Origin of the sequence: Pseudomonas sp. MWU12-2020, assembly GCF_023100605.1 — a bacterium.
In the GTDB taxonomy this organism is placed as follows: domain Bacteria; phylum Pseudomonadota; class Gammaproteobacteria; order Pseudomonadales; family Pseudomonadaceae; genus Aquipseudomonas; species Aquipseudomonas fluorescens_H.
Genome location: NZ_JALMEX010000022.1, coordinates 1 through 47,174, shown reverse-complemented (window position 1 = coordinate 47,174; position 47,174 = coordinate 1). Strand labels below are relative to the sequence as shown.

The 47,174-nt window shown below is 60.7% G+C and carries 44 protein-coding genes and 1 pseudogene; 20 read left to right on the top strand and 25 right to left on the bottom strand.

The annotated features are described in order from the left end of the window. Nucleotides 1-116: 116 nt before the first annotated feature. From M0814_RS28275 to M0814_RS28260, 4 genes are read right to left on the bottom strand one after another with little or no spacing between them, the layout of a single operon-like run. Nucleotides 117-320: an SEC-C metal-binding domain-containing protein gene (locus M0814_RS28275; RefSeq protein ID WP_003198420.1), complete on the bottom strand. Its 204-nt coding sequence runs from the start codon at nucleotides 318-320 to the stop codon at nucleotides 117-119. Further along, nucleotides 317-811 (bottom strand): LEA type 2 family protein, encoded by a 495-nt coding sequence (locus M0814_RS28270; RefSeq protein ID WP_003222333.1) that lies wholly within the window; start codon nucleotides 809-811, stop codon nucleotides 317-319. The genes M0814_RS28275 and M0814_RS28270 overlap by 4 nt, the downstream gene beginning before the upstream one ends. A gap of 48 nt (nucleotides 812-859) precedes the next feature. After that, nucleotides 860-1,336 (bottom strand): YchJ family protein, encoded by a 477-nt coding sequence (locus M0814_RS28265; protein WP_003222334.1) that lies wholly within the window; start codon nucleotides 1,334-1,336, stop codon nucleotides 860-862. 4 nt (nucleotides 1,337-1,340) lie between these two features. Continuing rightward, on the bottom strand, nucleotides 1,341-1,838 hold the full coding sequence (locus tag M0814_RS28260) for a DUF6231 family protein (protein ID WP_041070621.1): 498 nt from the start codon (nucleotides 1,836-1,838) through the stop codon (nucleotides 1,341-1,343). A 197-nt stretch (nucleotides 1,839-2,035) separates the two neighbouring features. Here M0814_RS28260 and M0814_RS28255 point away from each other — a divergent pair, with 197 nt between their 5' ends. The 4 genes from M0814_RS28255 to M0814_RS28240 all read left to right on the top strand — a co-directional run bounded on the left by M0814_RS28255 (nucleotide 2,036) and on the right by M0814_RS28240 (nucleotide 4,736). Beyond that, nucleotides 2,036-2,731 (top strand): OmpA family protein, encoded by a 696-nt coding sequence (locus M0814_RS28255; RefSeq protein WP_103485721.1) that lies wholly within the window; start codon nucleotides 2,036-2,038, stop codon nucleotides 2,729-2,731. Nucleotides 2,732-2,821: 90 nt separating this feature from the next. Further along, nucleotides 2,822-3,547, top strand: a complete 726-nt coding sequence (locus tag M0814_RS28250; protein WP_003222337.1) for an OmpA family protein — start codon at nucleotides 2,822-2,824, stop codon at nucleotides 3,545-3,547. Between the two features lie 162 nt (nucleotides 3,548-3,709). Further along, complete coding sequence (locus M0814_RS28245) at nucleotides 3,710-3,985, top strand: DUF1145 domain-containing protein (protein WP_003222338.1); 276 nt, start codon at nucleotides 3,710-3,712, stop codon at nucleotides 3,983-3,985. Then, a complete protein-coding gene (locus tag M0814_RS28240) occupies nucleotides 3,978-4,736 on the top strand; it encodes a collagen-like protein (RefSeq protein WP_103485722.1) in 759 nt (252 codons plus the stop codon). Before M0814_RS28245 ends, M0814_RS28240 begins: the two co-directional genes overlap by 8 nt. Nucleotides 4,737-4,909: 173 nt before the next feature. Here the strand turns inward: M0814_RS28240 and M0814_RS28235 are convergent, their stop codons facing one another. Next, entirely contained in the window at nucleotides 4,910-5,374 is a 465-nt protein-coding gene (locus M0814_RS28235) for a DUF2269 family protein (RefSeq protein ID WP_003222340.1), read from the bottom strand. A gap of 99 nt (nucleotides 5,375-5,473) precedes the next feature. Between M0814_RS28235 and dinG the strand changes: the two genes are divergently transcribed. The 5 genes from dinG to pdxH all read left to right on the top strand — a co-directional run bounded on the left by dinG (nucleotide 5,474) and on the right by pdxH (nucleotide 13,436). Beyond that, a complete protein-coding gene (gene dinG / locus M0814_RS28230; RefSeq protein WP_003222341.1) occupies nucleotides 5,474-7,618 on the top strand; it encodes an ATP-dependent DNA helicase DinG in 2,145 nt (714 codons plus the stop codon). A 93-nt stretch (nucleotides 7,619-7,711) separates the two neighbouring features. Then, nucleotides 7,712-10,063 (top strand): beta-galactosidase, encoded by a 2,352-nt coding sequence (locus tag M0814_RS28225; protein ID WP_103485723.1) that lies wholly within the window; start codon nucleotides 7,712-7,714, stop codon nucleotides 10,061-10,063. 211 nt (nucleotides 10,064-10,274) lie between these two features. Next, on the top strand, nucleotides 10,275-11,420 hold the full coding sequence (locus M0814_RS28220) for a serine hydrolase domain-containing protein (protein WP_103485724.1): 1,146 nt from the start codon (nucleotides 10,275-10,277) through the stop codon (nucleotides 11,418-11,420). Between the two features lie 111 nt (nucleotides 11,421-11,531). Further along, nucleotides 11,532-12,764, top strand: a complete 1,233-nt coding sequence (locus M0814_RS28215; protein ID WP_103485725.1) for an OmpA family protein — start codon at nucleotides 11,532-11,534, stop codon at nucleotides 12,762-12,764. A gap of 24 nt (nucleotides 12,765-12,788) precedes the next feature. Beyond that, nucleotides 12,789-13,436, top strand: a complete 648-nt coding sequence (gene pdxH, locus M0814_RS28210; RefSeq protein ID WP_003222345.1) for a pyridoxamine 5'-phosphate oxidase — start codon at nucleotides 12,789-12,791, stop codon at nucleotides 13,434-13,436. 5 nt (nucleotides 13,437-13,441) lie between these two features. On the opposite strand, the gene M0814_RS28205 is transcribed toward pdxH, so the two are convergent. Further along, entirely contained in the window at nucleotides 13,442-13,678 is a 237-nt protein-coding gene (locus tag M0814_RS28205) for a hypothetical protein (RefSeq protein WP_103485726.1), read from the bottom strand. A 167-nt stretch (nucleotides 13,679-13,845) separates the two neighbouring features. On the opposite strand from M0814_RS28205, the gene M0814_RS28200 reads away from it, so the two are divergent. Further along, a complete protein-coding gene (locus M0814_RS28200) occupies nucleotides 13,846-14,310 on the top strand; it encodes a glycine zipper 2TM domain-containing protein (RefSeq protein ID WP_007969461.1) in 465 nt (154 codons plus the stop codon). Nucleotides 14,311-14,384: 74 nt separating this feature from the next. Here the strand turns inward: M0814_RS28200 and M0814_RS28195 are convergent, their stop codons facing one another. The 3 genes from M0814_RS28195 to nhaA all read right to left on the bottom strand — a co-directional run bounded on the left by M0814_RS28195 (nucleotide 14,385) and on the right by nhaA (nucleotide 17,334). Beyond that, on the bottom strand, nucleotides 14,385-14,636 hold the full coding sequence (locus tag M0814_RS28195) for a pyocin S6 family toxin immunity protein (RefSeq protein WP_103485727.1): 252 nt from the start codon (nucleotides 14,634-14,636) through the stop codon (nucleotides 14,385-14,387). Between the two features lie 11 nt (nucleotides 14,637-14,647). Continuing rightward, complete coding sequence (locus M0814_RS28190) at nucleotides 14,648-15,841, bottom strand: S-type pyocin domain-containing protein (protein WP_103485728.1); 1,194 nt, start codon at nucleotides 15,839-15,841, stop codon at nucleotides 14,648-14,650. 305 nt (nucleotides 15,842-16,146) lie between these two features. Continuing rightward, on the bottom strand, nucleotides 16,147-17,334 hold the full coding sequence (gene nhaA, locus M0814_RS28185; RefSeq protein ID WP_103485730.1) for a Na+/H+ antiporter NhaA: 1,188 nt from the start codon (nucleotides 17,332-17,334) through the stop codon (nucleotides 16,147-16,149). Nucleotides 17,335-17,503: 169 nt separating this feature from the next. Between nhaA and M0814_RS28180 the strand changes: the two genes are divergently transcribed. Beyond that, nucleotides 17,504-18,601, top strand: a complete 1,098-nt coding sequence (locus M0814_RS28180) for a PLP-dependent cysteine synthase family protein (protein WP_177434737.1) — start codon at nucleotides 17,504-17,506, stop codon at nucleotides 18,599-18,601. Between the two features lie 139 nt (nucleotides 18,602-18,740). Here M0814_RS28180 and M0814_RS28175 read toward each other — a convergent pair whose 3' ends face one another. The 3 genes from M0814_RS28175 to M0814_RS28165 all read right to left on the bottom strand — a co-directional run bounded on the left by M0814_RS28175 (nucleotide 18,741) and on the right by M0814_RS28165 (nucleotide 21,764). Then, the gene (locus tag M0814_RS28175) at nucleotides 18,741-20,354 is read right to left on the bottom strand and encodes an NAD(P)/FAD-dependent oxidoreductase (protein ID WP_003222357.1); all 1,614 of its coding nucleotides are present in this window, start codon (nucleotides 20,352-20,354) and stop codon (nucleotides 18,741-18,743) included. A 97-nt stretch (nucleotides 20,355-20,451) separates the two neighbouring features. Then, nucleotides 20,452-21,105, bottom strand: a complete 654-nt coding sequence (locus M0814_RS28170; protein ID WP_103485731.1) for a hypothetical protein — start codon at nucleotides 21,103-21,105, stop codon at nucleotides 20,452-20,454. A 59-nt stretch (nucleotides 21,106-21,164) separates the two neighbouring features. Beyond that, nucleotides 21,165-21,764, bottom strand: a complete 600-nt coding sequence (locus tag M0814_RS28165; RefSeq protein ID WP_003222362.1) for a short chain dehydrogenase — start codon at nucleotides 21,762-21,764, stop codon at nucleotides 21,165-21,167. A gap of 103 nt (nucleotides 21,765-21,867) precedes the next feature. On the opposite strand from M0814_RS28165, the pseudogene M0814_RS28160 reads away from it, so the two are divergent. Then, nucleotides 21,868-22,781: pseudogene (locus tag M0814_RS28160) on the top strand (LysR family transcriptional regulator). Between the two features lie 110 nt (nucleotides 22,782-22,891). Here the strand turns inward: M0814_RS28160 and M0814_RS28155 are convergent. The 4 genes from M0814_RS28155 to M0814_RS28140 are packed head-to-tail and all read right to left on the bottom strand — an operon-like array spanning nucleotide 22,892 to nucleotide 25,341. Then, nucleotides 22,892-23,368 (bottom strand): DoxX family protein, encoded by a 477-nt coding sequence (locus M0814_RS28155; RefSeq protein ID WP_103485732.1) that lies wholly within the window; start codon nucleotides 23,366-23,368, stop codon nucleotides 22,892-22,894. 2 nt (nucleotides 23,369-23,370) lie between these two features. Beyond that, complete coding sequence (locus tag M0814_RS28150; RefSeq protein WP_103485733.1) at nucleotides 23,371-24,123, bottom strand: DNA-binding domain-containing protein; 753 nt, start codon at nucleotides 24,121-24,123, stop codon at nucleotides 23,371-23,373. After that, complete coding sequence (locus M0814_RS28145; protein ID WP_103485734.1) at nucleotides 24,120-25,007, bottom strand: DUF692 domain-containing protein; 888 nt, start codon at nucleotides 25,005-25,007, stop codon at nucleotides 24,120-24,122. Before M0814_RS28145 ends, M0814_RS28150 begins: the two co-directional genes overlap by 4 nt. A gap of 25 nt (nucleotides 25,008-25,032) precedes the next feature. Then, nucleotides 25,033-25,341: a DUF2282 domain-containing protein gene (locus M0814_RS28140; protein ID WP_103485735.1), complete on the bottom strand. Its 309-nt coding sequence runs from the start codon at nucleotides 25,339-25,341 to the stop codon at nucleotides 25,033-25,035. 305 nt (nucleotides 25,342-25,646) lie between these two features. Between M0814_RS28140 and M0814_RS28135 the strand changes: the two genes are divergently transcribed. Together M0814_RS28135 and M0814_RS28130 are read left to right on the top strand one after the other, a co-directional pair. Then, a complete protein-coding gene (locus M0814_RS28135; protein ID WP_103485736.1) occupies nucleotides 25,647-27,020 on the top strand; it encodes a DUF2599 domain-containing protein in 1,374 nt (457 codons plus the stop codon). A gap of 30 nt (nucleotides 27,021-27,050) precedes the next feature. Next, nucleotides 27,051-28,289 (top strand): DUF2599 domain-containing protein, encoded by a 1,239-nt coding sequence (locus M0814_RS28130; RefSeq protein WP_103485737.1) that lies wholly within the window; start codon nucleotides 27,051-27,053, stop codon nucleotides 28,287-28,289. A gap of 183 nt (nucleotides 28,290-28,472) precedes the next feature. On the opposite strand, the gene M0814_RS28125 is transcribed toward M0814_RS28130, so the two are convergent. From M0814_RS28125 to M0814_RS28105, 5 genes are all read right to left on the bottom strand, one after another. After that, nucleotides 28,473-29,174, bottom strand: a complete 702-nt coding sequence (locus M0814_RS28125; protein WP_003222380.1) for an ABC transporter ATP-binding protein — start codon at nucleotides 29,172-29,174, stop codon at nucleotides 28,473-28,475. Continuing rightward, on the bottom strand, nucleotides 29,175-29,942 hold the full coding sequence (gene livG, locus M0814_RS28120) for a high-affinity branched-chain amino acid ABC transporter ATP-binding protein LivG (protein ID WP_003222381.1): 768 nt from the start codon (nucleotides 29,940-29,942) through the stop codon (nucleotides 29,175-29,177). After that, nucleotides 29,939-31,195, bottom strand: coding sequence for a high-affinity branched-chain amino acid ABC transporter permease LivM (locus tag M0814_RS28115; RefSeq protein WP_003222382.1), 1,257 nt, complete (start codon nucleotides 31,193-31,195; stop codon nucleotides 29,939-29,941). Before M0814_RS28115 ends, livG begins: the two co-directional genes overlap by 4 nt. After that, a complete protein-coding gene (livH, locus tag M0814_RS28110; RefSeq protein ID WP_003222384.1) occupies nucleotides 31,192-32,115 on the bottom strand; it encodes a high-affinity branched-chain amino acid ABC transporter permease LivH in 924 nt (307 codons plus the stop codon). Before livH ends, M0814_RS28115 begins: the two co-directional genes overlap by 4 nt. Before the next feature lie 230 nt (nucleotides 32,116-32,345). Further along, a complete protein-coding gene (locus M0814_RS28105; RefSeq protein WP_003222386.1) occupies nucleotides 32,346-33,473 on the bottom strand; it encodes a branched-chain amino acid ABC transporter substrate-binding protein in 1,128 nt (375 codons plus the stop codon). A gap of 352 nt (nucleotides 33,474-33,825) precedes the next feature. Between M0814_RS28105 and M0814_RS28100 the strand changes: the two genes are divergently transcribed. Continuing rightward, complete coding sequence (locus M0814_RS28100; protein ID WP_103485738.1) at nucleotides 33,826-34,131, top strand: DUF2288 domain-containing protein; 306 nt, start codon at nucleotides 33,826-33,828, stop codon at nucleotides 34,129-34,131. A 295-nt stretch (nucleotides 34,132-34,426) separates the two neighbouring features. Here M0814_RS28100 and M0814_RS28095 read toward each other — a convergent pair whose 3' ends face one another. Further along, a complete protein-coding gene (locus M0814_RS28095) occupies nucleotides 34,427-36,625 on the bottom strand; it encodes a hypothetical protein (protein ID WP_103485739.1) in 2,199 nt (732 codons plus the stop codon). A gap of 197 nt (nucleotides 36,626-36,822) precedes the next feature. Here M0814_RS28095 and M0814_RS28090 point away from each other — a divergent pair, with 197 nt between their 5' ends. Beyond that, nucleotides 36,823-37,719, top strand: coding sequence for an NAD(P)-dependent oxidoreductase (locus M0814_RS28090; protein ID WP_177434735.1), 897 nt, complete (start codon nucleotides 36,823-36,825; stop codon nucleotides 37,717-37,719). Here the strand turns inward: M0814_RS28090 and M0814_RS28085 are convergent. Beyond that, on the bottom strand, nucleotides 37,610-39,892 hold the full coding sequence (locus M0814_RS28085; RefSeq protein WP_103485740.1) for a bifunctional diguanylate cyclase/phosphodiesterase: 2,283 nt from the start codon (nucleotides 39,890-39,892) through the stop codon (nucleotides 37,610-37,612). The genes M0814_RS28090 and M0814_RS28085 overlap by 110 nt on opposite strands. A gap of 148 nt (nucleotides 39,893-40,040) precedes the next feature. Beyond that, nucleotides 40,041-40,409 carry a YkgJ family cysteine cluster protein gene (locus M0814_RS28080; RefSeq protein ID WP_103485741.1) on the bottom strand — a complete coding sequence of 123 codons (369 nt, stop codon included), beginning with the start codon at nucleotides 40,407-40,409 and terminating at the stop codon, nucleotides 40,041-40,043. Nucleotides 40,410-40,709: 300 nt separating this feature from the next. Here M0814_RS28080 and M0814_RS28075 point away from each other — a divergent pair, with 300 nt between their 5' ends. Next, the gene (locus M0814_RS28075; protein WP_103485742.1) at nucleotides 40,710-42,059 is read left to right on the top strand and encodes an MFS transporter; all 1,350 of its coding nucleotides are present in this window, start codon (nucleotides 40,710-40,712) and stop codon (nucleotides 42,057-42,059) included. Between the two features lie 172 nt (nucleotides 42,060-42,231). On the opposite strand, the gene rapA is transcribed toward M0814_RS28075, so the two are convergent. Beyond that, the gene (gene rapA / locus M0814_RS28070) at nucleotides 42,232-45,078 is read right to left on the bottom strand and encodes an RNA polymerase-associated protein RapA (protein WP_003222393.1); all 2,847 of its coding nucleotides are present in this window, start codon (nucleotides 45,076-45,078) and stop codon (nucleotides 42,232-42,234) included. 253 nt (nucleotides 45,079-45,331) lie between these two features. On the opposite strand from rapA, the gene M0814_RS28065 reads away from it, so the two are divergent. From M0814_RS28065 to ccoM, 3 genes are all read left to right on the top strand, one after another. Then, complete coding sequence (locus M0814_RS28065; RefSeq protein ID WP_003222394.1) at nucleotides 45,332-45,673, top strand: hypothetical protein; 342 nt, start codon at nucleotides 45,332-45,334, stop codon at nucleotides 45,671-45,673. Nucleotides 45,674-45,692: 19 nt separating this feature from the next. Beyond that, entirely contained in the window at nucleotides 45,693-45,947 is a 255-nt protein-coding gene (locus M0814_RS28060) for a hypothetical protein (protein WP_146774706.1), read from the top strand. A 148-nt stretch (nucleotides 45,948-46,095) separates the two neighbouring features. Continuing rightward, nucleotides 46,096-46,209, top strand: coding sequence for a cytochrome c oxidase subunit CcoM (ccoM, locus tag M0814_RS29125; protein WP_003222396.1), 114 nt, complete (start codon nucleotides 46,096-46,098; stop codon nucleotides 46,207-46,209). The last annotated feature ends 965 nt before the right edge of the window (nucleotides 46,210-47,174 follow it).

Sequence of the window (47,174 nt, the reverse complement as noted above, 5' to 3'; positions counted from 1 at the left end):
GAGCAAGCCCGCTCCCACAGTCGACTGCGTTCAGTCAGCAGGAATGCGGTCGAATGTGGGAGCGGGCTTGCTCGCGAAGGCGGCTTGTCAGGCGAAGAAGGACTTCACCTGAAACATCAAGCGCCGTGGCACTTCTTGAATTTCTTGCCGTTGCCGCATGGGCAAGGGTCGTTGCGGCCGACGTCTTTCAGGGCGTTGCGCACCGGTTCCTGGTGGGCGTGGCCGCAGTTCGGGCCGTGGACATGGCCATGGTCGTGATCGTGATGATGGTCATGATCGTGGTTGCAGTCAGGGCCATGGACGTGAGGTTGCTGAGTCATCGGTTGTGCTCCGGAATTAAATCGGCCGGGATTATCACGCCATTGCGCTCCAGGTGCACGTAGTGGGCGATGAATAAACCGGTTTCCATCTCGCCCTGCAGTTGATAAGGCACCTGCTGGTGCGGACTCTTGAGCATTTTCACCACGTCCTTCACTCGTGGCCACAGGTTGGTGCGGATCGGTATCCGGTAGAACGCGCTGCTTTTGGGGGGCACGGTGATCCAGTGTTCATGCTCGCCTTCGGCCAGCAGCAGATCCGCCAGATGAATGCGATATTCCATACCGCGCACGGTCAGGTCGCTGTCGTTGGGGTTGTCGATCCGAAAGTGCAGGATGAATTTCTGTTCGAGCAACTTGGCCCGCACCACCTCGACTTTCACCAGGTGCACGGCAGGGTCGACGCTGTCGTCGCTGAACCACGAGGCGCAACCGCCGAGGTTCAGCAACAGCATCAACGTGAAGAACTGGAATGTGCGCCAACGACCGAGCATGGTTGAACTCCCTTTGCAGCCAGTCTAGACGCTAAAAAAATTGCAGGCCTATGCGCCGAAATACCCTGCACAGCACTTCTTGAACTTCTGTCCGCTTGCGCACGGGCAACTGTCATTGCGCCCCAGCTTCAACTGCACGGTCGGGTCGATGAAGTACCAGCGCCCGCTGTTTTGCACGAAAGATGAGCGCTCGCGGTGGCTGTGTTCGCCCTGGCTGTCGTGCCAGCGCGCGGTAAAGGTGACAAAGGCGTGCTCGGGCTGGCCGCCGAACACTTCCGAGCTTTCGACCTCGAGGCCGAGCCAGGTGCTTTGCGCGCTCCAGGCGCTGATCGACTGCCGATCCAGACCCGCCTGCTGGGCGGGCAGGGTGGTTGCCACCAGATAATCGATCAGCCCCAGCACATAGGCGCTGTAGCGCGAACGCATCAGGGCTTCGGCGCACGGCGCGGGATGGCCTTCGTGATAGTGACCGCAGCAGGCCTCCAGCAGGTTGCCGCTGCCGCACGGGCAAATGGCTGTACTCATTGCATTACCACCAGTATTTCCCGAAGTTTTCCGGATTGGCCCAGAACCGCGAGTTGAGCCAGTCGGGGACTTGTTTGTAGTCAAGCAGATCGTAGGTGAACAGGGTCAGTACCTGCTCGTCACGCTGAAAACGTTCGCTGGCTTGCAGCGCCAGTGAATAGAAATCGGTCTCCTGCCAGCCGCTGGCCGGCAGGTCTGCCAGCACAGCGATGCGGCTGGCATTGAGGTTGCGGATCCCGCCCAGCAGATTCAGGCCGTCACGCTTGGGCAGATGCTCCAGGCAATCGACCACCAGCGCCAGATCGAAGCGCCGTGCCGCGAGTTCGGCGGGCAACGCACCGGGTTCGGCGTGGGCGACGCAGCAGTCCGGGTGCGCCTGCTTGAACGCGGCGAGCGCCGGAAATTCGCTGGCGCCGATCAGCAGCAGACGCGCCGGTGCATAGCGATCCAGTAAAGCGGCCAGCGCCTGTTGCGGCGTGCGCGAAGAAATGGCGACGTTCATCGAAGCTCCTCAATCAGATCGCCAAGACTAGCGCGCCAGACGGATCCGGCCTAGACCCCGTTTTGTCGCGTATGGCAAAAGTGCCAAATCCCTGTGAACACGGTCCCAAATGACGCTGGCCTATTGCTGGCGGAGATTAAAACTCCGGTCTTTACTCCGTGAATCGGTTCTAAGCCGATCCCTCAGGAGAAAACCAGATGAGCATAGTTCGGACAGCGTTACCTTTGATTCTGCTAACCAGTGTGTTGACTGGTTGCGCAGGTTTGCAGAAAACCGACTGGCCGACCTGTGCGGCGGTCGGCGGTGTGGTCGGTGCGGGCCTCGGCGCGACGGAAAGTTCGGCGTGGGCCGGCTACGGCGCACTGTTGGTCGGCGGTACGGCAGCCGCCTATTGCTGGGTACACGGTGATGGCGATGAAGACGGCGATGGTGTGCCGGACAGTCGCGACAAGTGCCCGCACACCCCTCGAGGCGTGCAGGTCGATGCTGACGGCTGCCCTCCACCGGCCCCTGCGCCAGTGGTAGAAGAGGCGGTCATTGTCAGGGAAGAAACCATCGTTATTCGTGATGTGCACTTCCAGTTCGACAAAGCCACCCTGACCGGTGCCGACAAACAGGTTCTGGACAAAGTCGCCACGCGCCTGAAACAAGAGTCGTCCACGGCGCAACTGACCGTGACCGGCCACACCGACAGCGTCGGCAGCGATGCCTACAACAAGAAACTGTCGGATCGTCGCGCGCACTCGGTGGTGGAATACCTGATTTCGCAAGGTGTGCCGCGTGCCAGCTTCGTCTCGGTATCGGGCATGGGTGAAAGCCAGCCAGTGGCGGATAACAAAACCGCTGACGGCCGTGCACAAAACCGTCGTACCGAAATCAAAATCGTCCGCTAGCCCCTCTCGCATCCGCGGCTTGTGCAGTCGCGGATGCGGGTCTTTACTCCTGTGTAACCGGTATGGGCCGGTGACACAGGAGCTTTCACAATGACTGTTTTCTCAAGGTCCGTCTTGCCGGTGCTGCTGCTGGGCAGCTTGCTCACCGGTTGCGCCACTCATAGCGATGGCGATGCCCCGCTCAATCAACGTACATGGCCGATCTGCAGCCTCATTGGCGGCTTGGTCGGCGGTGGGCTCGGCGCGATTGAAAGTGGCGGCTGGGCCGGTGGCGGCGCAGCGCTGGGGATTCTGACTGGCGGACTGATCTGTTACGCCCAGGATGGCGATGAAGACGGCGATGGCGTGTTCGACCGTCGTGATCGTTGCCCGGACACACCGCCCAATACGCCGGTCGATCACCGTGGTTGCCCGTTGCCGCAATATCCTGTGACCGAAAAACCTGCGGAGCCTGTAGCGCCGCAAACCGAAGTCATCACCCTCAGCGATGCCGGCAATGTGTTGTTCGATTTCGACAAATCGGATCTGACCCCGGCAGCCAAAGCCCAGCTCGATACGCTGATGGACAAATTGCGCAACGCCGACGTGGTGAGCATCAAGGTTATCGGGCATACCGACAGCAAAGGTTCGGACGCCTATAACCAGGCGCTTTCCGAACGCCGCGCGAGCAGTGTTGCCGCCTACTTGCTGAGCCAGGGTCTGGCGCCGGACAAACTGACCAGTGAGGGACGCGGCGAGAGTGAGCCGGTGGCTGACAATGCGACCGAAGAAGGACGGGCGAAAAACCGTCGGGTCGAGTTGCATATCAATCGCTGAGACTTGTCTGTAGTCCGCAGGCTAGAGCTGCCGGGCGACGATCATCGTCGAACCGGCAGCGATCCGACGACTGACAAAAGTTTTTTCTTTTGCCCCTCTGGCTTATCCCCCGTGTAAGCCGTTACTGTGCGCCCAAAGAATAATTCCGACACGGGGGAGCGTATGAAGGTTTTCTGGGGGCTGGGGCGTTTGCTGACCCTGCTGTTCTGGTGCGTGGTAGTGCTCAATCTGCTGATGCCGTTTGTGCATCCGCTGCATCTGCTGGTCAATCTGGCCGGCGGCTTGTTGCTGGCGCTGCATGTGCTGGAGTTGCTGTTCTCTCGCCTCGAGGGGCGTGCCAACCCGTGGCGTGACCGTCTGCTGATCCTGCTGTTTGGCGTTTTCCACCTGCAAACCATCCCGGCCCCGGCCGCTCCGGAGGCTTCTTCCCATGCGTAAACTTTGCCTGCTCGCTGCATTCATCAGTCCCCTGGCCTGCGCCCAGGTGGTCAGCGTCGAAACCAATTCCCTGATGCGCCTGCCCAACACCGCCAGCACCTTGCAGCTGGAAAAACTCGAAGTCGCCGATTACGGCACCTTGCTGATTCCTGCCAATGTGACCGAACTGACCGTCGGCGAACTGCGCCTGGGGCATGAAGCACGCATCGCGATCGTCCCGAGTGAACAGGTGCTGGACATGAAAGTCATTCGCGCCGAACTGAGCGAAGGCAGCCTGATTACTGCACGCGGGGCACCGGGGACCTATGAAAAAGCCGCCCGTGCCGGGCGTAATCTGAATCTGCAGTTCAAGGCGTTGACCGCGCCCAAGCTGTTTGTCGATGCCCGTGGCGGTACCGGCGCACCAGGTTTTGTCGGTCTGGATGGCGGCAACGGTGAAGATCCGGGCTGCACCTGGGGCGAAGCCGGACACGGTTTTGATGGCAGCAATGGCAGCGACGGCCAACCCGGTGCCCCGGGTGCGCTGGTGCGCCTGGAAGTGCCCCGCGAGTTTCCGGCCGAGCTGATCAAAGTCGACGTCGCTGGCGGCGCCGGTGGTCCGGCGGGTGTCGGCGGCAAGGCCGGCCAGGGCGGCAAGTCCAAGGGTTGCCTGGTGTACCGCGCTGATGGCGGCAAGAACGGCAAGGCCGGGGCTGATGGTCAGCCCGGGCCGGTGGGTGCGGCTGGTGCCGTGACCGTGCAACGCCTCTAAATAACAGCACTATTCACAATTGTGGCGAGGGAGCTTGCTCCCGCTGGGTCGCGTAGCGGCCCCATCCCAGATACCGCGCTTCATCAGATTGAACGCGCCAGCTGATTTGGGGCTGCTGCGCAGCCCGGCGGGAGCAAGCTCCCTCGCCACAAAAAGTGCCTGTCGTCAGCGGGTCAGAACATGGGCCGCGCGGCCGCAATCGCCACCAGCACCAACCCGACAATCAGATTGATCCCCACCACCCGGCGAATCCGCCCCAGCACCGCCGCACCCGCGGGCCAGTCTTTCGCCTCCACCGCTTTGCGCAACTCCGGCAGCATCAGGCCCTGAATCCGAATAAACAGCGCCGTCATCACCACATACAGCCCGATCATCACTTGCACATACTTAGGCGCGGTCTCGAAGCCGATGTGCTGCAAATGCAACATGCCGACGCCGCTGATCGGCAACAGGATCACCGCGACCCAGACCCAGCGGAAAAAACCTTGAAACACTTCCACCCACAAGGTCAGGCGGGCAGGGCCGTCGAGAGCCTTCACCGCCGCCGGGCGCAGGACCATCCAGGCGAAAAACATGCCGCCGACCCAGACCAGGGCGGACAAGACATGCAGCGGATAAACGAGGCTAAAAGGTGTCATTGGGGCACTCCGTTCTGCGCGGGACTGATTAGCGGGGTATGATAGCCGCCATCCAAAACCACTGAAAATTTATCCAGCGTTTTTTGCGCCCGACAATCAATGATCAGCACTGAACTCAAAACCACGATCCAGGGCGCCTATTCGCGTTTTCTTGAAGCCAAGAGCCTCAAACCGCGTTATGGCCAGCGCCTGATGATCGCTGAAATCGCCAAAGTCCTCGGGGATATCGACACCGACGACGAAGGCCGGCGCAGTGGCGACCCCGCAATTGTCGCGGTGGAAGCCGGCACCGGTACCGGCAAGACCGTGGCCTACAGCCTGGCGGCAATCCCCACCGCGAAGCTGGCCGGCAAGCGCCTGGTGATCGCTACCGCGACCGTGGCCCTGCAAGAGCAGATCGTCTACAAGGATTTGCCCGACCTGATGCGCAACAGCGGGCTGAACTTCAGTTTCGCGCTGGCCAAGGGCCGTGGCCGCTACATGTGCCTGTCCAAGCTCGACATGTTGTTGCAGGAAGGTCATGCGCAAACCGCCACCGCCCAGCTGTTCGAAGAAGAAGGCTTCAAGATCGAGGTCGACGAGGCCAGTCAGAAGCTGTTCACCAGCATGATCGAGAAGCTTGCCGGCAATAAGTGGGACGGCGACCGTGACAGCTGGCCAAACGCGCTGGAAGATGCCGACTGGGCGCGCCTGACCACCGATCACAGCCAGTGCACCAACCGTCATTGCCCGAACTTCGGCCAGTGCGCGTTCTACAAGGCGCGCGAAGGCATGGGCAAAGTCGACGTGATCGTCACCAACCATGACATGGTGCTGGCTGACCTGGCCCTCGGCGGCGGTGCGGTGCTGCCCGATCCGCGCGACACCATTTATGTGTTCGACGAAGGCCACCACCTGCCGGACAAGGCCATCGGCCACTTCGCCCACTACACGCGCCTGCGTTCCACCGCCGACTGGCTGGAAACCACCGCGAAGAACCTCACCAAACTGCTGGCCCAGCATCCGTTGCCGGGGGATCTCGGCAAGCTGATCGAGCAGGTGCCGGAGCTGGCGCGGGAGATCAAGACCCAGCAGCAGTTCATGTTCACCGCGTGCGAGCAGATCGCCGATTTCAAGCCCGGCGAAGACGTCGAAGGTCGCGAGCGGCCACGCCATCGTTTCGTTGGCGGGGTGATTCCCGAGCACATGCGCGAGATGGGCATCGAGCTGAAGAAGGGCTACTCGCGGCTCAACGATCTGTTCACCCGTCTGACCGACCTGCTCAAGGAAGGCATGGACGGCGAGGTCAACATCGGCATCGCCAGCAATCAGGCCGAGGAGTGGTATCCGCTGTTCGGCAGCCTGTTGTCCCGGGCTTCGGGCAACTGGGAATTGTGGACTGCATTTACCGCCGAAGACCCGGAAGACAGCCCGCCGATGGCGCGCTGGCTGACACTGGCCGAAAGCGGTTCGCTGTTCGATATCGAGGTCAACGCCAGCCCGATTCTTGCCGCAGAAACCTTGCGTCGGAGCCTGTGGAACGTGGCTTACGGCTGCCTGGTGACCTCGGCAACCTTGACGGCACTGGGCACCTTCGACCGTTTCCGCATGCGCGCCGGTCTGCCGAAAAAAGCGGTCACTGCCGTGGTGCCGAGCCCGTTTCATCATGCCGACGCCGGCGTGCTGCGGGTGCCGGATTTGAAGGCCGACCCACGCGACGCCGCGGCTCACACCGCCGCGATCATCCGCGAGTTGCCGGATCTGGTCGAAGGCTCGCGCGGCACGCTGGTGCTGTTCTCCTCGCGCAAACAGATGCAGGACGTGTTCGATGGCCTCGACCGCGACTGGCGCAAGCAAGTGTTCATTCAAGGCAACCTGTCGAAACAGGAAACCCTGAACAAGCACAAGGCGCGGGTCGATGGCGGTGATTCCAGCGTGCTGTTCGGCCTCGCCAGTTTCGCCGAAGGGGTGGACTTGCCCGGGGCCTACTGCGAGCACGTGGTGATCGCCAAGATCCCGTTCTCGGTGCCGGACGATCCGGTCGAGGCGGCGCTGTCGGAGTGGATCGAGGCCCGTGGCGGCAATCCGTTCATGGAAATCTCGGTGCCCGACGCTTCGCTGAAACTGGTCCAGGCCTGCGGGCGCCTGCTGCGTACCGAAGAAGACCGCGGCACCATCACTTTGCTCGATCGGCGCCTGGTCACCCAGCGCTACGGCAAGGCGATCCTCAATGCGTTGCCGCCATTCCGTCGTGAAATATCCTGAGACAACGGTGGGCAGTTTTGCCCGCCGCGTTGTCTATCTCTCCGCCATCGCTTTTCCATTGGCCTTTTGGTCGTTAGGGAGAACTCCGTTCTTATGATTCGCCGCTCGTTGCCTGCCGTGTTTGCCTTGATCTTCGCCGCCCCGTTGCTGGCGGCGCCTGCCGGTCAGCAGACCCTGTTCAACTTCGTCCGTCCTGCCGACGTGGTGAAAGTCGTCACCGAAAACACTGACCTGCCACAAGCCAACGCCGAGCAAACCCCGGAAGGTGAAGTGCTGCGCCGGGTGACGTTCAACCCGGTAGCCCGGCCGACCCTGCGCCTGACCCCGCAGACCGGCGCCTGGGACTGGTCGCAGTCGGGCATGATGAGCCTGCGTCTGCAGAGCGCAATGAACTGGGCCGTGACGGTTTACGTGCAAATCCAGAGCAACAACGGCCAGACGCTGACCAGCCGCGTCGACTTGCCGGCCGGACCCGCGCAAACCCTGCTGGTGCCGTTGGTGGCGACTTCGCCGTTGAGCCAGGGCATGAAGGCCGGGCCGCCGATGCCGATGACCGTCGATGGCCAGCGGATTCTGCTGGCCAGCAGCAGCGGTGAACTGGACCGCAGTCAGGTGGTGTCGGTGAGCCTGTGGATGGATCAGCCGAAAGCCGCTCAGAGCCTGCTGCTCGAGCGCTTCGGCGTGCAGGACGGCGATGCCGTGACCCAGGCCGTCTATGGCAATCTGGTGGACGCTTACGGGCAGTCGACCCGCAGCAAATGGCCGGAAAAAATCAGCAACGATGAACAACTGAAAGCCGCCGCCGCCAAGGAACAGCAACAGCTGAAAACCTGGCTGGCCGAGCGCGAAAAGTCTTCGCTGGACAAATTCGGTGGCTGGAACAAAGGCCCGGCGTTCAAGGCCAGCGGCTTTTTCCGCACCGAAAAGCGTGACGGGCGCTGGTATCTGGTGACGCCGGAAGGGCATCCGTTCTATTCGCTGGGGGTCAACACCGTCAGCCCGCAGGTCAACCAGACCTACGTCGCCGGGCGTGAGTGGATGTTCGAATCGCTGCCAAAACCAGACGAGCCACTTGCCAGCCATTTCGGCGAAGGCGACAACCGTGGCGGCAACGGTGCCGATCAGGGCCGTGGCTACAACGCCGGGCGCTGGTACGATTTCTACGGCGCCAACCTGCAACGCCTGTACGGCGAACCTTGCGCAGCGCAGGCACCCGCCGAACCGGCAGCCGAGCCGACCAGCGCCGCGCCATGCAAAGCCACGGTCGATGAGCAGAAGTGGGCCGCGCACACCCTTGATCGTCTGCAAGCCTGGGGTTTCAACACGGTTGGCAACTGGAGTGCCGATTCGCTGGGCGACGCAGAGCGGGTGCCGTACACCTTGCCGCTGTCGATCGTCGGCGACTACACCAGCATCAGCACCGGCACAGACTGGTGGGGCGGCATGCCTGACCCGTTCGACCCGCGTTTCGCCATGGCTACCGAGCGTGCCGTGGCCATCGCTGCCCGTGATCACCGCGATGATCCGTGGTTGATCGGTTACTACGCCGACAACGAACTGGCCTGGGCCGGTCCCGGCGACGATCCGCAGTCGCGCTACGCCCTGGCCTATGGCACGTTGAAAATGACCACCGACGTGCCAGCCAAACGCGCGTTCCTCAAGCAACTGCGCGACAAGTACCGCAACCAGGAAGGTCTGTCGAAAGCGTGGGGCATTGATCTGCCGGCGTGGGAGTTGATGGAAGACCCGGGTTTCGTGCCGCCGATGCCGAATCCGGAGCACCCGGAAATCGAAAACGACTTCAAATACTTCCAGAAGGTGTTCGCCGATACCTACTTCAAGACCATCTCTGACTCGTTGAAATGGCACGCGCCGAATCAGCTGCTGCTCGGCGGCCGTTTCGCCACCAGCACCCCGGAAGCGGTAGCGTCCTGCGCGCAGTATTGCGACGTGTTGAGCTTCAATATGTACACGCTGAAGCCACAGGACGGGTATGACTTCGCCGCCTTGCGCGCCCTCGACAAACCGGTGCTGATCACCGAATTCAATTTCGGTTCGGCTGACCGTGGACCGTTCTGGGGCGGCGTAACGCAACTGGCACGGGAAGAAGATCGCGGCCCGGCCTATGCCAACTTCCTCAAACAGGCGTTGAACGAGCCGTCGATCGTCGGCGTGCACTGGTTCCAGTATCTGGATCAACCGGCGACCGGACGCCTGCTCGACGGCGAGAACGGGCACTTCGGCCTGGTGGGGATTACCGATCTGCCGTATCAGGGCTTTGTCGAGGCGGTGCGCAAGAGCAACCTGCAGGCGCTTGATCAGTTGGGCAAAGAAGCCGAAAAAGCCGCTGCGCCGGCGCATGAAGCTGAAGGCGGCAGACGGGGCGAGGCCGGCAAAGGGCCTGGCGCCGGGCATGCGGGCGGGCATTCAGGGAATGGGCACTAAGCCTCGGAACGAGCTATCGTTCTTCGCGAGCGGGCTCGCTCCCACACTGGATTTGTGGTGTTCATGAATCTGCTGTGCGAGCGGGCCTTTTGGCGATGGCATCAGTCGTATGCCACAACATCAACCGTCTAGCCTGCGGCTGTTCCCAAATCCCTCAAGGACTGGAACAATGCCGACCAATTTGTAGCGTGTTTTTGCGGGGGAGTTGCGGGTGCAGATTCAGGGACATTACGAGCTTCAATTCGAAGCGGTGCGCGAGGCATTCGCGGCACTGTTCGACGATCCCCAGGAACGCGGCGCAGCGTTGTGCATCAAGGTCGGCGGAGAAACCGTCCTCGACCTCTGGTCCGGTACCGCCGACAAGGACGGCACCGAGGCCTGGCACAGCGACACCATCGCCAACCTGTTCTCTTGCACCAAGACTTTCACCGCCGTTGCGGCGCTGCAACTGGTGGCCGAAGGCAAACTGCAACTGGATGTTCCGGTTGCCCGCTACTGGCCGGAGTTCGCGGCGGCCGGCAAGGAATCGGTCACCCTGCGCCAGTTGCTCAGCCATCGGGCCGGTCTGCCGGCCCTGCGTGAACTGCTCGCCCCCGAAGCCCTTTATGACTGGCAAACCATGGTCGATGCCCTGGCGGCCGAAGCGCCGTGGTGGACGCCGGGTGAGGGGCACGGCTATGCCGCGATCACTTACGGCTGGCTGATCGGCGAGTTGTTGCGCCGCGCAGACGGTCGCGGGCCGGGGGAATCGATCGTGGCCCGCGTGGCCAAGCCATTGGGCCTGGATTTTCATGTCGGTCTGGCTGACGAGGAGTTTTACCGCGTGGCGCACATCGCCCGGGGCAAGGGCAACGTCGGCGATGCCGCGGCCCAGCGCCTGTTGCAAGTGACCATGCGTGAACCCACGGCCATGACCACTCGTGCATTCACCAATCCGCCCTCGGTGCTCACCAGTACCAACAAGCCGGAATGGCGACGCATGCAACAACCGGCGGCCAATGGCCACGGCAATGCGCGCAGCCTGGCGGGTTTTTACGCCGGATTGCTCGACGGTAGCCTGCTTGACGGCGAAATGCTCAACGAGCTGACCCGCGAGCATAGCCTCGGCGAAGACAAGACCCTGCTGACCCGAACCCGTTTCGGTCTGGGCTGCATGCTTGATCAACCCGATGTGCCGAACGCGACTTATGGTCTGGGCCCACGGGCGTTTGGCCATCCGGGCGCCGGGGGTTCCATCGGATTTGCAGACCCGGAGCACGATGTTGCTTTTGGTTTTGTGACAAATACTCTGGGTCCGTACGTCTTGATGGACCCTCGGGCGCAGAAACTGGCGCGGGTACTTGCCACTTGTCTGTAATGCTTTACTTCAGGCTCCAGGATTGGAGCCTGTTTTGGTTTTTCGATGCAAAACGTCTATTTATCCGGGCAAAAGAGCTCTGATTCAATTACTTCATATTGGGGATTTTCAATGTCATATAAAAACACTCTTGCCCTGGCCGCCCTGTGTGTTGCAATTACCGGATGTGCGCAGACCCCTAAAAATGATGCGGACGGCGGCAATTGGTGGTCGTTCGGCTCTTCCGATAAAGCAGCGGCCAAAGATCCAGTATCGGCGCCAGCTCCAGCGACAGCGTCTGCATCTGCAAAAGCACCGGCTCCAGCAGCAGCCCCAGCCCCAGCCCCAGCCCCGTTGAAGCCTGCCGCCACCGCACCGGTGGCCAAGGCTGAAAGCAGCAGCCCTTGGTACTGGCCGTTCGGCGGTTCGGACAACTCGGCCGCCAAGGCTGATGTGAAATCCGACGTCAAAGCTGAAGTGAAGCCTGAGGCGAAACCCGACGCCAAGCCGGCTGTAGTCGCCAATGCCAATGCCAACGCCAATGCCAACGCTGACACAGGCACCAAGTGGTGGTGGCCGTTCGGCAAGCAGCAGAGCACTGCCAAAGATCAGGTGGCCGCCAAAGTCGTACCGATGCCGGATCCGAAGGTCACTCAAGCCTGGCTTGACGATTATGAGCCGCGTCTGCGTGCCGCCATCAAAGGCAGCAACCTGCAGTTCGAACGTCGTGAGAACGTGCTGGTGCTGATCGCACCGGTTGAAGGCTCGTTCAACCCGAAACGTCCGGCCATGCTGCTCCCGGTTACCCTGAGCCCGTTCACCAACGTCGCCAAAATCCTCGAAGCCGATCCGAAAACGGCGATCCTGGTACTCGGCCACAGCGACAGCTCGGGCGTCGCGGCGGATAACACCAAGCTCAGCCTGGAACGCGCCCAATCGGTGGCCGCGATCTTCCGTCTCAGCGGCCTGCAACGTGACCGCCTGATGCTGCGTGGCATGGGGGCCGACGCTCCGCGCGCGGCTAACGACAGTGTTGAAGGCCGTGCCTTGAACCGTCGTATCGAGCTGCTGGTTACACCGCAGAACACCATGGTTGCGCTGTTGAGCAAGTACAACATGCCAGCTCCGGCACCGGTGACTCTGGTTGCCGCGCAGGACGTCAAGCCAGTCGACAAGCCGGTAACGCCAGCGCCTGCCGCGAAGAAAGCCGCGGCATCGGCGACTAAAAAGGCTCCAGCGAAAAAAGCTGCAGCCAAAGCACCTGCGAAGAAGGCTCCAGCCAAGACTCCGGTGAAGAAAACCGAGCCGGCCAAAGCCGCAGCGACCGACAAGAAGGTCGCTGCCACCGATGCTGCCAAGCAGTGATCCGCTAACGAAAAGGAATGCGCCATGACTCAGGCTCTGGCTGATATGCGTCGTGATTACACCCGGGATGGCCTGACCGAGGCGCAAGCCCCGGGCGAGCCGTTCGCGCTGTTTCACCAGTGGTTTGCCGACGCGGTGAAAACCGAACAGGCGCCGGTGGAGGCCAACGCGATGACCCTGGCCACGGTCGATGCGGACGGGCGTCCGCATTGTCGCATTCTGCTGCTCAAGGGCCTGGACGCGCAGGGCTTCACCTTTTTCACCAACTACGACAGTGCCAAGGGGCAGCATCTGGCGGCGAATCCGTTCGCGGCCATGACGTTTTTCTGGCCAACCCTGGAGCGCCAGGTGCGTATTGAGGGGCGGGTGGTGAAGGTCACGCCTGAAGAGTCCGACGCGTATTATCAGGTGCGTCCGCTGGGCAGCCGGCTCGGCGCCTGGGCCTCGCCGCAGAGCCGGGTGATCAACGGCCGTGGCGAGCTAGAGGATTTGCTCAAGGCCACCGAGCAACGCTTCAGCGATACCCAGCCTGACTGCCCGGAACACTGGGGCGGCTATCGCCTGCTGCCTGAGCGCATCGAGTTCTGGCAGGGCCGTCCAAGTCGTCTGCATGACCGCCTGAACTATCGTCAGCAGGGCGCCAACTGGATTCTTGAACGTCTGGCGCCTTAAGCAGTCTACCGAGCGGGATAGCCTGCCGCAGCGGCCTCAAGCCACTTCGGCAGATCCTGCCGTTTGATTTTCTGCGAGCGGGCATGGGCCAGCTGTTCGAGCATGAAGGCGCGTTTGCCGTCATCATTGCCCGCCAGGGATAGTGCAAGATCACGATCCATCCAGCGTTTGATCCGCACGTACAGCCACCCGTGGAAGTACAAACCGGCGACGGTGGTGACGAAAATGATCACGTAATCCATGAAAAATCCTTGGGTCGGCAGGGCGGGTTGGGCGATTTGGCGCTACTGTTGGGTGGGCGGCAGGTGCCTGTACCGGGCCTGAATAAAATCAAGTTTATCCGGGCCGCGTCGTGACAGACGTCAAGCTGCGGGGTTTAATGAATACATGTTCTTTTGGAGTTGATGCTATGCGTAAGTCTGTTCTGCTGGTTGCTTCCTTTTCCACGATGGCGATGTTGCTGACCGGCTGCCAGTCGAGCCTGACCGGTGACTCCTACTCCCGTGACGAAGCGCGTCGCGTGCAGACGATTCGCATGGGCACCATCGAATCCCTGCGTCCGGTGAAAATCGAAGGCACCAAGACCCCGATCGGCGGCGCTGCAGGCGCAGTGGTCGGTGGTGTCGGCGGCAGCGCCATCGGTGGCGGCAAAGGCAGCATCGTCGCGGCGGTCATCGGCGCCGTGGCCGGCGGCCTGATCGGTTCGGCCACCGAAGAAGGCCTGACCCGCACCCAGGGCGTGGAAATCACCGTGCGCGAAGACGACGGCAGCATGCGCGCCTACGTGCAACAGGTTCAGGAAAACGAAGTGTTCCGTGTCGGTGAGCGCGTGCGCATCTCCACCGTCGGTGGCACCAGCCGCGTTTCGCACTAAGCGGAAACGAGCGGTAAAAGAAAACCCCGATCAGGTGACTGGTCGGGGTTTTTTGTTTGTTTCAATTCGCCTGATCAGTGCTGGGCACAGGTGCCCATGAAATACTCCAGACCCTTCGGGAAGCTGACGTTCAGAAGGACTTCCAATGCGCTTACTTGATCCCGGCTCAATAACAATTCTCCAGGCTCCAGCTCGTTAAGCGGCTTGGATTCAATGAGCTGTGCAACCTTTTCATTCATTTCGCTATCGTTGATATCCATTTCAAACTGTAGCGAGCTGTCTTGGATTTCGTCAGGGTAAAACCCGGTTATTGAAAGGTAACGCATGTTTTAGTCCCTTAATTTCTAGAGGTTCTTCTATTCGGCTCGGCGGGCCCGGTTTGTTCGCCAGTAATATGATTGAACTCACCCAAATGAGTGGTTCCCAGTTTGTCGTATTTTTCTACAGCATTGCTTTTGTAATCCCATTCATAGATCCGACCTTTGCGGTCTACCCAGCGTGCTCGCCGCTTTCCTCCACCCTGAACCGATGACTTGGACTTCACTCTGACCGCATCAGGAAACGCAGGTAGCGTCTTTGGGTGGTCGTAGTAGGCATGGTCGCGAGCTCGACTGAGCACAATGTAAACCGGCTTAACCCCCGAATCCGCCGGAAACACCAAAATGAAATCCCGATACTCCGGCGGATAAACCGGATTCACCAGAATCCCGTCCGCCGCTTTCGTCGGTGGATACACCCAGATGTGCGGGGCCTGCGGGGCGGCTTCCAGCGCCGGTATACCAAGAATGTCGGAACCATCCACCGCCGGCGTCCAGATCAGTTCGATGCCTTCGCCGAGGTCTGCGACAAAGCGGTTATCACGTGCGGTGAACTGCGCGACATCGACCATTTCCCAGTCGCGATTCTTGCCAGTGTAGAAACCATAACCCTTGAGGCTGCCGTCGGCCTGTTGTTCGACATGTAGGCGCACGCGGGTTCGAGCCTGTTTGAGGGCGAGCAACTGGTCTTCGGTGTAGAGGGCGCTGTCGCCCAGGTTCGATGGCATGAGCAACGCCACCAGCCCGACCAAAGGGGTCACAACGGCGGCGGAAGCGATGGCGGGCAATGCCTTGAACGCCTCACCCGCAAGGGCGAAGGTGCCCAGGCCTGCCGGGATGGCAGTGCCGCTGATTTTCTTGAGTGGAACGCCGCCGCTGTCATCGGCTTCACGGCCGCCCAGCAGGATCAGTTCGCCGTAATCCTTCAGGCTGTCAGTCGGCACCATCCCCGAAGGATTCGAGTAATCGATGATCGCGTCCGGCAACTTGCAGGACTTGGCGAACACGCACCCGGCGCGTACGGGATCAGGCTTTTTCGCCGCAACCTCTCGACTGCGCTCGAAAGCCTCCTGCCGCGCCAGCATGGCGTCGTATGCGTTTTGTCGAGCGTCGCGCTCGGCCAGTTCAGTGGCCGTCATATAGCGGTAGGTGACGTGATGACCGTCGCCCGCCGGTGGGTTGGGAACCCGGGGAATGTCCTTGTTGCGAGCCACTGAGCGTCCTTTCGTTCATCCATCGACAACCCTTCGAAAGGGCTGTGCGACGTTAACGAAGCAGACAAAGGGTGGCTGTAGGACGCATCTCTAATGGGCTGGGGATTTTTCGCTATTTGTCAGACAAGCCAGGCCTGTGGTGAGGGGATTTATCTCCGGGATTGTTCGCTGGTTTTCAGACGAGCCTGGACTTGTGGCGAGGGAGCTTGCTCCCGCTGGGCTGCGCAGCAGACCCGGGATATTGGGATCGCTTCGCGCTCCAGCGGGAGCAAGCTCCCTCGCCACAACGAGCCTATTCACAGGTCCTATGCAGGTGAATGTGCGTTATGGCGACTCGCCGCCGCCGTCACCGCATACCCGATCAACGCCGCCAGAATCGAACCGGTCAGAATGCCCATCCGATCCATGCCGGCGTAGTCGCTCACGCCCGGTTCAAAGGCCAGCGAGCCGACAAACAGGCTCATGGTGAAACCGATGCCGCAGAGGATCGCCACGCCCAGTACCTGACCCCAATTGGCACCTTGGGGCAGAGCGGCGATGCCGATTTTCACCGCCAGCCAGGTCAGGCCGAACACACCGACGGTTTTGCCCAGCAGCAAGCCGATGGCGATACCCATGGGGACGTGATGGGTGAAGCTTTCGACGGTCACCCCACTCAGCGACAGCCCGGCGTTGGCGAAGGCGAACAGCGGCAGAATGCCGTACGCCACCCACGGATGCAGCGCGTGCTCGAGGGTCATCAGCGGCGAGGGTTCGGCATTTTTCGTGCGCAGCGGGATGCAGAATGCCAGCGTGACCCCGGCCAATGTCGCGTGAACCCCGCTCTTGAGCACGCACACCCACAGGATCAGACCGATGATCATGTACGGGCCGAGCTTGACCACGCCGAGCCGGTTCATCGCCACCAGCGCTGCGATGCATGCCGCCGCCAGACCCAGCGACAGGCTCGAGAGTTCGCCGGAATAGAAGACCGCGATGATCACGATGGCGCCGAGGTCGTCGATGATCGCCAGCGTCATCAGAAACAGTTTCAGCGACACCGGCACACGCTTGCCCAGCAGCGCCAGTACGCCGAGGGCGAAGGCGATGTCGGTGGCGGTGGGAATCGCCCAGCCGTTCAGGGCGGGCGGGTTGTCGCGATTAAGAAACCAGTAAATCAACGCCGGTACGACCATGCCGCCGACCGCCGCTGCGCCCGGCAGGACGATCTGCGACGGTTTCGACAGCTGCCCGTCGAGCACTTCGCGCTTCACTTCCAGACCGATCAGCAGGAAGAACAGTGCCATCAGGCCGTCGTTGATCCACAGCAGCAGCGGCTTGGCGATTTTCAGCGCACCGATCTGCGTCACCACCGGAGTGTCGAGAAAACCGGTGTACAGCCATGACAGCGGTGAGTTGTTGATGATCAGGGCGAGGATGGCGGCGGCAATCAATAGCAAGCCGCTGGCCGCTTCCAGCTGAAAGAAACGGGTAAAGGTTCTGCGCAGCGGCAAGGTCACTCTCCATCTACATGGCATAAGGTCGGACACGCACTTGCACAGAGCCTAGCAGTTGGCGGATATATTGAGGCTCAGCTGTATCTGTGAGGCCTGTAGGTTTTTTCCTATGCTTGGCGGCTGAGCCTGTGACGAGGCAATTTCTGCCCGAATCAACGAGAGCATGATCATGAGCGACAACCGCCAGTGGGCCCGCGAAGCCATCCGCATTATCGAAGCGGACTTCCAGCGCAGCGCCGACACCCATCTGATCCCCTTGCCGCTACCGGGTTTCCCGGGTATCGAGTTGTATTTCAAGGATGAGTCCAGTCATCCCACCGGCAGCCTCAAGCATCGCCTGGCGCGGTCGTTGTTCCTGTATGCGTTGTGTAACGGCTGGCTCAAGCCCGGCGCGCCAGTGATCGAGGCGTCCAGCGGTTCGACGGCGATTTCCGAGGCGTATTTCGCGCGCATGCTCGGTTTGCCGTTCATTGCGGTGATGCCGGCGACCACCTCGAAAGAGAAGATCGCGCAGATCGCTTTCTACGGTGGCCAGAGCCATCTGGTAAAGGACCCGACGCAGATTTACGCCGAATCCGAACGTCTGGCCCGCGAGCATGGCGGCCACTTCATCGACCAGTTCACCTATGCCGAGCGGGCCACCGACTGGCGGGCGAACAACAACATCGCCGAGTCGATCTTCCAGCAGATGCGTTTCGAGCAACACCCCGAACCGAGCTGGCTGATTTCCAGCCCCGGCACCGGCGGCACCACCGCGACCCTGGGTCGTTACGTGCGTTATCGCCAGCATTGCACCCGGGTGTTGTGCGCCGACGCCGAGCGTTCGGTGTTTTTCGATTACTACCAGACCGGCGACGCGAGTCTGCGCCTGGATTGCGGTTCGCGAATTGAAGGCATTGGCCGGCCACGGGTCGAGGCGTCGTTCCTGCCCAAGGTGATCGATGCGATGGTCAAGGTGCCGGATGCTCTGTCGCTGGCGGCCATGCATTATCTGGCACAGCGTCTGGGACGGCATGTCGGCGGGTCGAGCGGTACCAACCTGATCGGCGCACTGATGGCGGCGCAACAGATGAAAGCGGCGGGGGAGTCGGGGTCGATCGTGGCGATACTGTGCGACGGTGGCGAGCGGTATGCCGACACCTATTACGATCAGGCCTGGCTGAAGGCGCAGGGCTATGAGCTGGAGGGTTTGATGGCGGCGGTGGCGGCGAGTGCCGAGAAAGGTGAGGCGCTGCCGACTTCAGTGCTGCGCGCCAATATCTAAAGCCAAACGCGGAAACCAATGTGGGAGCGGGCTTGCTCGCGAATGCGTCGGGTCAGTCAACATCTTCGTCGACTGACACACTGCATTCGCGAGCAAGCCCGCTCCCACAGGAGGTTGCTGTTACTGCAAAACAGAGGTATCAGGCTTCCAGACCGAGAATGTCGCGCGCCACCGCTTCCGCGATGCGAATCCCATCGACACCCGCCGACAGAATCCCGCCCGCATAACCCGCGCCTTCACCCGCCGGGAACAGACCTTTGACGTTCATGCTCTGCAGCGACTCGTTACGCGTGATCCGCAGCGGCGACGAGGTGCGAGTCTCGATGCCGGTCAACACCGCATCGTGCAGCGAGTAACCGCGAATCTGCTTCTCGAACGCCGGCAACGCTTCACGAATCGCTTCGATGGCAAAGTCCGGCAGCGCCAGGGCCAGGTCGCCCAGGGCTACGCCCGGTTTGTACGACGGCTCGACTTCGCCCAGTTCGGTCGACGGGGTGCCATTGATGAAGTCGCCGACCAGTTGCGCCGGGGCCTTGTAGTCGCTGCCGCCGAGGATGAACGCGTGGGATTCCAGACGTTCCTGCAACTCGATACCGGCCAGCGGGCCGCCCGGGTAATCGACTTCCGGGGTGATGCCGACGACGATCCCGGAGTTGGCGTTGCGCTCGTTACGCGAGTACTGGCTCATGCCGTTGGTGACCACGCGGTTCGGCTCGGACGTCGCCGCCACTACGGTGCCGCCCGGGCACATGCAGAAGCTGTAGACCGAACGGCCGTTCTTGGCGTGGTGCACCAGTTTGTAGTCGGCAGCACCGAGTTTCGGGTGGCCGGCGTACTTGCCCAACCGCGCACGGTCGATCAGCGACTGCGGGTGCTCGATGCGGAAACCCACCGAGAACGGCTTGGCTTCCATGAACACGCCACGGCTGTGGAGCATGCGGAAGGTGTCACGGGCACTGTGGCCGAGGGCCAGAACCACGTGTTTCGAATGCAGGGTTTCGCCGCTCGCCAACTCGACGCCGACCAGTTGGCCGTCTTCGATCAGCACATCGGTGACGCGCTCCTGGAAGCGCACTTCACCACCCAGGGCGCGGATCTCTTCACGCATGGTCTCGACCATGCCGGTCAGACGGAACGTACCGATGTGCGGTTTGCTGACGTAGAGGATTTCTTCCGGCGCGCCGGCCTTGACGAACTCGTGCAGGACTTTGCGGCCAAGGAACTTCGGATCCTTGATCTGGCTGTACAGCTTGCCGTCGGAGAACGTACCCGCGCCGCCTTCGCCGAACTGCACGTTGGACTCGGGGTTGAGCACGCTTTTACGCCACAGACCCCAGGTGTCCTTGGTGCGCTGACGGACTTCGGTGCCACGTTCGAGAATGATCGGCTTGAAGCCCATCTGGGCCAGCAACAGACCGGCGAAGATCCCGCACGGGCCGAAACCGACCACGATCGGGCGCTGGCTCAGGTCGCTCGGCGCCTGACCGACGAATTTGTAGCTGACATCCGGCGCCACGTTGACGTTACGGTCGTCGGCGAACTTGCCCAGCACCTTGGCCTCGTCGCGCACGGTGAGGTCGATGGTGTAGATGAAGCACAGTTCGGAGGACTTTTTTCGCGCGTCGTAGCTGCGCTTGAACAAGGTGAAATCGAGCAAGTCATCGCTGGCGATGCCCAGGCGCTGCACGATGGCGGCACGCAGGTCTTCTTCGGGATGGTCGATTGGCAGCTTGAGTTCGGTGATTCGTAACATGGCGAGGATCCGGATTCGCGGGGCGCACAACTGCGCCAGGGCGTTTGAAGGCCGCGATTATAAGCCGCAAAGGCCGGATCCGGTGAGGCTAAAACGCTCAGTCGTTACGCGATCCGCCGAAATACCCGCAACCACGCTCGACCTTGCCGTCGATGCGCAGTTCGGCGCTCATGTGCTGCACGCTGCCGGTGCTGCTGTCGACGCAGCGTTGCGGCGCGACCCACAACTCGATGCGCTGGTTGTTGGCTTCGCTGCTGAGGTTGAAGCGACCGTCGCCCAGTTGCTCTTCGACATAAGGCACGGCCAGTGCCGGCTGGCCTTCACGGTCGATGACCATGCCCTTGCCGCTGACTTTGACGTTCCACTCGGGACCGTGGCCGGCGGCACGCAGGATCAACAGTTTGAAATTCGGGTCATCGCACGCGGTGCCGGAGCGCTCGACGCGATACAACTGGCCAAGGTCGAGCCGGTCGCCGGCGATCTTCCCGCGCACATCGGCAAACAGCTTGCCCTGCTGATCGGCGAGGGTCGCGGCCTCTTGCAGCACGCTGGTGCCGCCGATGTCGTTGACCACGTACTGTCGCTGTTCGCCACAGGGCTGGAACACCAGTTTGCCGTCGGCCGCCGTCAACTGCCCCTGCATCCGGGACTGCCCGACGTGGGATGCACTTTCACGCGGGCCATCGAGCAATTGGCAGGCGGCAAACAACGGCAGCAGGGCAACAACGATCAACGAACGGGCAACACGCATCTTCGGCTCTCCAGACAAGTGCCGCCACGTTACGCAGGCTGACCGTTGATCACAAGGGTTTAGCCCACGTGAAAGGTCTGACCGGTTTGCAGGCCTTCGACACTTTTGGCGTAGGCCAATGCCACATCGGCTGCCGGAACCGGCTTGTAGCCACGGAAGTACGGGGCGTAGCTGCCCATGGCTTCCAGCAGCACGGTCGGGCTGATCGAGTTGACGCGCAAGCCACGCGGCAATTCGATGGCGGCGGCTTTGACGAAACTGTCCAGGGCGCCGTTGACCAATGCTGCCGAGGCGCCGGAGCGGATCGGGTCGTGGCTGAGCACGCCGGTGGTGAAGGTGAAGGAGGCGCCGTCGTTGGCATATTCGCGGCCGATCAGCAGCAGGTTGACCTGGCCCATCAGCTTGTCTTTCAGGCCCAGGGCGAAGCTGTCGGCGTTCATCTCGCCCAGTGGGGCGAAGGTCACGTTGCCGGCGGCGCAGACCAGCGCGTCGAACTTGCCGGTTTGCTCGAACAGCTTGCGAATCGACGCGCTGTCGCTGATGTCTACCTGGAAATCGCCGCTGTTGCGACCGATACGAATGACTTCGTGACGCTGGCTCAGCTCTTTATCCACGGCCGAACCGATGGTGCCGGCGGCACCGATCAACAGAATCTTCATGGGCTGTTCCTCAATGGGTTGAATGAGGTTTCAGTCTAGAGTGGTTTTTTCTGCGGATAAGCGCACTAATAGGCAACCTTTGGTTTTCAAATGGAAACAATCCATGAGCGAAATGGATGATCTGGCGGCGTTTGCGGTGTTGATCGAGGCCGGCAGTTTTACCCTGGCGGCGCAGCAACTGGGTTGCAGCAAGGGCCAGTTGTCCAAACGCATCAGTCAGCTGGAAGCACAGTTTTCCGTGGTGCTGCTGCAACGCACGACGCGCCGTCTGAGCCTGACTGCCGCCGGCGCCGCTTTGCTGCCGCAGGCGCAAGCGCTGGTCGTTCAGGTGGAGCGCGCGCGTCAGGCATTGGCGCGCTTGAAGGACGACATGGCCGGGCCGGTGCGGATGACGGTACCGGTGTCGCTGGGGGAAACGTTTTTCGATGGCCTGCTGCTGGAGTTCTCGCAGAAATACCCCGAGGTGCAGATCGAGCTGGAGCTGAACAACAGTTATCGCGACCTGTCCCGGGATGGCTTTGATCTGGCTATCCGCAGCGAAGTGGCCAATGACGAACGGCTGGTGGCCAGGCCACTGCTGGCGTGGCAGGAAATGACCTGTGCCAGCCCGGCGTATCTTGAGCAGTTCGGCGAACCTCTGAGCCCGCAGGAGCTGGTCGAGCACCGTTGCCTGCTCAACAGTCACTACAGTGGTCGCGAGGAATGGCTGTATCACCAACAGCACGAATTGCTGCGGGTGCGGGTGTCGGGGCCGTTCGCCAGCAACCATTACAACCTGCTGAAGAAAGCCGCACTGGCCGGCGCTGGTATCGCCCGTTTGCCGTCGTATTTGCTGCAACTGAATTGGCTGACGGACGGTTGCGCTGGCTGCTGCGCGACTTTCAGACGCGCCGGATGCCGATGTATCTGGTGCATCCCTATCAGGGCGGTTTGCCCAAACGCACGCAAGTGCTGGCGGATTATCTGATTGGCTGGTTCAAGCGCAGCGGCGAGGCGCTGGATCGCCTTCAACGCTAACTCCAATTCCTCTGTGGGAGCGAGCCTGCTCGCGAATGCGTTGGTTCAGTCAACACATGGAGTGACTGTGAAACCGCATTCGCGAGCAGGCTCGCTCCCACATGGATTTTTTATTTTAGAAAGCGGTGAGCGATCAGGTGATCGATCGACAATCTCCCCGGCCCGGTCGCCATCAGGTACAGCAACACCGCCGCCCAGGTGCCGTGGGTCGGGTAGGCATCGGGATAGACGAACACCTCGATCACCAGCGTCATGCCCAGCAGCGCCAGCGCTGAAAATCTCGTGGCGAAGCCGATCAATATCAGCACCGGAAAGAAGTGCTCGGCAAACGCCGACATGTGCGCGGCGATTTCCGGTGACAGCAGCGGCACGTGGTATTCGCTCTGAAACAACGGAATCGTCGAGTCCGCCAAATGTGGCCAGCCGAGTTGCAAGGTGCCGTCGATCAAATCGATGGCCAGCCCCTCGACCTTGGTCTGCCCGGACTTCCAGAACACCGCGGCAATCGAAAACCGCGCGATGAAGGCGATCAGGCTGTGGGGGATTTTTTCCATGAGCCCGATGGCGCGAGTGATGAGGTTGTTCATGGCTATACCTTGTTGTTCAGGTCGGTGATGGCGTTGTGGCCGATCAGCAGGGCAAGGATCTGCGGCAGATCGAAGGGTGGGCTGTTTTGCGCAGCTTGCAGCAGCGGTTGGTGGTTGAGCAGGTGGCGTATAAACACGCTGGCGCCGTGATCGAGGGCGAAGACTTCGACCTCGAGTGCGTTGCGCAGCACCAGTGCGTGTTGGCCTTGATGGACGTCGATGCCCGCCAGCGTCGCGTCTCCTTGATGCGCCGCCCAGATCGAAACCACCGCGTAGGCCGAATCGAGCAGGTGCAGCGAGGGATGCAGGGCGATGGTCAGTTCGGCCAGCGTGTGCGGATCGGCCAGTGCAGCGCTGATCTGTTGCGCATTGACCGCCAGCGCATCGGCGGCGTGATAGGCGCGGGTGCGCAGGCGTTCGAGCCGTGCGACGTCGGCCAGATAAGGGACGCCGGCCGCCGGTTCGAAGGCGTCAATGAAGTCCGCCAGACCGTCGCCGTAACGGCTCATCAACGGACTGCGCGGCGGCTGCTGCTGGATGAAAATGCTGGCCATGCCACGGAAAAATTCCTCGCCGACCAACTGCTGCACCACCGGGTAACTGTCGGCCAGCGCGTTGATCAACGAACCTTGCACGTTATTGCGATACACCGAGAATCGGCTGGCGGGATCAGCACCGTTAACGCTGCACAGGCCAGCGGGGCAGGGCCGGCGAGGGTCGAGCAGGGCGGCGCTGAAGTCGGCTTGAGTGCTCATGGCTGACTCCCGGCGTGCAGCAATAACGCTTCGGCCTGCTGCGCCTCGGCCAGCAGCACATTGAACGCCGGAACCTGATTGTCCCGTTCGATCAAGGTTGCCACCGGGCCGATTCGTTCGAGCGCCTGTCGGTACAACGCCCAGACCGCGTCATCAATCGGCGCGCCGTGATCGTCGATCAGCAAACGGTCGCCGAGGCTGTCGGCATCTTCGGCAAACCCGGCCAGATGAATCTCGCCGACCGCGTGCAAAGGCAGCGCGTCGAGGTAGGTCAGTGGATCGCGTTGATGATTGACGCACGAGACGTAGACGTTGTTGACGTCGAGCAGCAGACCACAGCCGCTGCGGCGGATCACCTCGGTAATGAACTCCGGCTCATCGATGGTCGAGCGTTCGAACCCGAGATAGGTCGCTGGATTTTCCAGCATCATCGGGCGCTTGAGGCTGTTCTGCACCTGGTCGATATGCGCGCAGACGCGGTTCAGGGTCGGCATGTCATACGCCAGCGGCAGCAGGTCATTGAGGAACACCGGGCCGTGGCTCGACCAGGCCAGGTGTTCGGAAAAGGATTGCGGTTGATAGCGCTCGATCAGCGTTTTCAGGCGTTGCAGATGTTGAGTGTCCAGCGACCCTTCGGCCCCGATGGACAGCCCGACACCGTGCAGCGACAGCGGATACTGCTCGCGGATCAACCCGAGAAAATGATGAAACGGACCGCCGTCGACCATGTAGTTTTCGGCGTGGACTTCAAAGAAACCGATGTCCGGTTGGGTGCCGAGCACTTCAACAAAGTGCCCGGTCTTGAGCCCCAGCCCCGCGCGGGGTGGGAGCCCGCAGAGGGCTGCCCGAGTGCGCGGAGGGACAGTTTCGCGGGTGGTCAACATGAGCGTCACTCGGGCAGGCAATGGTTCAGGACTTGGCTTTGAAGGCTTCCATCTGACCGAAACCGGTCGGCGAGGTCTTGCTCTCGGTGGTGGTGCAGGTGCCTTTTGGCACGAACTTCCACGAGTTGGCCTGGTAGTCCATCTTCGCCGTGCCGGCACAGGTGGTGCCTGCGCCCGCGGCGCAATCGTTGTGACCTTTCATGGCCACGCCGAAGCATTTTTCCATGTTGCTGTTATCGGCGGCATTGGCGCTGGAAACGGCAGTCATGCTCAGGGCGGAACCAAGAGCCAGAACCAGGGCAGCGGCGGACAGGGAGCGAGTGGTAGCAGTCATGATGTTTCTCCAGATTTGAGCTTGGGTTTTACAAGCGAAGTGCGCTTGCTTACCCCACTAGAGAACGCTCATGGCGATGCGTTACAGCGCAGTGCAAAGTTTTTTCGAAAAGATTTTCGAACACTGCAATCCACTGTGGGAGCGGGCTTGCTCGCGAAGGCGGTGTGTCATCAAACATCAATGGCGTCTGACACTACGCCTTCGCGAGCAAGCCCGCTCCCACACTGGATTGTGTTCACTCTCGCCTGTTCTATAGTCATTTCAACGGCCAACTCTGACAGGCCGATTTACCAGGACGGTATCTTATGACGAAGGATCGCTCAGCCCCCGCTGTGTTATGGCGCAGGACTTCATCTTTTGCGCTTGCCTGCACGCTGCCCTTGCTGTTCGGCACGGTTTGCGCCCAGACGCAGGTTGATCCGCTGGACACGCTCAAGCGCATCAACAGCAACTACAACACCCTCAAGGACGTTTGCCAGGAACCCGATACCGGTGCTGCGCGCGGGCTGTATTACTGCAGCGGCGTGACCTTGCGCATGGTCAATGACGGGCCGTTCAATCCGTGGGATTACAGCCCCTATGCGATCAAGATCGGCGCGACGTCCTACTCGTGGATCCGCAAGGATCTGAGCACGCGCATTCTGATTCACCCTGCCGGTTTCATCCTGCGCACGCCCACCGATGCAGCGGCATTGAAGCTGCCGGTCAAAGAGCAGGGCTTTACCTGCATCTATGCGTTCGATGGCGGCACCGGGCCGGAGCGCAAGTGGTATGGCTGCGGTTTCTTCGACAGCCGCGAACCGCCGCGCGCGGCGCAAGGCACGATGAACAATCGCAATGCCGCACTGGCTTATGGCACTTGCGCGGAGGCCGGTGTAACCACCGCCGAGCAGTGGACGCAGAAATACACCGGGCTGATGAAGGGGCCGATCCAGTACGGCCAATGTTCGTGGAACGCGGAAAAACCCAGCGACTGGCACGCGATGATCCGCGTGCACGAGTCGCGGCCGAACACCACCAACAAAGATCCCTTTGCCTTCAGTGCCCAGGTCAACGAGTTCATGTTGAAGAACGCTACCGCGACCAACGATGGCAGTGAAAACATGAAGTACATCGATGCCTTCATCTACAACGTCAACAGCACGCAGAACTTCGCCACCCGCGGTGATCAGGCGCCGCCGAAACCGGAGAACGGCCTGAACAGCGCGCGCAATTTCCAGAAAAAACTTCAGGCTCAGGGCTACAGCGTGCCGATCCTGCGCCTGGATTTCACCAAGCCTGCAGAGCAGCGCTTCAGCTACGTCGCCGCCGATCAGGCGATCGACGAAATGGTGGTGGGTGGCGCCCCGGTGCCGCAATACATCGCCTCCGCCGACTGGATCAAACGTTACGACCCCGGCACCCGCAAGGATGAATGGAGCCTGAGTATCGTGCCCACCGCGGCGGGGCGCGCCTTGCCCGGTGAGCAAGTCGGCGCTCTGTACGATCAGTTGTTCGCCCTCAAGGGGCCGGACAGCAACTGGCGCGACAACGAAAAGTCCGCTGGCAGCATGCGTCAGCAACTGCACTGCGTGCTGGTCAATTACCGCAACAAGACGCCATGGAATCTGGAACCGTTCAGGCCGGCGTTGTCGGACAGCGAGACTCGCGCCGCGGGTTGCAACCCGGTCCCGCGTTGAGTGTGTTGGCTAATCAAGGAGATGCAAGCCATGAAGAAACGTCTGAACAGGATCGCCCCGTTGCTCGTGTTGCCGCTGTTGGTGCATGCGGCATGGGCCAGCGCCGAGTCATGTGACGAGACGCTGAGGAAGGTTGAAAAGCTCTACAACAACACCGTCGACAGTTGCGGGCAGGATCCCGCGTCGGACTGTTCGGGGCTGCTGGTTCGCGGCACGCACCGCGCCGATCCGGCCAAAGGGCAAAAGTGGGACGTGTGGAATCCCAGCCCGAAAGCCGTGGAGCTGGGTACGTTTGCTGCCTCGTTCATGCGGGCCGACGGCATCAGTTATGAAGACCCGGGCATGAGCACGCAGAACGGCTACCTGATTACGCCCCGGGATCTAGTGAAAGACCCCGAGACCCCGGTGCATGTCTATTGCGCGTTTCCCAACGATGCCTGGACCGACTTTCGCAACGACCGTGGCTGTGGCGACAACAAGAATACCGCCCCGACCGAGGCAGTCTGCCAGGCCATGAAGCCACCTATCACGAGTCCGAGTGCCTGGGTGGCGCACTTCACCCAATTCAACAACAACCGCCAGCAGGACCAGTTGCAGTGCGGCTTCAACATGCGCAATCCGATGAGCAGCAAGGAGCGGGTCGACGCCTTTCGCAATTTCATGGGCGCGCGCAAGGTCATCAACAGCCGCGAATTTCAGACCCAGACCGAGCTGCGCCTGGGCAACCCGAAAACCGATGAACTGCCGATTCTGGCGTTTTTCTACAGCGATCAGCGCGGCTTGAATGATGCCTTGGCCAATCAAAAGGATTACAAGGCCAAGACCGGCAAGGATCGCAACATCATCAAGATCGACTTCCCGAAAACCCCGGTCGCCAAGGCCACATTCTCGTGCATTCAGACTTCGACGCCGACCGCGCCGAAATTCTGCGACAAGTACATCGAGTCCAGCACCTGGGTACAACGTCCCGACCCGAAACTGGGGCCGAACACCTGGTCGCTCTCGGTAGTACCGACCGCGTGTGGTCGGGCGATCAAGGACGACCAGACCGACCGGATGTTTGCCGAGCTGTACAACAAGCACAAGGACGATCCGCAGTGGCGCGAATACAGTGTCAATGGCGGGTCATTGCGGCGGCAGATGGTTTGCCATCTGGCAGCTACCTACGAGGGCAAGCCTGTGAGGAACAAGCCTGAGTGGAACCTTGAGCCGGCACGGCCTTATGTCGATCAGGCGACAGCGGTGGCGCAGCACTGCAATCCGTACTGACGGCTTTTGATTGTGTGGGAGCGGGCTTGCTCGCGAATGCGATGGATCAGTCAGCACAAATGCTGAATGTAAAATCGCTTTCGCGAGCAAGCCCGCTCCCACAGGGGATCTGTGTTGGATTCAATCTATCTGCCAGGCACAAAAAAACGGCCCGAAGGCCGTTTTTCTGTTCAGTGAAAAGCCTCAACCGCCGAGGTACGCCTCGCGCACTTTCGGGTCGGTCAGCAGGGCTTCACCGGTGCCTTGCATCACCACGCGGCCGTTCTCCAGAACGTACGCACGGTCGGCGATTTTCAGCGCCTGGTTGGCGTTCTGTTCGACCAGGAACACCGTTACACCGTCCTTGCGCAGCTGTTCGATGATGTCGAAGATCTGCTGGATGATGATCGGTGCCAGGCCCAGCGACGGCTCGTCGAGCAGCAACAGTTTCGGCTTGCTCATCAGCGCACGGCCGATGGCAAGCATCTGCTGTTCGCCACCGGACATGGTGCCGCCGCGCTGGTTGAAGCGTTCTTTCAGGCGCGGGAACAGGCCGAGGACCTTGTCCATCTGCTCCTGATAGTCGCCCTTGTCGGTGAAGAAACCGCCCATCGACAGGTTTTCTTCAACGGTCAGACGGGCGAACACCCGACGACCTTCCGGCACTACGGCGATGCTCTTGCGCATGATCTGCGACGAGTCCTGGCCGACCAGTTCCTCACCCATGTAGCGGATGCTGCCGCTGTGCGCCTGCGGCGAACCGCAAAGCGTCATCAGCAGCGTGGACTTGCCGGCACCGTTGGCGCCGATCAGGGTCACGATCTCGCCCTGACGGACTTCGACGTTGACGCTGTGCAGGGCCTGGATCTTGCCGTAGAAGGTGGAAACGTTTTCGAACTGCAGCATTTACGCTTCCCCCAGGTAGGCTTTGATCACTTCAGGATTGTCGCGGATCTGATCCGGCGTGCCGTCAGCCAGAGGCGTGCCCTGGTTGATCACGACGATGTGGTCGGAAATGCTCATGACCAGTTTCATGTCGTGTTCGATCAACAGCACGGTCACGTTGTGCTCTTCACGCAGCACGCTGATCAGCGCCTTGAGGTCTTCGGTTTCCTTCGGGTTCAGGCCGGCGGCCGGTTCGTCGAGCATGAGGATCCGTGGGCGGGTCATCATGCAGCGGGCGATTTCCAGACGCCGTTGCTGACCGTAGGCCAGGGTCCCGGCGGTACGGTTGGCGAACTCTTTCAGGTTGACCTTTTCCAGCCAGTACTCGGCATATTCCATGGCCTCGCGCTCGCTCTTGCGGAACGCCGGGGTCTTGAACAGGCCGGCCAGGAAGTTGGTGTTCAGGTGACGGTGCTGGGCGATCAACAGGTTCTCGACCGCCGTCATGTCCTTGAACAAACGCACGTTCTGGAAGGTGCGCACCACGCCCTTGAGGGCGATCTTGTGCCCCGGCAGGCCCTGGATCGGCTCGCCGTCCAGCAGGATGCTGCCGCCCGATGGCTGGTAGAAACCGGTCAGGCAGTTGAACACGGTGGTCTTGCCCGCGCCGTTCGGCCCGATCAGTGCCACCACTTGTTTTTCCTTGACGGTCAGGGCCACGCCATTGACCGCCAGCAAGCCGCCGAAGCGCATGCTCAGGTTTTCGACTTTAAGGATCTCGCGGCTCATTTTCGCAACTCCATGTGTGGGCGTTGCATCGGCAGCAGACCTTGTGGACGCCAGATCATCATCAACACCATCAGCGCACCGAACATCAACATCCGGTATTCGCTGAACTCACGCATCATTTCCGGCAACAGGATCATCACCACGGCCGCGAGAATCACGCCCAGTTGCGAGCCCATGCCACCCAGCACGACGATGGCGAGGATGATCGCCGACTCGATGAAGGTGAACGACTCCGGTGTGACCAGACCCTGACGGGCAGCGAAGAAGCTCCCGGCGAAACCGGCGAAGCTTGCCCCCAGGGTGAACGCCGACAGCTTGATGATCGTCGGATTCAGGCCCAAGGCACGGCAGGCGATTTCGTCTTCACGCAGCGCTTCCCACGCACGGCCGATCGGCATGCGCAGCAAACGGTTGATGATGAACAGCGCCGCCAGTGCCAGCACCAGGGCCACCAGGTAGAGGAAGATCACCTTGTTGATCGAGTTGTATTCGAGACCGAAATATTCGTGGAAGGTTTGCATGCCTTCCGCCGCTTTACGTTCGAAGGTCAGACCGAAGAACGTCGGTTTCTCGATGTTGCTGATGCCGTTCGGACCGCCAGTGATATCGGTCAGGTTACGCAGGAACAGACGAATGATTTCGCCGAAACCCAGGGTCACGATCGCCAGATAGTCACCGCGCAGACGCAGCACCGGGAAGCCCAGCAGGAAGCCGAACGTCGCCGCCATCAGACCGGCAATCGGCAGGCAGATCCAGAAGCTCAGGCCGTAGTAGTGCGACAGCAGCGCGTAGCTGTAGGCGCCGACGGCGTAGAAACCGACGTAACCGAGGTCGAGCAGACCGGCCAGACCGACGACGATGTTCAGACCGAGGCCGAGCATCACGTAGATCAGGATCAGCGTCGCAATGTCCACCGCGCCACGGGAGCCGAAGAACGGCCACACCAGTGCACCGAGGATCAGCGCAATGATGATGTAGCGTTGGGTGGTCGGCAGGGTCAGGAAGTTGCTGGCCTTGGCCGGGATCAACGGCAGGCCCGGCGAGGATTTCCACGCCTTGCTGATCTGCTGGTTGAACAGCACGCGCAGGAACATCAGCACCGAGCACACGGCGATGGTCGCCAGAATGGCCGGGCTGGTGCCATGCACTTCGAGGTTGATGCCAACGATGGTCAGTTTCAGACCGAGTACCGGGTAGGCCACGGCCCACACCAGCAAGGCACTGAACAGTGCCTGTTTAAGATTCCTAGTCATACTTTCTCAACCTCCGGACGGCCCAGAATGCCGGTCGGACGGAACAACAGCACCAGAACCAACAAGCCGAAAGCCACGACGTCCTTGTACTGGTCGCCGAAGATATCGGCGCCAAAGGCTTCCGCCACCCCGAGCACCAGCCCGCCGAGCATCGCGCCGGGGATGCTGCCGATCCCGCCCAGTACCGCAGCGGTGAAGGCCTTGAGGCCGACGAGGAAACCGGCGTTCGGGTTGATCACGCCGTACTGCATGCTCAGCAGCACGGCAGCGACGGCTGCCAGCGCAGCACCGATGACGAAGGTCAGGGCGATGATGTTGTTGGTGTTGATGCCCAGCAGGTTGGCCATCTTGATGTCTTCGGCGCAGGCACGGCAGGCGCGACCCAGGCGAGAGCGGGAGATGAACAGCGTGAGGCCGAGCATGGCGACCAGAGTCACCACGAACACCACGATTTGCATGTAGGAAATCAGCACTTCATGTGCGCCACCTGGCCCGATGGAGATGTTGCCGGGGATCAGGTTGGGGATGGATTTGTCCTTGGAGTCTTGCGCGAGCAGAACCGTGTTCTGCAGGAAGATCGACATACCGATCGCGGAAATCAGCGGGATCAGACGGTTGCTGCCGCGCAGGGGGCGGTAGGCGATCCGTTCGATGCTGTAACCGTAGGAACTGGTGACGACGATGCTCGCGATGAACGCGGCGGTCATCAACAGCGGGACGTTGTCGATTCCCATCATGGCCAGCCCGGCAATGGCGATGAACGCCACGTAGGAGCCGATCATGTACACCTCGCCGTGGGCGAAGTTGATCATTCCAATGATGCCGTAAACCATCGTATAGCCGATGGCAATCAGGGCATACGTGCTGCCAATGGTCAGGCCATTAACCAGCTGTTGGAAGAAGTGATAGATGTCAGGCATTACAGCGCTCCTAAAAACCTGATACGCATTTCACTGGTGGAGTCATTTTCCCGCCCGGCCCCGTGGATCTTTATCCACTTCGAATCCGGGTTTTGCCAGCGAACCGCTGATGACGGTTTTGAGATTTTCAGGTGGGGAGACTGGCGGATCACGCCAGCGCGGCCCATACATTCGTAAAACAAAGCCCACGGCACGCCGTGGGCTTTATTGGCAGTCAGTCAGGGCGCGCCTTACTGAGGCGAAACTTCAGTTTTCGGTTTGCCGAAGTGCCACTCGTAAACCACAAATTTGAAGTCCTTCAGGTCGCCCTTGGCGTCGAAGCTCAGGTCGCCGGTAGGGGTCTTGAAGGAGCCTGCGTGAATGGCTGCGGCCACTTTGGCCGGGTCTTCGGATTTGGCTGCGGTGATACCGCCGGCAATCACTTCAACCGCCGAGTAGGAAGGGAACACGAACGGGCCGCTCGGGTCTTCTTTCTTCGCCTTGAAGGCATCAGCCAGGGCAACGTTGGCCGGATCCTGGTCGAAGGATTTCGGCAGGGTCACCAGCAGGCCTTCGGAGGCGTCTTTGGCGATCTGCGAAATGGAGTCGTTACCCACGCCTTCCGGACCCATGAACTTGGCTTTCAGGCCTTTTTCCTCGGACTGACGCAGGATCAGACCCAGTTCCGGGTGGTAGCCGCCGTAGTAGACGAAGTCGACGTTGGCTTGCTTGAGTTTGGCGATGATCGAGGAGAAGTCCTTGTCGCCGGCGTTGATGCCTTCGAATACCGCGACTTTCACGCCGTCTTTTTCCAGCGTCTGTTTAACGGCGGTGGCGATGCCTTCACCGTATTGCTGCTTGTCGTGCAGTACGGCGACGACTTTCGGTTTGACGTACTTGGCAATGTAGTTACCGGCGGCAGGGCCCTGGGCGCTGTCCAGACCGATGGTGCGGAAGATCATTTTGTAACCACGGGCAGTGATGTCCGGGCTGGTGGCAGCCGGGGTGATCATCACGATGCCTTCGTCTTCGTAGATGTCCGAAGCAGGCTGAGTGGAGCTGGAGCACAGGTGACCGACCACGAACTTGACGCCGTCGTTGACGACTTTGTTCGCGATCGCTACGGCTTGTTTCGGATCGCAGGCATCGTCGTATTCAACGGCTTCGAGTTTCTTGCCGTCGACGCCGCCCTTGGCGTTGATCTGCTCGATGGCCATTTTCGCGCCACTGAACTGCATGTCGCCGTATTGGGCTACAGGACCGGTCTTAGGGCCGGCGATACCGATCTTGATGGTGTCAGCGGCGAACGAATGGCTGGCAACCCCGGCCAGAACCATAGCGGCAAACAGTTTGGAAATCTGCTTAGTAGCCTTAGTCATAGTGCTCCACTCTTACTGTTGTAATTTTTTTGAGTTCTGGCGCCGTAGCAGCAGAACCGGGTCAGATATCTTTGCGATACCCTCCGGAAATGCCCCCGGCAACTGTACCGGTACAGTGTAGAGCGCCGGTTGTTGGCCTGGGAAGCTGGCGCCAGGGGGCAAAACTTGTGGGTGTCGCATTTTTGAATGAAAAAGACAGAATTGCGGCGGGGCTTTCCTGGGGCTTATGCCCCAAACAGCAGCATTCCTTGGCGTTCCTGCTCTTTTCGTTCGGTGAAGCCATTTGCAACCGGGTTTTTCTGCCGGACCACCGACGTTATCATTCGCGTCGATTTCTTTTCCGGACAGTCCCATGAATCAAGAACCTAGCACCCTCTATGCCAAGCTGCTTGGTGAAACCGCATCTATTACCTGGAAAGAGCTGGAGCCGTTCTTCGCCAAGGGTGCCCTATTGTGGGTCGACCCGGCCCTGGATTTGATCGCCGCCGCCGAGGCCGTGGCATCGGACGATGGCGAGAAAGTCGCCACCTGGCTGGCCGAAGACAAACTCGCCAAGCTGTCTGAAACGCGGGCGCTGGATATTTTCGAGCGTGATCCCGAGATGTGGGCAGTGGTGGTACGGCCATGGATTCTGGTCCAGGAAAGGGCGCAGGTCTGAGCGCTTGCACCTTGATGGTGCGCGCCTCATGCAGAGGAAAGTGTGTAGCCGAGTAGCGTGATGGCACGTTGCCGTAGAGAAAGGCCACAAGCGTGGGTGGCCTCACGGTGACGTAAACGTAACGGGAACAGTTTATTGAGCAGCCTGAGGGCTGCTTAATTGTTTCTGGATGTTGGAAGGGCTGCAATCTGCGGTGAATGTGCCGACCCCTTCGCGAGCAAGCTCGCTCCCACAGGGGAACGCATTTCAATTGTGGGAGCGAGCCTGCTCGCGATAGGGGCAACTCGGATCTGGATCAGACCGAGTAAGTCTTCCCGGTATGGTTATTCAAGGAAATAACCTTGGTCTTGCCGATCCGGTGACGGTAGATCTCGCGCAGGTACTTGATCGCTTTCTTCACGCAATCACGCGACAGGCGAATGTCGTTGATCGAGACGAACTTGTCCTTGTCGTTGATCAGCTCGCGGTACTTCTTCTCGTACATCGGTTTGATCGCGTACCAGTTGGTGTCGAGAATCTTCGCCGGGTTTTCGAACTCGTTAAGCAGATCGTCGATGCGGTCTTCGTCGAAGTCTTCATTGATGATGAAGTCGAGGATCGAGTTGTCCAGGGTTTCGTCGAAACGGTACGGGGTCTTGGCGAAGCAGCGCTTGATGAACGCCACGATCAGGGTCAGGAAGTCGTCCGACAGGCACGGGCTCTTGGCGATCAGGGTGGTCAGCGACAGGTTGGCCGAGGCGCCGATCACCAGTGCATAGCGCTTGAGCGTGGTGTTGGGGAACAGGCTGTTGAGGTGGGTCTTCAACCGGTTCAGGTCCATGTACGACAGTTTGTAGTCCTTCGGCAGCGAGACGATCGAGACCACCGACGAGCAGTTCTTGAAGAAGTGCAGGTCGTGCAGCGCGGCGGCGTCGTAGCCGGAATTCTTGTACTGCTCAAGCGAGGCGCGATAGCGCTTGGATTCGATCGGCAGCAGGCTGATGCCTTCAATCGCCTGGGTGACTTTGTTGAAGTGCGGCAGGTCGATCGAACGGAAGAACAGATCATCGATGTTCAGACGCTGCGGCTCTTTGTCGAACACCTTGAACTTGTCGCTGCTCGGCGGCGGAGTTTCCGGCACCACCGATTCGGCGTAGGCAATCGCCACCGGGCCGGCCAGACTCATGAACAGGTCGTTGGCGTCCAGGCGAATGGTTTCGCCGATGTCGATGCCGGCGCGACGGAAGTAGTTCTGGTCGTAGTCGGTGGTCACCGCCTGCGCCGTCAGAATGTTGAAGATCTGCTGCGAGATGTACTGGTTGGCATGCTTTTCCATCGCATTGACATCAATGTTCTGGATGTTGCCGTCATCGCTCTCTTCGGCGTAACGCATGATGTCGTTGGAGATCAGCATCATCGCGTTCCATGGGCGAATACGGCCCATGACGCTGGCTTCGCTGCTGTCTTCGTTGGCGAAGTTGTAGGAGAAATCCCATTCTTCCGACAGGTATTTGCACAGCAGGCGGCCGGCGTTGATGTGCAGCGCCTCGGACATTTCACTGCGGTGGTCGGAAATGTTCGGCAGCACGCAGATGCCGCTGGTGAAGATCGGCTCGAACACGAACGAATGCCCGCTCTTGCCGTCGTGCTCATCCATCGGCTTGGTGTCGAACGTCTTGTTCATGTACGAGTGCTGCTGGGCCAGGCCGAACTCCGAGGCCATGCCCGAACCGGTACCGCCGCCGGCACTGAAGATCGAGAAGTACAGGCGCGACTGGTTAGCCTTGATGCCGCAGCTGTCGATCAGGTACGAGTGGATCATTTTCCAGTCAGGGCTGGAGAAACGCTGGGTGTCCTTGTTGAGGATGATCTTTGCCAGATACTGGCCGAGGATCGGCGCGTTACCGGCGCCACCGGCGTGGACTTCGGACAAGTCCATGATCTTCATTTTGCTGTAGTCGCGCAGGAAGCCGCTTTTCTCGCCCTTGCGCGAGAAGCGGATGCGCCCGGCGATGTCCTTGTCGAGGTCACCGAGCATCACCAGCGGTTCGACGAGGAACACCGGTTTGCTCGACTTGTTCGGGCCGATCCGCAGGTTGTGCTTGATCCACTGGGCCGGGCTGTAGCCCTTGTCGGCCAGACGCCGATCCGCCGCACGGTCTTCGTTGTTGAATTCGTTGAGGTAGAACTTGCGCGCGTTGTACACCAGCTCCGCGACGTCGAGGGCGATGTTCGAGCCGCAGCGACCGAGGCCGATCAGGCACACCGAGGGGAATTCCTGGTCGTTGTGCTGCTCGTTGTCGCCTTCCAGGTGCGGCGGGCGCGGGAACACCAGGTCACGCAGACCGTCGAGGTTGTCGAGGATGCGGTCGGTGTTGGTTTCGGTGTAGTACAGGTATTGGTGAGTGCCCAGCGGGCGCGAAGGAGGCAATGGCTTCATCGGAGCCGGGCTGTTTGCCGCAGGGCTCAGGGTCAGATCGGATACCGCAGTGGCCGGATTGTTTTTAGAAGTCATTGTGCGCCATATACCTGGACAGGGTTGGCTCGGCGACCGATGTCATCGAGCCTCACGGAAAGAGGATCTCGCGTCTTTGACTGCGCGTATTTGGCCCGGGCGTCAGGGGCTTGGCCTGATCGTCGCGCGGGGGAATCCTTTCCTGATCGTTCATGAATCGGCCATTATTCAGTGATCTTTAATCGAAAAGAGGCGAAATGATGTCAACGCTACCTTCGTTGGGTTTTGCCGGAATCGGCCTGATGGGCTTGCCGATGTGCCGTCGTCTGCTGGCCGCGGGTTATCCGCTGACCGTGTGGAACCGCAACCCGGCCAAGTGCGCGCCACTGGTCGAGGCCGGCGCCCGGCAGGTGGCGAGCCCCGCAGAACTGTGCGAACACGCCGACGTGGTGATGCTCTGTCTGGCTGATACGGCGGTGGTGCGCGAGGTGGTGTTTGGCCCTGCCGGCGTCGCTGAAGGCGCGAAAAACGGCCAGTTGCTGGTGGACTTTTCCAGCCTCGAACCGACCGCTACCCGCGAAATGGCCGCCGAGTTGGCAGACCAAACCGGGATGGCCTGGCTCGACTCACCGGTGTCCGGCGGCGTGGTCGGCGCCGAGGCCGGCAGTCTGGCGATCATGGTCGGCGGTGCGGCGGCGGATCTGGATCGGGTGCGCCCGGTACTGCTCAGCCTCGGTCAGCGCGTCACGCACATGGGCGGCATCGGCGCCGGGCAAGTGACCAAGGCTTGCAATCAGATGATCGTTGCCTGCAATGCGCTGGTGATTGCTGAAGTGGTGGCGCTGGCCGAGCAGGCCGGGGTCGATGCGCGCCTGATCGCCGAAGCGCTGGCCGGTGGTTTTGCCGATTCCAAACCATTGCAGATCCTCGCCCCGCAAATGGCCGAGAGCCGTTTCGAACCGGTGAAATGGCACGTGCGCACGTTGCTCAAGGATCTCGACACCGCGGTGAAATTCTCCCGCGAACAAGGCTCGGCCACGCCGATCAGCGGATTGGCCGCACAACTGATGCGCCTGCATGGGGCGCAGGGTTTTTTGCAGAAGGATCCAGCGACACTGGTACAAATGTACCGCGCGCCAGACTCAGCGGATTGACCGCGTGGGCGTGTTTGCGCTGATTGATTTCCTCAAGTACCGGACGTAGTTCGTTCAGCGGCACCGGGCGACTGAGCAGGTAGCCCTGAATGAAATCGCAGCCTGAGCGCTCAAGAAACTCGTACTGCTCCAGGCTTTCCACGCCTTCGGTCACCACCTGCAAATGCAGGGTGTGGGCCATGACGATGATCGCCTGGACGATCTCCATGTCGGCGGTCGCCTTGGGGATGTCGAGGATGAACGAACGGTCGATCTTCAGCGTGTTGAGCGGCAGGCGCTTGAGGTAGGCCAATGATGAATAACCGGTGCCGAAGTCGTCGATCGACAGCGACACCCCGAGGGCGCGAATCTGCCGCAACAGCACCAGGGTATTGGCGATGTTGCCCATCAGCGCGTTTTCGGTGACTTCCAGTTCCAGTCGTTCCGGCGCGACGCCGGCGGTGCGCAGCGCACTTTCGATTTCATCGGCGAGTTCTTCCCGGGCAAGGTTCAGCGGCGAGCAGTTCCAGGCGATTTTCAGTTCGTCGCAGCCGTGGCGCGTCAGTTCGCCAAGGTCGGTGCAGGCCCGGCGCAGCACCCAGTTATCCAGCTCGGCGATCAGGCCGTTGGTTTCGGCAATCGCGATGAAACGATCCGGGGCCAGCAGGCCATGCACCGGGTGCTGCCAGCGAATCAGCGCTTCGAGCTTGGTCACCCGCCCGGTTTTCAGTTCGAAGATCGGCTGGTAGTAGAGCATCAGCCCGTTTTCTTCGCGCAGGGCGTGGCGCAGTTCTTCTTCCAGTTGCAGTTCAAGACTGGCGCGGGTCTTCATGTTGGAACTGAAAAAATGCAGGCCGTTTCGCCCGGCACCCTTGGATTGATACAGCGCCAGATCCGCGTGCTTGAGCAGTTCTTCGCAGGTGGTGCCGTCGTCGGGGAACAGGCTGATACCGATGCTGGTGGTCATCACCATGCGCCGTCCCGCCAGCTCGATCGGCTCCTTCATTTTCTGCATGATCCGCTGCGCCATGCCGCGCGCTTCCTCGCGGTCGTGCAGGCCGATCAGGATGCAGAACTCGTCGCCGCCGAAGCGCGCGACCACATCCTCATGACTGCGCACCGAACCTTTGATGTGATTGGCGATGACTTTGAGCAGGGCGTCACCGGCGTCATGGCCGAGGCTGTCGTTGATCCGCTTGAAGTGGTCGATGTCGAGAAACATCACCGCGAGCATGCCGCCTTCGCTGGTTTTCTGGCTGAGTTTCTCGGCGAAGATCTGGTTGAATCCACGGCGATTGATCAGGTTGGTCAGGGCGTCGTAATTGGCCACTTGCTGCAGTGACATCCGCGCCTGATCGAGCTGCCCGAGCAGGGCGTTGACCCGGCGCAGGTCGTGCTCCTTGTTCTGCAGTTTCTTGTCGGCCAGAGCCGCACTGATCGCGCTGCCGAGAATCAGCAGGATGATCAGCGCGACTGTCAGTCCCAGTTGCAGATGGCTGGGGTCGGCGGCCATCGTCGGTGCTGTACCTTCGGGCAACACCAGGTGCAGCGCGGCCATGCCAGTGAAGTGCATGCTGATGATGCCGGCGCCGAGAATCACCGCAGCGGTGTATTTGAGTAATTGATGAAAACGCCCAGTGCCTTCACGCAGATAACCGGCGACCCACAGTGCGGCGAAGCTGGCGCCGATGGCAATCACGATCGACAGGCAGAACAACAGTGGCTGGTAGTAGGCGGTGGCCACCGAATGCATCGCCGCCATGCCGACGTAATGCATGCCGGCGATGCCCAGACCGATGACGATGGCGGTTTTCAGGTAGTGCATCAGGCTCGGCTGTGGATCACTCAAGGTGTGCATCGCCAGCCACGAGGCGAGCAGGGCGATCAGCAGGGAAAACAGAGTGATCGCCAGATCGTAGTGGACTTCGATCGGCGCCTGGAACGCCAGCATGGCGATGAAGTGCATGGCCCAGATGCCGCCGGCCAGGCAAGAAGCGCCGATCCAGCGCCACACCCGTTGCGAGCCGGGGTCTTCGGCGTGACCGACGCGTTCGGCCATGTCGAGGGTGGCAAAACTCGCGGCGCAGGCGACCAGATAGGCCACCAGCACCAGCAAGGGATTGTGTGTGCAATCGAGAATGACCTGCCCGCTCTCCGGCAGCTCGGTAACAAACTGCAAACCAAGCCACTCCATAGCATGCCCCGTCTCTGAAGTCGTCCCTACTGCGTCTTCAACGCAGGCGAATGACTGGAGTATAGAGGCGGTTTTTGCCATGCAAGCGATAGTGGCACATTGGCGCCAACGATTTCGGCATGAGCTTTATAGCGATTGGCGCTAAATCTCAGGCGCTTTGCTCGTAAGGGATCTGATTCCAGTCAGGTTCAAGCGGCGGCAAGCCGAAGCGGGCGCGCGCCTTGTCGCAATCGACATTCTGTTCGCCGTTTTCCCAGGAAGCATCGAATTCGCGGCAGGGGCTGGAACGCTGTTCGTAAATCGAGCACTGCACTTGGCTGCCCACCTCGCCGACCAACGCCGTGCAACGCGGCGATTTGCAGTCGGTGCCGTTCATCGCCACCCGACTGGGGCTGATCTGCGTGACCAGTTCATCGGGTACTGTGCCGCCGGAGGAGGCGCATTCACCCCAGAAAAAAGACACGCGAAAATGGGAACAGCAGGCACCGCAATTCAGACACGGACTGACTTCGGACATGGGGAGGGCATCAAAGGGGTTGATCGGCGAATCCGGACGGATCCGGCGGCTATTCTAGGCTTCGCCTTGGACTTGGGAAGGGGGGCGCGAAAGTATTTTTTTGTAGCCGGATTTTGCCGCAAAACCCCCGGTTTATGGGGGATTGCTGACTTATCAAGGGCTTACGTTTCTTTACAGTGCCATGCCTCGTTATCAGCTTGACGAATGATCACAGACAGCCCCGGCCCGCCTGTCTAGATTGCAGGTTCCGGGCTCGGATGCGTCGGCAGTGAAGCCCTATAACAATAAAGAGACGGACCCATGCAGAACTCGACCCAAGCGGCGAATGCCTGGCGCATTCTGTTCCTGTTGTTCCTTGCCAACCTGTTCAATTTCTTCGACCGCACCATTCCGGCGATCATCATCGAGCCGATCCGCATGGAATGGCACCTCAGCGACTTTCAACTGGGGATCGTCGGCACCGCGTTCACCCTGGTTTATGCCATTGCCGGCCTGCCGTTGGGGCGCATGGCCGATACCGGTTCGCGCAGCAAACTGATGGGCTGGGGCCTGGCGACCTGGAGCGCGCTGACCGCAGTCAATGGTCTGGTCGGCAGTTTCTGGAGTTTTCTGCTGGTGCGCATGGGCATCGGTATCGGCGAGGCCAGTTATGCGCCCGCCGCCAATTCGTTGATCGGCGACCTGTTCCCGGCTCACCGTCGGGCGCGGGCCATGGGCATTTTCATGCTGGGCCTGCCGCTGGGCCTGCTGCTGGCGTTCTTCACCATCGGCGCGATGGTCAAGGCGTTCGACAGCTGGCGCGCACCGTTCTTTATCGCGGCGGTGCCGGGGCTGATCCTCGCGGTGTTCATGTTCTTCATCAAGGAACCCAAACGCGGTGCGGCAGAAACCGTGCAGGTGTCCCAGGAGAGAGTCGACAAACCGATTCGCCGGGTGCTCGCGGTGCCGACGTTCCTCTGGCTGGTGCTGGCCGGGTTGTGTTTCAACTTCGCCACCTATGCCTGCAACTCGTTCATGGTGCCGATGCTGCAGCGCTATTTCCTGATGCCTCTGCACGATGCGGCGGTGGCGACCGGGGTGATTGTCGGCATCACCGGGTTGATCGGCCTGACCCTGGGTGGCTGGATCGCCGACAAGATTCATCAGCGTGTTGCCAACGGACGCCTACTGTTTGCCGGGTTCAGCCTGATCGTCTCAACGGTGTGTACGGTGTGGGCGCTGTATGTCGGGCGTGTCGAGATCGGAGTGTTCGTCGCGCTGTTCAGCGTCGGCTGGCTGTTTGCCTACAACTTCTATACCTGCGTGTACACGGCGATTCAGGACGTGGTCGAGCCGCGCCTGCGGGCCACGGCCATGGCGTTGTTCTTCGCCGGGTTGTATTTGCTGGGCGGTGGTCTGGGGCCGGTGGTGGTCGGTGGTTTGTCGGATCACTTCGCCCAGTCGGCGATGATTTCGGCGGGGGCTGAGCAGATGACCGAAGCGTTCAAGGCCGTCGGGCTGCATGACGCGATGTATCTGATTCCGGTGGCGCTGTTTTTCACCATGGTGTTTCTGTTTCTGGCGGCGCGGTGTTTTGTGCGGGATGCGCAACGGATGAAGGAGGGGTTGGTGGCAGTGAGTGAACCTGATGGTGCGGTGGCGACTGCATGATCGCCTTCGCGAGCAAGCCCGCTCCCACAGGAATCGAGTTCACACCGCAGATCTAATGTGGGAGCGGGCTTGCTCGCGAAGAGGCAATCAACAGCGCAGCATGAATATCAGACAAACAAAAAGGCCCGCATCACTGCGGGCCTTCTTGTTTTCAGCACTGAAGCAGGGCGGTTTAACCCGCTACCAACACCCGGATCGCTTCCAGACGCAGCGCCGCTTTATCCAGCATCGCCAGACCCAGTTCACGTTGCTTGCGCAACGCATCCAGTTCGCTGTCGCGCACGGTCGGGTTGACCGCTTGCAACGCGGTCAGGCGCGCCAGTTCTTCTTCGGTATCGGCCGCCAGACGACGACGGGCCTCGGCCACGCGCTCGGCGTGACGCGGGGCAATCTTGTCTTCACCGGCGTTGATCCGTGGCGTCAGCTGATCGCGCTGGGCCTGGATGAACTTGTTGGCGCTGGCACGTGGCACGCTTTCCAGTTGATCGTTGAGGGTTTCGAACGAGACCCGCGGCGACAGATCGTTGCCGTTGGCGTCGAGCAGGCAGCGCAGGGCGGCCGGCGGCAGGTAGCGGCCCAGTTGCAGCGAGCGCGGTGCAACCACTTCGCTGACGTAGAGCAGTTCCAGCAGTACAGTGCCCGGTTTCAGCGCCTTGTTCTTGATCAGCGCGACGGCGGTGTTGCCCATCGAACCGGACAGCACCAGATCCATGCCGCCCTGCACCATCGGGTGTTCCCAGGTGATGAACTGCATGTCTTCGCGCGACAGCGCCTGGTTGCGGTCGTAGGTGATGGTCACGCCTTCGTCGTCGCCCAGCGGGAAGCTGGCGTCGAGCATTTTCTCGCTCGGCTTGAGGATCAGGGCGTTTTCCGAGTGGTCTTCGCTGTCGATGCCGAACGCGTCGAACAGGGTTTCCATGTAGATCGGCAGGGCGAACTGGTCGTCCTGCTCAAGGATCGCCTCGACCAGCGCGTCACCTTCGCCAGCACCGCCGGAGTTGAGCTCCAGCAGACGATCGCGACCGGTGTGCAGCTCTTGTTCCAGACGCTCGCGCTCGGCGCGGGCTTCGTCGATCAGCGCTTGCCACTCGCCGTCATCGGCTTCTTCAAGCAGCGGCAGCAGGCGCGGGCCGAACTGATGCTGCAAGGCGTTGCCGGTCGGGCAGGTGTTGAGGAACGCGTTCAGCGCTTCGTGGTACCACTGGAACAGGCGCTCTTGCGGACTGGTTTCCAGGTACGGCACGTGCAATTCGATGATGTGCTTCTGACCGATCCGGTCGAGACGACCGATACGCTGCTCGAGCAGGTCCGGGTGCGACGGCAGATCGAACAGCACCAAGTGGTGCGCGAACTGGAAGTTGCGACCTTCACTGCCGATTTCCGAGCAGATCAGCACCTGTGCGCCAAACTCTTCGTCGGCGAAGTAGGCGGCGGCGCGGTCACGCTCGAGGATGTTCATGCCCTCGTGGAACACCGTGGCCGGGATGCCGGAGCGCACGCGCAGCGCGTCTTCCAGGTCCATCGCGGTTTCGGCGTGGGCGCAGATCACCAGCACTTTGGTGCGCTTGAGCATTTTCAGCTGATCGATCAGCCACTCGACGCGCGGGTCGAATTTCCACCAGCGCTCTTCTTCGCTGGCGTCAGGCTGAGCCTGGAAGCTGACTTCCGGGTACAGCTCGGCGTGATCGCCCAGCGGCAGTTCGAGGTATTCGTCCGGGCATGGCAGCGGGTACGGGTGCAATTTGCGCTCCGGGAAACCCTGCACGGCGGCGCGGGTGTTACGGAACAGCACGCGGCCAGTGCCGTGGCGGTCGAGCAGTTCACGCACCAGACGCGCGCTGGCTTCGCTGTCGCCATCGTTGACCGCAGTCAGCAGGGCTTCGCCTTCGTTGCCGAGGAAACCGTGGATGGTCTTGTGTGCTGCAGGCGACAGGCGCCCTTTGTCGAGCAGTTCCTGAACGGCTTCGGCCACCGGGCGATAGTTCTCGCTCTCGGCGCGGAACGCGGCCAGGTCATGGAAACGGTTCGGGTCGAGCAGGCGCAGACGGGCGAAGTGGCTGTCCTGACCGAGCTGTTCCGGGGTTGCGGTGAGCAGCAGCACGCCGGGAATCACTTCAGCCAGTTGTTCGACCAGCGAATACTCGGGGCTGGCCTTGTCTTCGTGCCACACCAGGTGGTGGGCTTCGTCGACCACCATCAGATCCCAGCCGGCGGCGAACAAGGCGTCCTGCGCCTTCTCGTCTTCGACCAGCCACTCCAGGGCAACCAATGCCAGCTGGGTGTCTTCGAACGGGTTGGTGGCATCGCTTTCGATGAAGCGTTCTTCGTCGAACAGCGCGACCTGCAGGTTGAAGCGGCGGCGCATTTCCACCAGCCACTGGTGCTGCAGGTTTTCCGGAACCAGGATCAGCACGCGATTGGCGCGGCCCGAGAGCAGCTGGCGATGGATCACCAGACCGGCTTCGATGGTTTTCCCCAGACCCACTTCGTCCGCCAGCAGAACCCGCGGCGCAATACGGTCGGCGACTTCACGGGCGATGTGCAGCTGGTGCGCGATTGGCTGCGCACGCACGCCGCCCAGGCCCCAGAGCGAGGACTGCAACTGGCGGCTGGTGTGTTCCAGGGTGTTGTAGCGCAGGGAGAACCACGACAGCGGGTCGATCTGCCCGGCGAACAGACGGTCGCTGGCCAGACGGAACTGAATGAAGTTCGACAGCTGGGTTTCCGGCAGGGTAACGGCTTCGTTCTGCCCGTTGAGACCGTGATAGACCATCAGCCCGTCGACGTCGTCGACTTCGCGCACGGTCATCTTCCAGCCTTCGAAGTGAGTAATGGTGTCACCCGGCGAGAACCGCACGCGGGTGAGGGGCGCATTCCGTAGCGCGTACTGGCGGGTTTCGCCAGTGGCCGGGTAAAGCACGGTCAACAAGCGGCCGTCCTGTGCCAGAACGGTGCCTAAACCAAGCTCTGCTTCGCTGTCACTGATCCAGCGTTGCCCCGGTTGATACTGCTGCGCCATGCTGCCTGACTCCCACCTTGAAAAAGCGGGCTATCTTAACGGAATGCAGGCTTCAGGGCCAAAGATTACTGGGTAGGAGCTGCCGCAGGCGGCGATCCTTTGATCTTTGGAAACACTTGAGATTTGTGGTGTCCGATTAAAAGATCGCAGCCTGCGGCAGCTCCTGCAGGTGCCAAGTGCGTCACAGATTTGCGACGGATGGCTCAAGGCGCCTTTGCCGCAGCCGATAGCTTGCTGACAGGAGACCCTATATATGCTGCCACCGATGCTCCCCCTGAGCGCTGTGCCGATCACTTCCCAGCAGGATCCGATTCGCCAGCGGCCGGACATTCCTCCGGTGGTGCCGGTGCAGGAAAGCTCCAACGAAAGCACGATCGATCTGCAAAAGCGCGATCCGGAAGAGGATCGACTGCTGGCGCGCGAAGAACAGCGTCGCCAGCAGGAGCGTGATCGTCGCCGTCGCGAAGCCGACGAAGACCCCGAAGAGCATCTGGCCGTGCCGGGCACCGAGCTGAATGCTGACAACACGGTGCCGGTGGTGCCGCTGATGGAAGATCAGCCGCGTCAGGGCTTGTGGGTCGATATCGAGATCTGAGTACGAAGGGTTACACGAATTGTTGTCGGGTGCTGTTGTCAGGCTGCATGATTGGCGCAGCCCTGCCGCTGATGCGGCAGTTGTGTTTTCTTCAAGTGATGCGCTGAACGCCATGAGCCAAGATGAAAAACTGATCGACCTCGGGACTGAACGCGCCAAGCGTGTGCATGATCTCAACGAAAAGCGGCTTAACGAAGTGCGCAAAGCCTTCGAGCAGGCCATGCCGTTGGGAAAAACCCAGAAAAAGCCGAAAAAGAAACCGAAAAAGCGTTGATCTTCCTCTGCATCCTTTGATGCAGGTCAGTTATTTTCCCGCCTTTATCCTCTGTGTTGACCGGACTTGATCCTGGTCAATTTCTGCGCCTGCGCGATTGGTTAACTTAGCTCCATCGCAGCAAAGCAGGGGCCAGGAGGCCACAGTCATGTTTTTCGATAACGTGGTGTTTGCCGGGGTTCTGACCGTAGGTCTCATGGTTCTGTTTTTTGCAGGGTTTGGATTTTTTATCTGGAAAGATGCGAATAAGCGCAAGAAGTAGTCTTTCTGGGTTTGATGAGCACGCAAGGCATTTTGGGCGACTTCGGTTGCCCTTTTTTTTTGTGTTCTTGGCGGCCTTTGGGCCGACCATGTTCTTGGGGTTTTGGGGGTATATCCGTTTCTGCGGGGGTTGCTGATTAGGGTTCCGCCCTTACGGCGGGTCACTTTTTCCAGACGCCGAAAAAGTAACCAAAAAGGCTTTACCCTGACGTACGGCCCTCGCCTAGGCTCGGGTTCCTTCGCTCCGGGATTCATCCGGGGAGCAGCGCCTACGGTTTGCTTCGCTGCACCTCCTCTCGCTGTGTTTGGCTGCGCCAAACGGTCGCTGCGCTCCCACCCCCGGATCAATCCCTCCACTCAGCCTGCCGACGGGCCCTCAGATCAAAAGCGGTACTCGAGCTAACGCTCATCGTGTTGAGTGGGGCGGCTTCGCCGCAGGGGCAGCACGCAATCTGAACTGTAGGAGCCAGCCTGCTGGCGATGGCGGCCTGACAGCCGACCAATTTCTTACTGATATACCCGACCCCACTGTGGGAGCGGGCTTGCTCGCGAAGGCGGCCTGACAGCCGACCAATCTCTTACTGATTTACCCGGCCCTACTGTGGGAGCGGGCTTGCTCGCGATGGCGGCCTGCCAGCCGAACAATCTCTTACTGATGTACCCGGCCCCACTGTGGGGCGGGCTTGCTCGCGAAGGCGGCCTGACAGCCGACCAATCTCTTACTGATATACCCGGCCCTACTGTGGGAGCGGGCTTGCTCGCGAAGGCGGCCTGACAGCCGACCAATCTCTTACTGATATGCCCGGCCCCACTGTGGGAGCGGGCTTGCTCGCGAAGGCGGCCTGTCAGCCGACCAATCTCTTACTGATATACCCGGCCCTACTGTGGGAGCGGGCTTGCTCGCGAAGGCGGCCTGACAGCCGATCAATCTCTTACTGAATACACCCAATCCCATGTAGGAGCTGG

Coding starts and splice junctions, on each gene's coding strand:
- M0814_RS28275 (WP_003198420.1), bottom strand. CDS start 320: ATGACTCAGCAACCTCACGTCCATGGCCCTGACTGCAACCACGATCAT.
- M0814_RS28270 (WP_003222333.1), bottom strand. CDS start 811: ATGCTCGGTCGTTGGCGCACATTCCAGTTCTTCACGTTGATGCTGTTG.
- M0814_RS28265 (WP_003222334.1), bottom strand. CDS start 1,336: ATGAGTACAGCCATTTGCCCGTGCGGCAGCGGCAACCTGCTGGAGGCC.
- M0814_RS28260 (WP_041070621.1), bottom strand. CDS start 1,838: ATGAACGTCGCCATTTCTTCGCGCACGCCGCAACAGGCGCTGGCCGCT.
- M0814_RS28255 (WP_103485721.1), top strand. CDS start 2,036: ATGAGCATAGTTCGGACAGCGTTACCTTTGATTCTGCTAACCAGTGTG.
- M0814_RS28250 (WP_003222337.1), top strand. CDS start 2,822: ATGACTGTTTTCTCAAGGTCCGTCTTGCCGGTGCTGCTGCTGGGCAGC.
- M0814_RS28245 (WP_003222338.1), top strand. CDS start 3,710: ATGAAGGTTTTCTGGGGGCTGGGGCGTTTGCTGACCCTGCTGTTCTGG.
- M0814_RS28240 (WP_103485722.1), top strand. CDS start 3,978: ATGCGTAAACTTTGCCTGCTCGCTGCATTCATCAGTCCCCTGGCCTGC.
- M0814_RS28235 (WP_003222340.1), bottom strand. CDS start 5,374: ATGACACCTTTTAGCCTCGTTTATCCGCTGCATGTCTTGTCCGCCCTG.
- dinG (WP_003222341.1), top strand. CDS start 5,474: ATGATCAGCACTGAACTCAAAACCACGATCCAGGGCGCCTATTCGCGT.
- M0814_RS28225 (WP_103485723.1), top strand. CDS start 7,712: ATGATTCGCCGCTCGTTGCCTGCCGTGTTTGCCTTGATCTTCGCCGCC.
- M0814_RS28215 (WP_103485725.1), top strand. CDS start 11,532: ATGTCATATAAAAACACTCTTGCCCTGGCCGCCCTGTGTGTTGCAATT.
- pdxH (WP_003222345.1), top strand. CDS start 12,789: ATGACTCAGGCTCTGGCTGATATGCGTCGTGATTACACCCGGGATGGC.
- M0814_RS28205 (WP_103485726.1), bottom strand. CDS start 13,678: ATGGATTACGTGATCATTTTCGTCACCACCGTCGCCGGTTTGTACTTC.
- M0814_RS28200 (WP_007969461.1), top strand. CDS start 13,846: ATGCGTAAGTCTGTTCTGCTGGTTGCTTCCTTTTCCACGATGGCGATG.
- M0814_RS28195 (WP_103485727.1), bottom strand. CDS start 14,636: ATGCGTTACCTTTCAATAACCGGGTTTTACCCTGACGAAATCCAAGAC.
- M0814_RS28175 (WP_003222357.1), bottom strand. CDS start 20,354: ATGTTACGAATCACCGAACTCAAGCTGCCAATCGACCATCCCGAAGAA.
- M0814_RS28170 (WP_103485731.1), bottom strand. CDS start 21,105: ATGCGTGTTGCCCGTTCGTTGATCGTTGTTGCCCTGCTGCCGTTGTTT.
- M0814_RS28165 (WP_003222362.1), bottom strand. CDS start 21,764: ATGAAGATTCTGTTGATCGGTGCCGCCGGCACCATCGGTTCGGCCGTG.
- M0814_RS28155 (WP_103485732.1), bottom strand. CDS start 23,368: ATGAACAACCTCATCACTCGCGCCATCGGGCTCATGGAAAAAATCCCC.
- M0814_RS28150 (WP_103485733.1), bottom strand. CDS start 24,123: ATGAGCACTCAAGCCGACTTCAGCGCCGCCCTGCTCGACCCTCGCCGG.
- M0814_RS28145 (WP_103485734.1), bottom strand. CDS start 25,007: ATGTTGACCACCCGCGAAACTGTCCCTCCGCGCACTCGGGCAGCCCTC.
- M0814_RS28140 (WP_103485735.1), bottom strand. CDS start 25,341: ATGACTGCTACCACTCGCTCCCTGTCCGCCGCTGCCCTGGTTCTGGCT.
- M0814_RS28135 (WP_103485736.1), top strand. CDS start 25,647: ATGACGAAGGATCGCTCAGCCCCCGCTGTGTTATGGCGCAGGACTTCA.
- M0814_RS28130 (WP_103485737.1), top strand. CDS start 27,051: ATGAAGAAACGTCTGAACAGGATCGCCCCGTTGCTCGTGTTGCCGCTG.
- M0814_RS28125 (WP_003222380.1), bottom strand. CDS start 29,174: ATGCTGCAGTTCGAAAACGTTTCCACCTTCTACGGCAAGATCCAGGCC.
- livG (WP_003222381.1), bottom strand. CDS start 29,942: ATGAGCCGCGAGATCCTTAAAGTCGAAAACCTGAGCATGCGCTTCGGC.
- M0814_RS28115 (WP_003222382.1), bottom strand. CDS start 31,195: ATGACTAGGAATCTTAAACAGGCACTGTTCAGTGCCTTGCTGGTGTGG.
- livH (WP_003222384.1), bottom strand. CDS start 32,115: ATGCCTGACATCTATCACTTCTTCCAACAGCTGGTTAATGGCCTGACC.
- M0814_RS28105 (WP_003222386.1), bottom strand. CDS start 33,473: ATGACTAAGGCTACTAAGCAGATTTCCAAACTGTTTGCCGCTATGGTT.
- M0814_RS28100 (WP_103485738.1), top strand. CDS start 33,826: ATGAATCAAGAACCTAGCACCCTCTATGCCAAGCTGCTTGGTGAAACC.
- M0814_RS28095 (WP_103485739.1), bottom strand. CDS start 36,625: ATGACTTCTAAAAACAATCCGGCCACTGCGGTATCCGATCTGACCCTG.
- M0814_RS28090 (WP_177434735.1), top strand. CDS start 36,823: ATGATGTCAACGCTACCTTCGTTGGGTTTTGCCGGAATCGGCCTGATG.
- M0814_RS28085 (WP_103485740.1), bottom strand. CDS start 39,892: ATGGAGTGGCTTGGTTTGCAGTTTGTTACCGAGCTGCCGGAGAGCGGG.
- M0814_RS28080 (WP_103485741.1), bottom strand. CDS start 40,409: ATGTCCGAAGTCAGTCCGTGTCTGAATTGCGGTGCCTGCTGTTCCCAT.
- M0814_RS28075 (WP_103485742.1), top strand. CDS start 40,710: ATGCAGAACTCGACCCAAGCGGCGAATGCCTGGCGCATTCTGTTCCTG.
- rapA (WP_003222393.1), bottom strand. CDS start 45,078: ATGGCGCAGCAGTATCAACCGGGGCAACGCTGGATCAGTGACAGCGAA.
- M0814_RS28065 (WP_003222394.1), top strand. CDS start 45,332: ATGCTGCCACCGATGCTCCCCCTGAGCGCTGTGCCGATCACTTCCCAG.
- ccoM (WP_003222396.1), top strand. CDS start 46,096: ATGTTTTTCGATAACGTGGTGTTTGCCGGGGTTCTGACCGTAGGTCTC.